Source organism: Acidithiobacillus sp. TH-A67 (assembly GCF_057473545.1).
Genome location: NZ_JBYCKU010000040.1, coordinates 1 through 57671 on the forward strand (window position 1 = coordinate 1; position 57671 = coordinate 57671).

A 57671-nucleotide genomic window follows, 5' to 3' on the forward strand; every position below is an offset into this window, starting at 1 on the left:
TGGATGTGCTGCTGGTAGTCGCTATTCTGACTTACGCAATGGTGGAAAATATCTCCCTCGCCAAGATCCTGCCCTTCGCACTGATTCTTCTGGTTGCCTCGGTGCCTGTGGCGTTGCCAGCAACCTTTACCCTCGCCACGGCCATAGCTTCCTTACATCTCGTGCATCGGGGAGTTCTGGTTACTCGTCTTGCAGCAGTGGAAGAAGCTGCGGCCATGAACGACCTCTGCAGCGACAAAACCGGTACCCTCACGCAGAATCGTCTGAGCCTCAGCCAAACGCAGCCCTGGCCCGAGGTCGAGGAAAATGACCTGCTGGCCATGGCGTCGGTTGCTAGCGATAACTCCACCCAAGATCCTATTGACCTTGCCATTTTACAGGAGGCGACCAAGCGCCAGATCAAACTCCCCGTTCGGCAACAATTCGTGCCTTTCGATCCCGCCAGCAAACGCTCCGAAGGGGTATTTCAGCAAGAGGGAAGCGCTTGGCGGGCGCTAAAGGGGAGCCCGCAAATCATCGCCAAGCTCTGCGCTATCGCGGATTGGGAAAGCATTACCGCCCAACTGGCAGCCACTGGTGCGCGAGTGCTTGCCGTCGCCGCGGGACCAGAGGGAAAACCCCGTTTTCTCGGCCTACTTGCACTTGCGGATCCTATTCGCCCTGATGCAGGGGAAGTGGTCCATCATTTGCAACAGCTTGGCGTTCATGTCCGGATGGTAACCGGAGACAGCACACAAACCGCACAATATGTCGCCAGCACTTTGGGTATTGTCGGCCAGACCTGCGATCGGAGCAGGCTATCGGAAGATTGCGGCGTCTATGCGGGTGTCTTTCCCGCTGATAAATTCCATCTGGTTCAGGGCCTGCAAAAAAAAGGCCGAATCGTCGGTATGACCGGGGATGGCGTGAATGATGCCCCCGCACTCAAACAAGCCGAGATGGGCGTTGCCGTAGAAACCGCTACCGATGTCGCCAAAGCAGCAGCCAGCATCGTGCTCACCACTCCGGGCCTGCAAGGGGTATTGGATGCAGTCACTACTGGACGTCGCGTATATCAGCGCATGCTGACTTATACCCTGAATAAAATCGTCAAGGTATTTCAGGTAGCACTTTTCCTGAGCCTGGGATTTCTTATTTTCCGCAGCTTCGTCGTCACTCCCCTACTCGTTCTATTGCTGCTTTTCGCCAATGATTTCGTCACCATGTCTCTCGCTGAAGATAATGTGCGGCCTTCTCCGCAACCGGATCGCTGGGCGATTCGCACCCTCATACTCTCTTCCCTGGTGGTATCAATCGCGTGGCTAGTCTATATATTCGGGGTGTATGCCGTGGGCCGCACGCTGCATTTACCCACAGATTCCCTACAAACTCTCGATTTTCTGGGTTTGGTGTTTTCCGGACTGGCCAACGTCTTTTTGGTTCGGGAGCGCGGTCATATCTGGGCCGCACGTCCCGGTGCGTTCCTGGCCATCGCCAGCTTGGCGGACATTATCATTGTCAGCATTCTGGCAATCATGGGTTGGTTGATGGCGCCAGTACCGGCACTTTTCGTCGCTTGCCTCCTCGGAGCAACTGCACTCTATACGCTCTTGCTTGATCAAATCAAAGTACCACTATTACGAAGACTTACCAGTACATAGTCCACTCTAAAGTGAAGGAGTTTTTTTTGCTCAATCCAAAATCTCAAGCTCTTCCGGCCCACACGAGCACCCCGTCCATTCCTGTCAAGGGTCAATACCTGGGCGTGGTCACCCTCACCATGATGACGGCAGCGCTATTTTTTACCCTGCGAAATATGCCCATGATGGCTGCCACCGGCTTGCAGATGGTTTTCTTCAACGTGGTCACGGTGTTTGCGTTTCTCATCCCTATCGCTCTGGTTGCGGCAGAGCTTGCCACTACCTGGCCGAAGAACGGCGTGTTCCATTGGGTAGAAGAGGCCTATGGGACAGCATGGGGATTTACCGCAGTGTGGTTGCAGTGGACGCAAAGCGTATTTGGAATCGCGTCAATTCTTGCCTATATCGCCGCCACCCTGAGTTACGCTTTTGCTCCCCAACTTGCCAGCAATCGTTATTTCATCGTCGCCGTAATTCTTATTGTATACTGGATTGCCACCGCAGCCAATTTGCGCGGCACCAAAGCCTCCGGAATGATATCTACGGTATGCCTAAGTTCCGGCGTTCTGCTTCCCAGCGCAGTCCTTATCATTATGGCTATCATCTATGTTATTCAGGGCCATCCCATTCACCTGAATCTATCGCTCACCCTGGACAACTGGTTGCCAATACAAAACCCAGAGAATCATCTGCTTTTTTTCTCAGTTTTATTTTTGGTGTCGCTGGCATTGAAGTATCCGCGGGACATGCTCGCGAGGTCAAAAATGTACGACACAACTACCCAATTGCCGTATTTTCCGCGGCAATACTTGGCTTTGTCGTAACCCTATTAGGAGGTCTGGCGGTCGCTGTCGTGGTTCCCGTCACGCAGTTGGATATGGTGTCCGGCGCCATACAGGCCATTCAACATCTTTTCACAACTTGGCATCTGGAAGAATTGTTACCAATTGCCGCAATCCTCGTTGCACTTGGCGCAGCTGGCCAGGTGAGTACTTGGATACTTGGGCCTATTAAAGGGATCTGGGCTGCTTCTCAAAGTGGTATTTTTCCCGCCTTTCTACAAAATTCTAATCAGTATGGTGTACCCCGAAACCTACTTTTCCTTCAGGCACTTTTCATGAGCGCGGTAGCGTTACTGATACTGGTAATGCCTTCCGTAACCTCCGCATTCTTGTTCCTGACTTCACTGGCCGTAGTACTCTATTGCTTTATGTACTTGTTGTTATTTAGCGCAGCCATACGCCTACGCTATACTCAGCCAAACATTCCTCGCCCGTATCGGATTCCAGGCGGACGTAACTGGGGTCTTTGGTTAGTTGCTGGAATCGGTTTCGCAACCTCTCTGGCCTGTCTCTTTATCGGGATGATTCCACCTGCACATATTGCCGAGATGATCTATGCACCAATTATGGTAGGTGCTTTAATTATAATGGTTCTGATCCCTCACGGTCTATACCGCTTTCGGCGGAGCAAAGCGTGACTATAGCATGGAGGAAACGATGCTCTACCACTTTGAGCGATACGATCGTGTTATAGTGAAGCCTATACCGTATATCTATGTTGTTGAGGAGACCTGATGAATAGCACACCTCCAAATTTTACATCGGTTGTTCAGACCGAACAGAAGCTTCTCGGAAAATATACTGTGCCAGCCGGCATCGTACTGATTGTACTTGGTTGTCTTGGCATTATCAGTCCGATAACCATGTCAGCGGCCACGGACGGCATCTTGGCAGGCATTCTTATAGTCGGAGGATTCACGTGGGTGGTGCACAGCTATCAACTACATGCCCATGGTTTGGGAGATTGGCTTAGGCCTCTGCTATTGCTTGTGACAGGCGGCATTATGGTGGCTATTCCATCTCTTGGAATTGCTAGCATTGGTCTATTGTTCATTCTCTATTTTTTCATTGATGCCTACCGTAATTTTACTCGACCCAAAGCGCGAGAGGCTATTGGCCATGGCTGGTTCATTTTTAGCGGTGTGCTTGACATTGTCATCGCCTTACTATTCCTTCTTACGTGGCCCCAAGGTTCTTTTTTGTTAGTGGGTATATTTGTTGGAGTCAACCTCATATTCGATGGATTTATTTTGATTATGATACGCAACACATCCATTTGAATCTTGAAACCATGCAAGCACACCTTGAATGTCTTACCAAAATTAGTGGTGTCTATGTGGCGGACGACTTTAACGAAACCTGGACGCTTCGGTTCCGACCAAAGTGGTCTTGTATTTTCGAATATTTCATACCGAATTGTAGTGGATGTCACTTGTGCCGTGAGGAAAACATATGCATCACTGGTGGGTATATCCTTTGCTGTTTGGAGGGGGGCTGGTCGCTGGCTTCGTCAATGTACTCGCCGGTGCTGGATCGGCTCTAACTCTACCACTATTGATCTTCACTGGTCTTAGTCCAAGTATGGCAAATGGTAGTAACCGCATAGGTATTCTTTTAGCCAACATCCTGGCTAGCCGGAACTTCCTGAAAAACGGATTGATGGAACCTCGTTTCGCTGGCAAGCTTGCCCTTTGGACACTACCAGGAGCCATCATCGGCGCCTGGTCCAGTATCCATCTGGGAGGCGTTCTTTTTCAGAAGATTTTGGTGTTGGTGCTTCTTTTTAGTGGGATTACCTTATATCTTCCAAAATCCCGTTATCGCTACTTGCAACGGTTTCCTCAGAAACATCCTTATTTCCTCTATCCATCCATGCTGATCCTGGGATTTTATGGCGGTTTTGTGCAAGCCGGTATTGGCTTTCTTTTCATTTTCGTACTTCGTTCCTTTCTATCGGTTAGCTTAGCAGGCATTAATGCGCACAAAACGTTTATTATTGCTATTTATACCCTTCCAGCTTTATTGGTATTTGCTTTTCTTCACGAGGTGGATTGGCTATTGGGTGGCTGTGTTGCCGCCGGATCATTAGTAGGGGCTCAGCTTTCCAGCCACCTTACCTTGAGTTCCAATGGGGAAAAGTGGATTAAGGTTGTCATCACCCTAGCGATTATTCTTATGGCAATACGGCTATGGTTCTTTTGAAATCAAAAACTATAGAATACTTCTGCTCCACTCTATAACCGAAGCTTGGGTTCATTGAGTGGTTGATTGCTCTTGTTGCAGATCCCAAAAAATTGTGAGAATCTGAAATTATATAAAAGTTATTACTATCCAAAGTAAATATGGATAGATTATTTTCTCTTTTCGGACTTGTGCATAAAGAGTACGATGATCAATATCGACAAAAAAGTGAATAATAAAAACACGAAACCGTCAAGGACTCCGCGCATAGCGGCGTGGCGCTCTAACTCCATCCCCAACACTTGCCATGTCTGCGGCCCAGGTGAAAAGCCAGCAGCGGCCAAAGTATCCCATAGGGGTGGGGCGAAAGGGTTGATGTGACCGCCCATCTGGTTCCAGGCGACTTGCCCTTCTTCCGTAAGAATGGTGGAAACAACGGCGATTCCAATGGACCCACCGAGATTGCGCATGAGGTTAAAGATCCCTGAGCCGGCTGGTGTGTCTGTTTTGCTAAGGGTCGCAAAGGCAAGAGTGAAGAGAGGGATGGAGATGAAACCAAAGCCAAGGCCGCGTATCACCCCCGGCCAGATGATCCAGGCTGGGCTGATTTCCAAGTTATACTGTAGGCTGATCCAGGTTCCAATGCTTCCCAGGGCTACTCCCACTAGGATCATGAGACGCGGATTGGCACCGCGGTTGAGCAGTCGTCCCGCTGCCCACATGGAAATCCAAGAACCTACGCCCTGAGGGGCCATGACCAAGCCCGCGAGCTGAGGTTCGTAACCCATATAATTCTGCAAATAAAATGGCAGCACTACCATGGTACCGTAGAGTGCTAACCCAAAGAGGCCGATACCCAAACTTCCTAAAGACAAAGAGCGGTCGGCCAAGAGACGCAAGTTGACCACTGGGTTTTGCACCGAAAAGCAGCGCAGGACAAAAAGAAAAAATCCCAGTCCAGTTACCACCGCGATCATTACGATGAAGCGAGAGCTGAACCAATCATCCTGATCACCGAGACTCAGGATGAGTTGCAATCCACCAAGGCCCAGGGTCATCCAGAGCAAACCCACAAAATCGATGCGTTTAGGTCGGTCGCTGCGACCAAAGTCGGGAGCGTAGAAAAATAACATTATTAGGGCAATGATCCCAACAGGCAGATTCACGTAGAAACACCAGCGCCAAGAGAGATCCTCGGTGAGGTAGCCACCCAGCACGGGACCAACGATGGGCCCGAGCATGGTCCCCATTCCCAGGGTCGACATAGCAATACTGCGGCGTGCGCGCGGGTAACTTTCGACGAGAATCGACTGGCCAACGGGGACGAGGGAGGCCCCAAAAACGCCTTGCAAAAAACGCCAGAGAACGATTTCTAGTAAGTCATGAGATTGGCCGCTCAGGGCCGAGCACACTAAGAAACCTGCCACACTCAAAAGGATTAACCGGCGTTGACCCAAATGCTCCACCAGTAGACCGGTAAGAGGCGTTACGATGACCATGGCTAGCATATAGGTGGTCAAGGCCCAGGTAATCTGGTTATTGTTGGCATGGAGGGAACCCTCCATGTGTGGCAGCGCCACATTGACGATGGTGATATCAAGGACATTTAGGATGATGGCGGTCATTACCGCGACGGTAATGGCTAGAAGATGGGGAGCCGGGAGGTCGTCTGCCTGTGCTCCGGCCTGCCCGGGGTTTGTTGCCAAGCGTCAGTCTCGTGCGACCAGAACGGAGCAGTGAGCCGACTGACAGACGCCTGCGGCGACGCTCCCCATAATCCACTGGCGTACGCCGCGCCAACCATGGCTGCCCAAGACGATGAGATCGGCGCCAAGATGGTCTGCTTCGGCAACGATCAACTCGCTGATCCGCTTGTCTCCTACATCGGTTTCTAGCAAGTGGGTCTCTACCGGCACGCCGAGCTCTGCTCCCTGTTCTTGAAGGTTAAGCAGCAGCTTGCCCCCCTCTTCCAGAAGGAGTTTGATAGATTCTGGCGTAGCAAAATAGGCCCCGAAGATATCCACCACTGTCAACACGTGTAAGCGGCATCCAGCAATCCGTGCCAGCTGGAAGGCCTGTTGCACCGCTGGTTCGGCGGCAGCGCTCCCGTCTGCCGCCAATATGATCTTCTGAAACATTCCTCCCTCCCTCTAGCACCTAGCCAACCTGTGAAGAATAGCAGCATTTTGTCTGTGCGCTCCTGGCCAATCCCTAAAATAAAACTAAACCGCTCCTATCTCTCATTCGTATTCTTCTTTAGCGCTCGCCAGAGGTCGGCTCGTCCAGCATCCTTCTAGGCTTGCGAAAGAGAAGCGTTTATGTTGTGAGCAATATTCCAGGTGCAGCCAACCACTAGTGAGTCTAGAATAAAACAACTGACTGAGCAGAATTCCCCAGTTTTCAATGCTGCTCGTGGTGCTGACACCTCAGATCATGTCAAACTCAGACGCAGAGGCTTTCTGAACATGCAATCACTATCCTTCGACAATGCCGCCGCTCTGCACTACATCCACAGCCGGCGCTGTCCGCAAGGCGGTTACTCCTTCTACCGCACGCCCGAATGGGGCGTGGAAGAACCTAATGCGCCGGACACCTTTTTCGCCCTTGCCTCGTTGCAGCTACTCGGCGTCGAACCGCTTGAGGTAGTGAGAACTGAGGATTGGCTATCAGATCTGCAGAGTGCTGACGGCAGCTGGCCCACCCTGACCATAGGCTGGGCCGCCGATGCAGCACTCGCTTTACTCGAGCGCGGCCCTAGGCACGACCCGCGAGCCTGGCTGGAGACACTCTTGCAACAGCGGATGCAGATGGGAGACGGCAAACGCGACTGGCGGGGCACGCTGAGCAGTCTTCTGCGGCTGACGCAACTGCTGCGTCGTCATGCACCGGACTTGCTGACAAGCGGACAGGAGCAACTGGAGAGGCTGCTTACTGCTTCGCGCTGCGCAAGTGGGGCATGGAGCGTCCCCGAGGGGGACCTCGAGACCAGTGGCACCGCGCTCCAGCTCGCACAAACGGTTGGTCTGGACATCGACCATCAGGCGCTGGCGGCCTGGTGGCGGCGCTGCGAGGACCCGCACTTGGGCCTGCGCCTCACACCGCAGGCGGGTCTCACTTCGGCCGGTGCGCTGCACGGCGGCCTAATAATCGCGCTGGAGCTCAAACTCCGGCCGCGCTACCCCGACGCCATCGGAACTCAACTAAACTTCTTGCAAAGTTCCACCGGAGGCTTTGGCGCGCGTCATGGAGCGCTAGCAACGCTCCAGGCCACTTGGCTCGCGCTGGTAACCGCACAGCAGCTCGAGAAACTAAGGGAGAGTAACTATGAATGACTACCAATATATCCGCTTCTTCGACAAACTCAGCATCGAGGACGTGCCGCTGGTCGGCGGCAAGAATGCATCGCTCGGCGAGATGTACCGTAAGTTGAGCAAGGAGGGCGTGCGTATACCCAACGGTTTTGCCATCACCGCTGAGGCCTATCGCTACATGCTGGATGCCGCCGGTGCGTGGGACAGGCTCCATGCCGCGCTAGATGATCTCGATCCCGACGACATCAGCGACCTAGCGCGCCGCGGCAAGCGCGCACGCGAAATCGTCTATGGCGCCGGTCTACCCAAAGACCTTGCCGCTGAGATCATTGCCGGCTACCGTAAGCTGCAGCAGCAATACGGGGAGGACGTAAGCCTAGCGGTACGCAGTTCGGCCACCGCAGAAGACCTGCCGACAGCGAGCTTTGCCGGTCAGCAAGATACCTACCTGAACATCCGCGGCGAAGAAAGCCTGCTCGATGCCTGCCGACGCGACTTTGCCAGCTTGTTCACCGACCGCGCCATCCACTACCGCATTGACGAGGGTTTCGACCATTTCAAGGTCGCACTATCGATCGGCGTAATGAAGATGGTGCGCTCGGACCTGGCCGCCTCCGGGGTGATGTTCTCCCTCGACACCGAATCGGGTTTCCGCGACGTAGTGTTCATCACCGGCGCCTATGGCCTGGGCGAGAACGTGGTCCAAGGCGCGGTGGACCCGGACGAGTTCTACGTCCATAAGCCGACGTTCAACCAGGGCCACCGCAGTGTGCTGCGTCGCAGTCTTGGCGAGAAGGCGGTGAAGATGATCTATGTCGAAGGCGATGCCCGCCATACCACGCGCAACATCCCCACCCCCAAGGTCGACCGCGAACGTTTTTGCCTCAGCGATGCCGACGTGCTAGAGCTAGCTGAAGCGGCGATCAAGATCGAGGAGCACTATGGCCATCCGATGGACATGGAGTGGGCCAAGGACGGTCTGGACGGTAAGCTCTATATCGTGCAGGCGCGCCCGGAAACGGTGGCTTCGCAACGCAAGCCGACGCAACTCGAAACCTATGTGCTCGACGGCAGCGGTGAGGTCCTGGTCACCGGCCGCTCCGTTGGCGAGAAGATCGCCGCCGGGCGCGCCCACGTGATCGCTGACGTCGCCCATCTATCCGAGTTCAAGCCCGGCGAGGTACTGGTCGCCGATACCACCACCCCCGACTGGGAACCGGTGATGAAGACTGCCGCAGCCATCGTCACCAATCGCGGCGGCCGAACTTGTCACGCCGCCATCATCGCCCGCGAGCTGGGCATTCCCGCCGTGGTCGGCGCGGGCAAGGCAAGCAGCGCTGTGTCCAGCGGCGAGACGGTCACCGTCTCCTGCGCTGAGGGCGACGCTGGCAAAGTCTACCGTGGAGAGGTGCCGTTTCATGTCGACAAGGTCGAAGTTAGCGACATCCCGCGACCTGCCACCGGCATCATGATTAACATCGGCAACCCGGACATCGCCTTCAAGACCGCATTCCTGCCTAACGACGGCGTAGGACTGGCGCGCATGGAGTTTGTCATCAACGAAACCATCAAGGCACACCCGCTGGCCTTGTTACACCCGGAGAAGGTGAAGGACCTCTCAGCACGCACGGCGATCGATCGACTGCTGCGCGGCTATTCGGACGGCGCGAGCTTTTTTGTACAGCGCCTGTCCGAGGGCATCGGCACGATTGCCGCAGCGTTCTGGCCCAAGCCAGTGGTCGTGCGCATGTCCGATTTCAAGTCCAACGAATATGCCAGCCTGATCGGCGGCGCCGACTTCGAGCCGGACGAAGACAACCCGATGCTCGGTTTCCGTGGCGCCTCGCGCTATGCCCACCCAGCTTATGCGGAGGGCTTTCGCCTGGAGTGCCTAGCCATGAAACGGGTACGCGAGGACATGGGGCTCACCAACATGATCCTCATGCTGCCGTTTGTGCGTCGGGTGCAGGAGGCTGACGCGGTGCTGGCCAAGATGGCTGAATTCGGCCTCAAGCGCGGTGAAAACGGGATGCAGGTCTACGCCATGTGCGAAATCCCGAACAACGTCATCCTTATCGACCAGTTCGCTAAGCGCTTCGACGGCTTTTCCATCGGCTCCAACGACCTCACCCAGCTCACCTTGGGCGTGGATCGCGACAGCGAAATCGTCGCCTTCGACTACGACGAGCGCGATGACGGCGTGAAGGAAATGATCCGCCTCGCGGTCGAAGGCTGTCGCCGCAACGGCATCCACTCCGGATTGTGCGGCCAGGCGCCGTCGGACTATCCAGAGATGGCCGAATTCCTGGTCGAGATCGGCATCGACACCATGAGCCTCAATCCCGACACCGTGATTGCCACCACCCGCCATGTGCTCGAAATCGAGGCAAGTCTCGGGCGCAAACCTCGTGCAGGAGGTGGCGCCGCATGAGCAAGAGATTCCTGAGCTAGCGCAACCTTGCGTCGTCAGCAGCCGCCACCTTGGCGCGCCCATCCCAGCGCCGCTCTCTGCAGGAAAGCGGCCTGCCCACTGAAGGGTGTAAATTTGTCTACACTACCCAAAAAGGAGGTGTTTGATGCGTTGTTTGGTAACCAGTAGTCGGCCATATGATCAAGAGTATCTGAATGCCGCCAACAATGGGCGGCATGAATTGATTTTCACGGACGTCACGCTGAACGCGAAAACCGCCTTTGTCGCCCAAGGTTTTCCTGCTGTGTGTCCATTTGTAGATGATCGCCTCGATCAGGAGGTGTTGCACATCCTGGCAAAATTGGGCACCAAGTTACTTGTTTTGCGGAGCACCGGATACAACCATGTGGATATAGCCACCGCGACACAATTGGGAATGACGGTGATGCGGGTAAGGGAGTACTCCCCTTATGCGGTAGCCGAATTCGCCCTTGCTTTGATGCTGACCCTCAACCGCAAAGTCCATAAGGCCTATAACCAAGTGCGGGAAGGAAATCTCCTCCTGGATGGGTTACTGGGATTTGATATGCACGGCAAGACCATAGGCATCATCGGTACTGGAAAAATCGGACTCGCCCTGGCTCGAATTCTACACGGCATGGGCTGCCGCTTGTTGGGCTATGACATATCTCCCAATCCAGCGGCGCAGGAGCTGGGGATGTTGTACCTGCCTCTAGAAGAGCTATTGCAGCAGAGCCAGATTGTGAGCCTGCATCTTCCTCTCCTACCCGAAACGCAACATCTACTGAATGCCGAACGCCTCGCGCTGTTGCCGAAGGGTGCGATGCTTATCAATACCAGCCGTGGCGGACTGATTGATACCGCGGCATTGATCGGGACGCTTAAATCCCGGCACCTGGGAGCAGTGGGCCTAGACGTTTACGAGGAAGAGGCGGAACTATATTTCCGCGATCACTGTGATGACATCATCTGCGATGACACCTTCGAGAGGTTGTTGACTTTCCCCAATGTGATCGTCACCGGACACCAATCCTTTTTTACGCGCGAGGCATTGCAAACCATCGCGGCGACGACCATCGAGAATCTCACCGATTATTGCGAGGGGCGCAGCAACCATAACATAGTATCTACCTAGTTGATCCAATAATGAAAATTGCAATCACGTGGTGGCGTTGCGCTGTGGCCTTGCGCGAGCCGTAGCACTATTGCTCAGTTTCGGCCACCAGCCAAGTACCATGGGGCGAGCAAAGACTTCATTGATTTCTGCTACACTATTATTTGCTGAGTTGCAAAGATTATCCTGAGGGGCTAGACATGCAAGAGAAACCGTCGCAACATGGGGAGACGCCGCCGGCACTGAGTGCTTACGGCCAGGCCCGTGCCACAATTCCAGGGACGCCTCTCGGTGCCGACGAGCTTGCTCTCATCGACTCTTATTGGCGGACGAGTCTCTACCTCTGTCTTGGTATGCTCTATCTCCAAGACAATCCCCTGCTGCGGGAACCACTTTCACTGGCTCATATAAAGCCGCGACTGCTCGGCCATTGGGGTTCCGATGCAGGACAGTGTTTCACGTATATTCACTTCAACCGGCTGATCAAGAAATACGATTTGAACGCCATTTATATTTCCGGGCCTGGCCATGGGGCACCGGCGATCCTGTCCCAGGCCTACTTGGAAGGCACCTATTCAGAGGTCTATCCGGAGATCAGCAAAGACCTGGCTGGACTCCAGCGTTTCTTCAAGCAGTTTTCCTTTCCTGGCGGCATTGGTAGTCATGCCACCCCCGAGGCGCCGGGTAGTATCCATGAGGGAGGGGAATTAGGGTACAGCATCTCGCATGCCGTGGGCGCAGTACTGGATAATCCAGATCTCATCGCTTTAACGATCGTGGGCGATGGAGAGGCGGAAACGGGACCGCTCGCTACCAGTTGGCACAGTAACAAATTTCTGAATCCAGTTCGCGATGGCGCAATTCTGCCGGTGTTGCACCTTAACGGCTATAAGATTAACAACCCAACTATTCTGGCAAGGATCAGTCACGAAGAGTTGGAGGCGCTTTTCCGTGGCTATGGGTATACACCCTATTTTGTGGAGGGCAGTGATCCAGACAGTATGCATCAGGCAATGGCTGCTACCTTGGAGCATTGTGTCCTCGAGATTCAAGGCATCCAAAAACATGCCCGGAAAGGGGGAGCAGCCACTCGCCCGCGTTGGCCCATGGTCATACTACGCAGTCCAAAGGGCTGGACAGCGCCTCGGGAAGTGCATGGGCATTACCTGGAAGGATACTGGCGGGCACATCAGATTCCGCTCCCCGATGTCGCCAGGAAGCCCGAAGACTTGGCCTTGCTCGAGGCTTGGTTACGCGGCTACCGACCCGACGAGCATTTTGACGCGAATGGTTGCTTGGTTTCCAGGCTGCAGGCGCTGCCTCCGCGAGGCCATCGCCGGATGAGTGCCAACCCAGTAACCAATGGAGGAGTGTTACGCAAGCCACTGAACTTACCAGACTACCGCGATTTTGCTGTGCCGGTTGATGCACCCGGCGTGCATATGGCCAACAATGTTGTTGTCCTTGGGAATTTCCTGCGTGAGGTCATGCGCTTGAATCTTGATCGATTCCGGGTGTTTGGGCCAGACGAGACGCAATCCAACAAACTGGATGCCTTGTATGAAGTAACAGAGAAAGCGTGGTTGGGAGCCATTTTCCCAGAGGACAGTGATGGCGGGGAACTGGCTCCAGAGGGAAGAGTGATGGAAATGCTTAGCGAGCATACTGTCGAGGGCTGGTTAGAAGGATATCTGTTGAGCGGAAGGCACGGTTTTCTCAACAGCTATGAGTCCTTCATTCACATTATCGATTCCATGGTCAATCAACACGCAAAATGGCTGGAAAAATGCAATGAGATTCCCTGGCGGGCCAAAATCTCCTCGCTAAACATTTTACTCACAGGCCTTGTCTGGCGGCAGGATCACAACGGATTTACCCATCAAGACCCAGGCTTTCTTGATGTCGTTGCCAACAAAAGCCCCAGCGTCGCTCGCATCTATCTACCACCGGACGCAAACTGCCTGCTCTCAGTCGCTTCCCATTGCCTGAACAGCGTAAATTATGTCAATGTAATCATTGCTGACAAGAATATGAATCTCCAGTACCTTGACACCGAAGAAGCGGCAATACACTGTGAAAAAGGCATTGGGATCTGGCGTTGGGCGAGTAACGACTATGGAGCAGAGCCAGACGTTGTCATGGCAAGTTGTGGGGACCGACCAACCTTGGAGTCGTTGGCGGCTACTGCGCTATTGCGCCAAGAATTGCCGGACATAAAAATTCGCTTTGTGAATGTTGTTGACCTCTTCAAACTGGTCCCTTGGAGCGAGCATAGTCACGGCTTGACGGACCGGGAATTCGAAGCGCTGTTTACCTCAACTCGGCCAGTTGTTTTTAATTTCCATTCTTATCCTTGGTTGATTCATAAGCTAACTTATCGTCGTTCTGGTCAGCACCATATTCACGTTCGAGGTTACAAAGAAAAGGGGAATATCAACACTCCTTTGGAGTTGGCCATTCTTAATCAGACTGACCGATTCAGTCTCGCTATAGATGCCATTGATCGCATACCCAGATACGCAGAAATTGCATCCTCCGTACGCGAAAAATTATTAGATCGTCAGATCTACTTTAAGCAACATGCTTATGCAATGGGTATCGACCCTCCGGAGATTGGCGACTGGCAGTGGCCATTCTGAAAAACCTGCAGAAAGGATCTGTAGCTATACATCCACAAGATAATCGCAGGGATCAACGCCAGCAAGGTCTGCCTCCAGGGCCGCATAGGGAATCTTCCAGTAGCTTCCTGTGCTCTCCATGACCATCACATCGGATCGATGGGAGGCGACAGCACTGGTCAGCTCCCGTCGGTCCCTCTGGCGGGCACCCAAGAGAAATTGCAATTCCATGACGGCATCTCTTCAGTTATGATCAAAAAGGAGAGAGATGGCGGGTGTCAATGCCAACGCCCCCCGCCTCCGGCAGGACTCAGGCGGCCCTTGCCATTACAGCACAGACGTTGGGTAACAGATGGTCGAAATTATGCTTCAGGTCAAGGTGAAACCTCGAGCTCGCGTGTCAGAGCTCTCCCAAGCCGCAGACGGTACCTGGGTCGCTAAACTGAAGTCTCCTCCTGTCGACGGCAAAGCGAACGAAGAGTTGCTAACCCTGGTTGCGGAGAAATTCCGGTGCCGAAAGGCCGATGTAACGATCAAAGCCGGCGCGTCCGGTCGAACCAAACTGGTCAGGATAGCGGCGCAATGATGCGCACGCTACTGTCCAACTACGCGTAAATGAACATTTTTAGTCTCCAGATGCCATCCACGATCACTCGAATCCCTCGCAGTGGATGAGCCTGAGGCAGCCTCATAATTGCCATTGCCATTTGCTCACGAAATAATTTGGGATAGTTCGGTAGTCGTGCGCACATACTGATGTTGCAACAGGTAAGATTTGAAGGTATTTGGGGCGGGCGCCAGCTTCTTTCCTTTTCGATGCACCAGATGCCACATTTTCTTTAAAGGGAATCCTTCCACGGCAATTTCCCGCAAATACCCGGCCTCGATCTTGGTGAGAACGCTATGACGCGAAACGATCGCCACTCCCATGCCTACCTTTACCGCTTGTTTGATAGATTCGTTATTGTTCATGATGACGCGGTCTTCGATTTCTAACCCGCGCGCCTCGAAATAACGCAGGATTGCCTCTCTGGTGCCCGATCCAGGCTCTCGCAGAACAAAGGTTTCTTTGGCGAGGTCTGCCAGGGAAATGGCGGAAATGCGAGGTAGGGGAGAGTTTGCCGCAGCAATGACGACCAGGTCATTTTCGTGAAATGGAAGTGCAATTAGATCCATCGTTTGCGGCGGTTCTCCCATGATTGCCATATCGATGTCGTTGCGCTCCAGGCTCTCCAACACCTCCTTGCGATTGGCAATGTCGAGCCGGATTTGGATGTGGGTATGCTGCTGTTGAAAGCGCGCCAATAGGTCCACCGCAAAGGCATTGGCGGCGGAGGTGACGGCAATGCGCACCTGACCATCTTCGACGTCACGCAGATGTTCCAGGGAACGGTTCAGTTCTTCGATCTGGTCGTTGATGCAATTGCTCGCACGCAAAACCTCGTTGCCAGCATCTGTCAAAAAGACCTTTTTCCCCACCTGCTCAGTCAAGGGGAGACCGATCTCCTGCTCCAGCTTGCGTATCTGCACGTAGACCGCCGACTGGGTGAGATGCAACTGCTTGGCAGCCTTGGTATAGGATCCGGTGCTTCCCAGCATCCTCAAGATGTCCAGTTGTCGTAAGGTAAGATTTTTCATGGTGTGTAGCCGGTGCCCTCATAAATCGTAGATATTCTGCCAACCCATGGAATCATTATTATTTCTAATTGTTTCTATAATATATAATCGTTTTTATTGATTATTCCGAGCAGGTACAGTGTCTACTCCTGACAATACAAGGAGTGAATACCATGGATCAATCGGCACGTTATGCTGACCTGTCCCTTTCGGAAGAAGAGCTGATCAAGAATGGTCAGCATATTTTAGTGGCGTACAAGATGAAGCCCAAGGCCGGGCATGGCTATCTGGAAGCTGCAGCCCACTTTGCCGCAGAATCGTCCACGGGTACCAATGTCGAAGTCTCGACCACTGACGACTTCACCAAGGGTGTCGACGCCCTCGTCTACCACATCGACGAAGCGACCGAAGACATGCGGATCGCTTATCCCTTGGATCTTTTCGACCGCAATGTGACCGATGGTCGCATGATGATCGTTTCCTTCCTGACGCTGGCCATCGGCAACAACCAGGGCATGGGCGACATTGCCCACGCCAAGATGATCGATTTCTGGGTACCGCCGCGTGCTATCCAGTTGTTCGACGGGCCCAGCCGCGACATCTCCGATTTATGGCGTATCCTCGGGCGCCCGCTCAAGGACGGAGGTTACATCGCCGGCACCATCATCAAGCCCAAGCTGGGCCTGCGGCCGGAACCCTTTGCCCATGCCGCCTATCAGTTCTGGCTCGGAGGTGATTTCATCAAAAATGATGAACCCCAGGGTAACCAGGTCTTTTCGCCTCTCAAGAAAACCATCCCACTGGTGGCCGACGCCATGAAGCGTGCCATGGATGAAACCGGCCAGGCCAAGATCTTCTCGGCCAACATCACCGCCGACGATCACTATGAAATGTGTGCCCGGGCAGATTTCATCCTGGAAACCTTTGGTCCCGATGCCGATAAGGTAGCGTTCCTGGTGGACGGTTTCGTGGGTGGTCCGGGCATGATCACTACCGCCCGGCGGCAATACCCCGCTCAGTATCTGCACTACCATCGCGCCGGGCACGGCATGATCACCTCCCCCTCGGCGAAGCGCGGTTATACCGCCTTCGTGCTGGCCAAGATTGCTCGCTTGCAAGGTGCATCCGGTATTCATGTGGGTACCATGGGCTATGGAAAAATGGAAGGCGAGAATGACGACCGAAACATCGCCTACATGATCGAGCGCGACGAGTGCCAGGGGCCGGTGTACTATCAGAAATGGTATGGCATGAAGCCCACTACCCCAATCATCTCCGGCGGCATGAACGCCCTGAGGCTACCTGGCTTCTTCGAAAACCTAGGTCACGGCAACATCATCAATACCGCCGGCGGCGGCTCCTACGGCCACATCGACAGCCCCGCGGCCGGTGCCAAGTCCCTGCGCCAAGCCTATGAGTGCTGGAAGAGCGGCGCCGATCCCATCGAATACGCCAAGGAACATAAGGAATTTGCGCGTGCCTTCGAGTCCTTCCCTGGCGATGCCGACAAGCTGTATCCCGGCTGGCGGGACAAGATTGGTGCCCATCGCTAAGGCAACCACCCTACCGCGCCCGGGCATTAGTGCCCAGGTGCGGCTCAGCCCCGCCTTCAATGCGGGGCCCCCATTCGCTTGTTTGCTTGATTGCTAGGGAAAATGCAACGTGAACGATCCTACTCTGCATTCGCAAAGCTACCTGATCCGTAGCGAACCCTATTACCAACCCCAGGGTAACGAGGTGGAACTCTTTGCGGCCGCTTATCGCAAACGGTTGCCGGTGATGGTAAAAGGGCCAACTGGTTGCGGCAAATCCCGCTTCATCGAATTCATGGCCTGGAAGCTGGGCAAGCCCCTCATTACCGTGGCCTGCAACGAGGACATGACGGCCAGCGACCTGGTCGGACGCTACCTCCTCGATGCCCATGGCACCCGTTGGATCGACGGTCCTTTGACCACCGCCGCCCGTATGGGCGCCATCTGTTATCTGGATGAAGTGGTCGAGGCTCGGCAGGACACTACCGTGGTCATTCATCCCCTCACCGACCACCGGCGCGTGTTGCCCCTGGACAAAAAAGGGGAACTGGTCCAAGCCCATCCGGATTTTCAGCTGGTCATATCCTATAACCCGGGCTACCAGAGCTTGATGAAAGACCTAAAACCCTCCACCAAGCAACGATTTACTGCCTTTGATTTTGACTACCCCGCACCAGAGCTGGAAGCCAGCATTCTGGAGAAGGAAGCGGGTGTAGCAGCAGAAATCGCCGGACAGTTGGTGAAAATTGGCGCGGTGGCAAGGCGCCTCAAAGGACACGGACTCGACGAGGGCATTTCCACGCGTTTGCTGGTGTATGCCGCCTCCTTGATCGAAGACGGCGTCGCTCCCCAAGACGCCTGCCGCATGGCCTTAGCCGCCCCGATCACCGACGACGCCGACATTCGTGCCACCCTCGAGCATGCCATCCGTAGCACCTTTGCCTGAGTCCCCTGACGACATGCCTGCCCACACCGATGATCTGGCCCGCCTGGACGACGCCTGGGCGCGTCTGGACAGCCGCTTCGACGAAGTGAAACGTGTCTTTCCGGACCTCTGGCGGGAGGCGCAAGCAATCCTGAGCGCCCAGGGGCTAACCCGCTATCTCGACGCGGCCCGCCAGATTGGCAAACTCGGACGCGGGGCCGAGCCGTTGCTCGCCTTTCTCGAAGAATGGCCGACAGTGGCCCAGGCGGTTGGCGAGGAGGCCTTGCAGCCAGTGCTCGAATGCATTGAGCGACTACAGAAATCCCCCAATGGGCGCGCCATTACGACGTTGCTACAAACCTTGGGGGCCGTAGCAGAACGGCTGCAATCTCAGGAATCATTACAAAAATATCTGGATATTGCCCTGCATCTGATAGAACAGACCACAGGATCCATCCACGGTCGGCAAGCCACAATCCCGAGCCCTGGTCTGCCGGAATTTTTCTTCCACGCCCCCGCCTTGCTGCAGTTATTGTCTCTGAAAGGTCTTGCCAACTGGGTCGACTACGGTATTCGCAACCATGCCCGTCACCCCGAGCGCCAAAAGGATTATTTCGGCCTGCAGTCGGCCGATAGTCGGGCGGTGTTGCAACGGGAGCGGCACGGCACCCTCCTGGTCGACGCGGAACGCCGCCTGGATCTCTATCTCCGCGGCTTTTGGCAGGAGGCTGGCGCGTTCATTCCCTATTCCACGGCATTTCACCAGCTGCGCCAACCCATTCCTTATTTCGATCGACTCGGTTTTCATTTGCCCGATGCCCGCGATGATACCCAAGGCGTCGCCGGCATCGACCGCTACCGTGCGGCACTTGCCCACATGGTCGGGCACCGTCGCTGGAGCCGTCCCCTGATTGCCGACAACTGGAGTCCTTTCCAGCGGCTGGCGGTGGAATGCGTGGAAGACTGTCGTATCGACACTCTGCTCATTCGGGAATATCCCGGGTTACGCAACCTCCTGCTAGCCCTGCACCCACATCCTGGAGAGGACGATTGCGACCCACAAACGACCGCTTGCCTGCGCCATCGCCTGACCTTATTGTCCCGTGCCCTGCTCGATCCCGAGCACGGCTACCGCAACCCCGTAATCCTGGACCTTGTCCAACGCTTTCGGGACCTCCTGGCAGGTAACGAACTGTGCAGCACCCGTGATATGGCGGCATTGGCACTAGATTTCGTTACCCGTACCCGGCTGCCCAGCGACCAGTTCAAGCATATCCATTTTGCCGACACGGTGGTCGATTATCGCGACGACAACCGCCATCTCTGGACCTTCATCGAGCCCGACGAGGAAGACGACTCCGGCACAGAAGATGCCTCTCCCAAATCAGTCGAGGAAAGCTCTTCGCTACCGCCACGCCTCTATCCCGAGTGGGACGACCAAAGCCTGAGTTATCGGCCCGACTGGGTGAGCGTATACGACCATCTTCATCCCCAAGGCGATCCCGCGCAGATCGACCGTTTGCTGGCCAAGCACAGCGCCCTGGCCAAACGCCTGCAACGCCTTTTTGATCTGCTCAAACCCCAGGACAAAGAACGCATCCGTTACCAGGAGGATGGCAGCGAACTGGACCTGGACATCGCGTTGCGGGCATTCATCGATTACAAAAGTGGTGCAGTTCCCGATCCCCGCATCAATCTGCGACATCGCAGCAACGATCGCGATATTGCGGTGCTACTTCTGCTCGATCTCTCGGAATCCCTCAATGATCCCGTACCCAATACCCAGCAAAGCATCCTCGAACTGAGTCAGGAGGCCGTTTCCCTCCTCGCCTGGGCCATCGAGAGCTTGGGTGATCCCTTCGCCATTGCCGGCTTTCATTCCAACACCCGTCACGAAGTACGCTATGGTCATATCAAAGGTTTTAGCGAGCATTGGGGCGACCCGGTCAAGGCGCGGCTGGCGGGTATGCAGGCCTGCTGGTCCACTCGGATGGGGGCGGCCATGCGCCATGCGGGGCACTATCTGGGTGCCCGCAAGAATGAGAAAAAATTGTTACTGTTGCTTACCGACGGCGCGCCCGCAGACGTGGACGTGGCGGATTCTCAACAGCTTGTTGCCGATGCCCGGCAAGCCGTCAATGAACTCGACCAGAAAGGGATTTTCAGCTACTGCATCAGCCTGGACCCGCAGGCCGATGCGTATGTCAGTAACATCTTTGGTCGCCAGTTCACCGTACTCGACCAGATCAAGCGATTACCGGAAAGGCTGCCACAGATGTTTCTCTCGCTCACCAGGTGAACAGAATATTGCACTGTTTGTGCAATATATCGTACACTTTCCCCCATGGAACAACTAGCCAGGCAGTTGCAAAAACTCCGCGAGGATCGTCAGCTTTCCCTGCGCGTGCTGGCGGAGCTGTCTGGAGTTTCCGCTAGTGCCATTTCCCAGATCGAAAGCTCCCAGGTATCTCCGTCGATCGCCACTCTCGAAAAACTCTGTCTTGCCCTCGGCGTACATATCGGCACTCTCTTTGACGAACCCGAAGCTGGCCCCATGCCCATCCTGCTTCGTTCCGGACAACGGCGGCGAATCTACAGCGCCGGTTCGCATGCGAGTATCGAGCCCCTGGCGCGGGACTATGCCCGCAAAAAGATGCAACCCATCCTCCTCACCCTGGAAGCCGGCGGAGAATGCGGGGAACACCCCTACAGCAGCGCCGAGGGGGAAGAATTTGCCATGGTGATCGAAGGGACGGCGAAATTCGAACAGCAGGAGCATAGCTACGAACTCGGCAAAGGGGATGCGATCTACTACGATCCCCGACAGCTTCATAATTGGCGAAATACCGGCACCGAGGCCGCGGTGCTTCTCATCATCGTTGCCCAGTGAATGCGCTATTGCCGCTGCAGATGGCTCTAGGAGCCGTCGCCCTGGGTCCTCTGGCGAGTCTGGGGAGTCTACTCCCACGCCTACACCCGTCCTGGTTACGCTACACCAGCCTGATGACCAGTACCCTCATGAGTCTACTCTGGCTGCTGAGTGGCGCCTTGGGGCTGATACTGGTGGCCGCCCCCGCGCCGAACCTCGCCGTCGGCGGCATCCCGCTCTGGCAATTCCGGCTGGACCCCTTGTCTGCCTTTTTCCTGGTAGTGCTGGGGGTGGTAGGCACGGCTTCCTCCTTGCACGCCGTGGGCTATTTTCGGCAACTTGGTAGAACTGGATTGCGGCGGGTTCTGATCCCTTTGCCGCTTTTTCTCTCGGCCATGGCGCTGCTACTGCTGGCTGATAATGCGTATACCTTTTTAGTGGCCTGGGAAGGTATGGCCCTGAGCTCGAGCTACCTGATTCTGGCCCAAACGCAGACCATCCAGGCGCGGCATGCCGCCTATCTGTACCTGCTCGTGGCGCACCTGGGGGCCCTGTGCCTACTGGCCGCCTTCGCCCTGCTCTGCCACGGCAACCCATTGGCCGGGAATGATTTTTCTGCCCTGACGCACGAGGTACTTGCGCCCGGGCTCGCCCAGGCCGTACTGCTCCTCACCCTGCTGGGATTTGGTGCCAAGTTGGGGATGGCCCCCCTTCATGTCTGGTTACCCGAGGCGCATCCCGCTGCACCCTCCCCCGTTTCCGCCCTGATGAGCGCCGCCATGCTGCCCATGGCCTTGTATGGGTTGTTGCGCATCGATTGGCAAATCCTGCCTCCCGAGGGCGTCTCCTGGGGCTTGGTCTGGCTCGCTTTGGGCTTGTTGACGGCAGGCTTTGGCGTGCTTTTTTCTACCCTGCAGCGGGATCTAAAACGACTCCTGGCCTATTCCTCCATGGAGAACATGGGATTGATCCTGGTAGCCCTGGGCCTGGCCCGGCTCTTTGTCGCCGAGGGCTCGCCGACACTGGCGGCGCTGGCCCTCAGCGCCGGACTTTTCCAGACATTGAACCATGCTTTGTTCAAAGGGCTGCTCTTCTTGGGGAGCGGCAGTGTATTCCATAGCACCGGCACCGTCGATATGGGGCGACTCGGGGCCCTGATCCGAAGCATGCCGCAAACCACCCTGCTGATGCTGATTGGCTGCCTTGCCATTGCCGGACTACCGCCCCTGAATGGTTTTGCCTCGGAGTGGATGCTGCTGCAGGCCTTCCTGTTGGCGCCGCAAATGGCCTCGGGGACCCTGCAAGCCATTCTGCCATTGACTGCTACTGGCGTCGTTCTGGTTCTGGCTTTAGCGAGTTTTGCCATCATCAAGGCCTTTGGACTGAGTTTTCTGGGGCAGCCGCGCAGCATCTATACCGCCCACGAGGCAGGCCTGTGGGAGCGTTTCGCCATGGCTTTCCTTGCCTTGGGTTGCATCTTCCTGGGGCTTTTCCCAGGTTTGGCCATCCACGCCATCAGTGCGGTAAATGTCCTGCTCCTGCCCGGGAACTCCTTGGGAATTCAGCAGCCCTGGCGATTGACGCCCATCTCTCCGGAACGAGCCAGTTATGTGCCAGGATGGTTTCTCATCGGCATCGCAGTGGCCATTCTCCTGACCTTTTTGCTGGTATGGTGGCGCTTTGGTCGACCGCTACGCCGCGTTCCCGTCTGGTCCTGCGGTTTTCGCGGAGCGCGAACGGCGCGGATGCAGGATAGCCCTGCCGGATTTAGCCAATCCCTCTTGCGTATCTTTCAACCGATACACCACGGGCGGATCCAGCCAGATACCGCCAGCAAGGAATTGCGGGTAGAGCTTGCGGACCCTTTCTGGGTAGGACTCTATGAACCCTTGCAGCGACTGGCCCTGGCCCTATCTCGCCAGGCACTACGGCTGCAACATGGCAAGATCAGTTCCTACCTCCTCTATGCCTTTCTAACCTTGGTCGTGCTCTTGGTGCTGGTCCGATGAACTGGAGTGCATGGGGAATGCAGACCCTGCAGGTGCTAGTGGCTTTGGCCATCGCGCCACTCTTTTCGGCGTGGCTGCAAATGCTCCGTGCGCTTTTGCAAAACCGCCGCCCCGCTGGCTTGGGGCAGGGCTACCGGGACCTGCGTCGACTCTTCCACAAGGAAGCCTTCTTGCCCGAGGACTCCTCCTGGCTATTCCGTTTCAGCCCCTATATTCTCTTTGGCACCAAGGTGATGGCAAGCACCCTGGTCCCCATTTTGGCGGTAGACCTGCCCCTGGCACCGGCGGCCGACGTCATCGCCCTGGTCGGACTACTGGCAGTAGCCCGCATTTTTCAGGTGCTGGCAGCCATGGATACCGGCACCCCCTTCGCCAGCCTGGGGGCGCACCGGGAAATGTTGGTCTCTGCGCTGGCAGAGCCGGCGCTCCTGAGTGCTTTTTTCATCGCCTCCCTGCTGGCCGGCTCTACCTCTCTCAGCACCATCGTTCTTCACGCCCAGGAGGGCCTGTTCTCTCTCCACCCAAGCATGGTTTTTGCGGCCGCCGCCTTTTTCCTGGTACTTCTGGTCGAAAATTCGCGCATTCCGGTAGACAATCCTGCCACCCATCTGGAACTCACCATGATCCATGAGGCCATGCTGCTGGAATACTCCGGCCGCCACCTGGCCCTTCTGGAATGGGGGGCACAATTGAAACTGCTACTCTATGTGACCATCGGCATTGCCCTTTTCTTTCCTTGGGGAATTGCTGACCAGTTTGCGCCGATGGCGATTCTCCTCGCCGGCCTAGCACTGCTGATCAAACTCTTCCTCGCCGCCCCCATCCTGGCCCTGGTAGAGACCCTGCTCGCCAAGAAACGGCTCTTCCGGGTTCCAGAATTTGCCGCGACGGCATTCCTCTTTGGGGTGATCGGCCTGCTCACCCACTTTATGCTCGGGAGCTGAGCATGCGTCCGTTCCTCGATCTATTTTCCCTTCTCTCGATCCTCAAATTCCTGGCCGCCTGGATGTTATTGCTGAGCTTTGCTCTCTTGGCCCAGCGTCGTCTCCTGAGCCTGATCCACCTGTTGGCATGGCAGGGGATCACGCTTGCCCTCAGCACCGCCATGGTGGCTGTGCTCACCGGCGATCGCCTGCTCTGGGTTTCGGCAACGCTGACCCTGAGTCTCAAGGGGCTCTTGATTCCGTTCTTGCTCCATCGCTTGCTGCGGCGCCTACAGGTACGCGGTGACGTGGAAATGAGCCTGAATGTCGCAAGTGTCCAACTGCTCGGCATCGTGCTGGTCATTTTTGCCTTTGCCTTGGCGGCGCCACTAGCAGGCAGTCTGCCAGCAGCTACCCATGGCATGCTCGGTATTGCCTTGGCAGCATTCCTCTTGGCCTTTTTGATGATGATCACCCGCCGCAAGGCCATTTCTGAGGTGGTGGGTTTCTTGGCCATGGATAATGCCTTGTTCTTTGGCGCCACCAGTGCCACCTTGGGAATGCCGCTCATCGTAGAACTTGGCATTGCACTCGATGCCCTCATTGCCTTCCTTATCCTCGGGGTGTTCTTCTTTCACATCCGCGAAAGCTTTGAGAGCCTCGATTTGCACTGGCTGGAACATTTGCGAGAAAACCAATGATCCTGCTCTGGCTCCTGGTAGTAGTAGCCTTGGGCATTCCCGTGCTCGCCTTCTTGGGCGATGGCCGCAGAGGGCGCTGGATCTTTATGACGATCAATTTTGCCGTATTTCTGCTGAGCCTGCTGGCGGCCTGGGAATTTTTACGACATGGTCCCCTGACTGCCCTTGCTGACGAATTGCGCATGGATGCCTTGTCTTTGATCCTGGTCTTGCTGAACGGGGTTATCGGGCTAACGACGGCTTGGTTTTCTGCCAGTTACTGGCAACAGGAAGTAGAACACCACCATTTTAGCAAAGGTCGCCAGCGCCTGTACCACGCCATGTTTCAGAGCTTTTTGGCAACCATGTTCTTGGCCCTGTTGAGCAACAATATGGGCATCCTCTGGGTGGCGCTCGAAGGTGCCACCCTATCGACGGTATTACTGGTGAGTCTGCAGCGCAGTGGAGAAAGCCTGGAAGCCGCCTGGAAATATTTCATCCTCTGTGGCGTCGGTCTCGCGATGGCGCTCTTCGGCACGATCCTCCTGTATTTCGCCGCGCAACCGGTGTTGGGCGATGGCGCCAAGGCACTGCTCTGGTCGGCGTTGCACCAGCACGCCAGCCAGTTGAACGGAACCGTGCTGACCCTGGCCTTCGTCTTTGTTTTCGTGGGATACGGAACCAAGGTCGGCTTTGCCCCCCTCAATACCTGGTTGCCCGATGCCCATGCCGCTGGCCCGAGTACGGTGTCTGCCGTCCTCTCTGGATTACTGCTCAATGTTGCACTGTATGCCATTCTGCGCTTCAAAAGTCTCACCGATGCTGCCTCGGGGACCGATTTTGCTGCGCATCTCCTGCTGGCATTTGGCCTCCTTTCCTTGCTGTTGGCGGCCTTTTCCATGCTGCGTCAGCACGATGTGAAGCGCTTGTTTGCCTACTCTTCCGTGGAACACATGGGACTTATCGCCATTGCCTTTGGACTGGGTGGACCGCTCGCCATCTTTGCCGGTGTGTTGCACATGATGGGCCACAGTCTAGCCAAGTCCTCGGTGTTTTTTTCGGTGGGTCGCGCCGTGCAGGAAGCCGACTCTCGTGAACTAAAGGACCTACGCGGCATTCTCAAGCTCCGTCCGACCCTCGGCTGGTCATTGCTCCTTTCCATCCTGGCCATTGTCGGAATGCCCCCCGGTTCCCTGTTTCTCAGCGAGTTTTTGATCGTGGTAGCGAGCATTCAACGCGCCTGGTTCACGACTCCCCTACTGCTCCTCGGTCTGGGGATCGCCTTTGCGGCCATTTTCCCCCGTCTTTTGCATATGCTGCTCGGCGAACCCCGTACCCCACAGGTATTGGTCCGTGCCGGCGGCTTCAGCCCAATCTTTTTGCAACTCTTTGCTGTACTCCTTCTCGGCGTCTGGATCCCCGCTGCGCTGGCGGGCTGGATGCATAATGTCGTCGGGATTTTACAATGAATGAAGAAGCACTCTGGGAAAATGGAAGCGCGCCGTTTCGCGTCATCGCGGGTCCCCTTCCCATCCATCAGCGAGACGTTCTGGCCAAAGACTGGCAGACATTGGCGCAGACCCTACGCCGGCGGGGTGCGCGGCTTTTGGGTATCTGGGGGGAAGAACGAAACGACAGGCAGTATCGCATCCACGCCCTGTTTTTGACTGCGGATTCCTGCTACTGGTGCAACCTCGCCCTAGCGCAAGGGGTAGAGGGATTTCCCAGCCTCGCAGAAATTTTTCCCACGGCGGTACGCCAGGAGCGGGCCATTGCCGACCTGCTGGGTCTACGCCCGCAGGGCAACGCGGACCAGCGCCCCTGGTTGCGCCATGCGGCCTGGCCCAGCACCTTTTTGCCTTTACGCGCAAACCCCGTCCCCCTCACCGAACTGAGTACGCAGGGAGATACCGACTATGCTTTCCAGGGTCTACCCGGCGACGATCTGCACGAAATACCCGTCGGCCCCGTCCATGCCGGCACCATCGAGCCGGGGCATTTTCGCTTCACCTGTCTGGGAGAGCAGATCTTACGTTTGGAAGAGCGCCTCGGCTACACTCACAAAGGAATCGAGCGCCTGTTGCAGGGGCAGGACCCTTTTGCCGCTCTTGTCCTACTGGGTCGCGTGAGCGGTGACAGCACGGTAGCCTATGCCTGGGCCTATGCCATGGCTTTGGAGAGCATCGCGGGTGTTCATCTCCCGGAACGAGCACAGGCCTTGCGTGGCCTTTTGCTGGAGCGTGAGCGCTTGGCCAATCACTTGGGGGATCTGGGGGCCCTCGGCAATGACGCCGGCCTTGCCTTTGCTCTGACCCAACTGCTGGCCATCAAGGAAGAAATGCTGCGGGAAAATGAAAGGATCTTTGGACATCGTTACCTCATGGATCTCATCTGTCCCGGCGGCCTCACCATGGATCTCGGTGCGGATACCTGCCAGCAACTGCGTGCCAGTGGCTTGCGCTGGCAACAACGTTTGCAAGACCTGGAATTACTGCTGCAGGAACATGCAGGCCTGCGCGACCGCTTGGTGGGCACCGGCACCATTGCGCCGGACCGAGCCGTCGACTGGGGAATGGGCGGGCTGGCCGGACGCGCGAGTGGGCAGGCTTGGGACCTGCGGGTGCAATTTGCTCCCGCTCCCTATGACCGTTTCCCCATGGAAATCTCGCTGGCGAGCAGCGGTGATGTGGCAAGCCGCTGGGCTGTTCGCTTTGCGGAAGTTTTTGCCTCTCTGCGCTGGCAGGAAAAGCTCCTCCAGGAACTTCCCACGGGTGCCTGTAAGATGCCATTGCCACTGCCAAGCGTTGGGGAAGGTCTCGGCATCGTAGAGGGATGGCGTGGTGAGATTTTTGTGGCGCTACGATTGGAAGCGGGCCGCATTGCCCGATGCCATCCCCACGATCCTTCCTGGTCTCTGTGGCCCGTTCTCGAAGAAGCGGTGCTGCAGGACATCGTCGCCGATTTCCCATTGATCAATAAGTCTTTCAATTTGAGCTATAGCGGTCACGATCTCTGATACCGCGGCAAGGAGAGTACCCATGTACCGAATTTTGAGAGAAGCGTGGCGCCTGGGCAAAGTCGGCGACCCAATGCCATCGTCATCCTCACCAAAGAAGGTGACGCCATTTTCCCGGAGGGCGGTGATCCGTCATGTGGATGCGGGTTCCTGTAATGCCTGCGAGCTCGAAATCCAGGCATTGGGTGGCCCCCACTATGGCTTGGAACAAGCCGGCCTGCGATTTGCCGCATCGCCCCGCCATGCAGATATCCTACTCGTCACGGGGCCGCTAAGTCGCCACATGGCCGCTGCTTTGCAAGACACCTACGACGCTATGCCCAAGCCCAAAAAAGTGCTAGCCGTAGGCGACTGCGCATGCACCGGAGGGATTTTTCATGACAGTTACGCCGTTCTCGGACCCGTGGAAACCCTTCTTCCGGTGCACGAACGTTGCCTCGGTTGCCCACCCAAACCAGAACAAATTTTATCATCTTTGCAAAACCTGCTGCATGAGGGACTAGAGCAATGACCAAAGCCGAATTGATTCAGGAGTTGGCACATCGAACCGGCATTCACCGCAATCTGGCAGAACATCTCCATGACAACCTGATGGATATCATCGCTGAACAATTATGTGCACTGGACCGAGTCCCGATTGGCCATCTTGGACATCTGAAGGCGGCCATCAGCGCACCGCATGAAGGAAGAAACCCAAAGACGAAAGAACCCATCTTCATACCGGCGCATGCCAAGCTTCGCCTTCATACCGCCAAGACATTTCAGCTCCGCATGGAGCGGGAAATCCTTTCTGCGCGGGCACTCCAGTCGTAGGCGAAATGGGTGGGGCGCAGTGCCGACCCCTACCCCCTCCCTCCAACGCCTGGAAACCTTCTGGGCCGATATCCCTGTCGAACCTTTCTGCTACGCAGAAAAGCACAATCGGTTCCCGAAAAAGCCTTTTTGCTTTTCAAAAAACCCAGTTCTTCGACACTTCATGTGGGCAACCTCATGTTTTGCTTGGTGGCGAGATTGGGGTTCGACAAAGCGAGCCTATTTGGCAAAGTCTCCTCCGCGCGGTGCATCCCCAAGATCTCAGCTCCGCGCGAGAAAAACTCTTTCTTTTCCTGTCTGGCTGGCTTGGCGGACCTGATCTCTATGTCCAAAAATTTGGCCATCCCCGCCTACGCGCCAGGCACGCATCGTTCCCTGTGGATGATGTTGCCCGGGATCAGTGGATGGCTTGCATGTTACGCGCCATGGACGAACAACAGATCGAACCTGAACTCTACGAGCACCTGCAAGGCGCCTTACAACGTACCGCAGACTTCCTGCGTAACTGCTGAGCCAACCCGAGCAACAGGCAAAGCTGTCTGGTTCCTGACATTCTGTCCGCAATTCCACAAGGAATGACTTTCATAACATTATGTTTTTTATTAAATATTGTAATGGTATATTTTTTACTGAAGAGCTAATAAGGCCTTGATACAGAGGGGCGCAGTCTCGTAGCCAAGGATTGCTAGGCATCGTCGAGCGTTGTACTCTTCAGAATATAGAGAAGTCTGACCAGCTAGGAGATTGAGTATGAATGAGCAAAGCAGTAGTGAGCGCATCCCCGTGGTGCAGTCTACAGGGATGGAGGTTTCCGTTCCCGAAGGCATGCAGGTCGGTTGTAGCGATGCCAACGCAATCCCCCTGGATGCCTTTGGCGATGGCGGACTCATCCGCCCGCCGATGGTAGATTTGCTCTTTCCCGAGGTCATCTTTCCATCCCCCCGGGTTGCGCAGGTAGCCGGTACGGAAAAAATCCGAGAATTGGTTTTCCATCACCATGAGCTGATCTGGCACAGCTCAATCCAACCCATTTTCGGGCATAATGAAGAGCACTTTTGGCATGCTGTGGGCATTACTGCGGATTTCCACATCGAGGCCTGTGGTGGACCCAAGTCCTATACCAACCGGCGTGGACACCCACACCTTCGTGAGCGCCATTTTCCCTTCACAATTACGGAAAACGACCGCGAAATCTGGCTGGAACTATACGTGCAAGCCTTGCATGATGTCACTTTTCCTGCAGAGGTGGTGGAGGAATACTGGCGCTGGATCGAATCTTTATCCATTCGCATGATCAACCGTCGCACCCGCAGCGAAGAACCCATTCGAGTCCCATTCGCCAGCATCGCTGAGCGACTGTAAAACAGGAGAATGACATGGATATACCGTCCTTTTTGCGCCGCTCCTTATATATTTCCATAGCTAGCGCTATCTTCGCCGAGCAAGCTCTGGCTGACACGCCGCAGCCACCGGTCAAGATTGGCGTCGTTTCAGTAACGGTTCCGACTAGCTCCATTAGCGACAGCACACCCATCAGCATTCCAACCGGGCCTAATACCGGCTATACCATCAAAGGCTCTGCATTACCGATCCTCGGCGGGCCAGGACAAAGCAATCCATACCTCGCATTACAAATGCTGCCTTCGGTAGTGGCGCAGAATCCGAGTCCTTATGGTATGACGAACCTGGTAGGTGGCACTAAGGGCATTCGAATCCGGGGAGAATCTAACCCCCATGGTGCCATCGGCACCGTCGAGGGCCTACCGTTATTCGGTATTGATCCGGGGCCTGGAAGCCTCTTCCTCTTCGACCTCGAAAACGTCTCCCATATCTCGGTCTATGCGGGGGCCATTCCACCCAGTAAAATCAGCATCTTTACCACGCAGGGGGTACTTGACGAGCATTTGCTTTGGCCACAAAAGAACTTTGGCGGAGTGTTATCCCAGACCTTTGGCTCCACCGACTTTTACCGTAGTTTCCTCCGCATAGACAGTGGTACTCTACCTACCGATACACGTGTATTTGCGTCCTTCTCATATACGCATGGGGGTAACTGGCAAGGTCCCGGAGCAACGCCTGCCTATCGCTATAATGCGGAGACAGGCATTTCGCAACGGCTATCCTCACAGCTGAAGCTCCAGCTATTTGCTGCCTACAACAACATGAAAGAAACCAATGCCTATCCACTCAACTATGCGCAAGCAGCTGATATCGGCAATTTCTATCATGCCAGCTACAATAATACTTTGAGCCAGATACCCGCTCAAGACGTCAACTATTATCGCTACAACCAACAAAGGTTCCAAGATTATGCAATTCTTGGAAAAATCAGCTATCAGCCCAGCAAGAATCTGCACTTTGACATCAAACCATTCTACTCGCAGGAAAATGGTTACTACCGCTATGGTGCAGCCAAGACCCCAGGCATTGGTACTCCAGGCGTCGTACAATGGGATATTGATCACCATAATTATGGCTTTTTAAGCACACTCTCAGCAAACTTATATCACACTCACCTCAAACTGGGATATTGGTTCGAAAATCTGCAACCTCCTGGCCCACCGACGGCTTGGCAGGCTTACACCTTCACTCCCGACGGTCAACTTTCCTTCGTGCGCTGGGCGATACTGGCAAAACCTACAACCAACCATATCTTCAATAGCCCATTCGTGCAATTGCAACGCAATTTTGGACCAGTATCTATTACTACGGGCGCACGATATCTTATCGAAACAACACCTTCTTTTACAGTTTACAATACTTCCGGTATTCCAAGTGCCAGCTATGGGGAAGCACTGGAGATGGCCCATTCCATAAATTCCGAGGCCAGTGTAACCGGCCAGAATCTACATCAATGGCTTCCCTACTTTGGCATTTCCTGGCGTTTGTATCAGGGGACCAATCTGGACTTCAGTTGGAGCCGGAATTACGGTGCACCTGCCTTCAATGATTGGCCTCCGTTGATCATGAATAGCGCCGTATTGGCCAAACATGGATTATCGGTACAAAGCATTTATAATGGGTTGCGTCCAGAAACATCCAATAGCTATAATCTCGGAATGAGCGTAAAAAGACATCTCTGGTATGTCAAGGGAACCCTGTTTTATACCACATATGATCATAAGCTAGTGAGCATCTACGACCCGCAATTAGGCTTTGGTTACACCCAAAACGTGGGCACAGCCAATGCCTATGGAGCCGAGCTCAGCGGCGCAGTCATGCCACTGCCCAATCTCACCCTCTATGGCTCATTCACCTACAACCGGGCGCAACTGACCCGAGATTTTCGCAATGAGACTGGTGGAATTGTCTATGCCCAGGGCAGTCAACTGCCTGACACCCCGCGCTACATTGCCAATCTGAGTGTCAGCTATCGATATCATCACTATTATGCTACCGTTAGCGAGCGGTATATGGGTATGCGGTATGCGGCTACTGGCAATCAAATGCCTATTCCCGGCTATTTTCTGACCAATCTCGATCTTGGTTACCGCTACCAGATTGCTGGCGTCGGCACATTGGTTACCAGCCTAAATGTGGCAAATCTGTTCAATCGTCATTATGTCGGGTTGATCGATTCGAGTTACTTGCAGGATCCAACAGGGATCAATTTTTATGCCGGCGCACCCATTACCGTTTCGGGCAATGTTACCCTACGATTCTGACCAGAGACGGGCGCTTGCGAGTGGAGGAACCCCCTCGCTGCGGGTAACTTGCGGCTGGTGCGATCGGTCCACAGCACGACCTCTGTGGTGCTGGGGATCGGAATCATGAGCCTGGAAGCATGCGGACTCAGCTATGGGTACGGTCCACGGGAGGTCCTTACGGACGTTTCGCTGGCGATAAAGGCCGGTGAGTCTGCGGCCTTGCTGGGTGCTAATGGCAGCGGCAAAAGCACGTTGCTTCGTCTATTGCTAGGTTATTATCGCCCTCAGCGCGGCGAGGTACGGGTTGATGGGGAAGATATCCGGCTCCTCCCCGCCGCTGAGCGCGCGCGTCGTTTGGCTTATGTGCCACAGGACCATGGTGCAACCTTTCCCTATTCGGTACTGGATATGGTCGCCATGGGCCGACTCCCATATGGATCCTGGTTGCGCGCTGTACGCCGGGAGACACACGAGGAGGCCACAGCCTGCCTGGAGCGCTTGGGTATCAGTCATCTTGCCACAAGGCGTTATACAGAAATCAGCGGTGGACAGCGGCAACTGGTGCTCATTGCCCGGGCCCTAGCCCAAGGCGCCCGTACCCTGATTCTCGACAACCGGTCAACGGGCTGGATTATGGCAATCAATATCGCCTCTTGGAACAAATACAAGAACTGGCGGCATCTGGCTACGCCGTATTCCAAAGCACCCATCACCCTGAGCATGCCCTACGCGCCGCCAATCGAGTGTTCCTGCTGCAAAACGGTCGGATTTTAGCCAGTGGCACACCGGAAGAAACCCTGACGCCAAGGCATCTTCACCGTTTATATGCTGTCCACACCGACCTGATCCGCCTACACGATGGTAGACAAACCCTGGTACCTCATCATCGCACCCTCAGTCAGCCTACTACCCAAATTCAGCTTCCCACCATAGGAGAAAATCCGTGAAAAGCACAAAGCTTTCGGAAAGTTCACGTCCATCAGCAAACCCCATCTACGTAGTCTGGGCTTGGTTTTCTTTGCTGCTCCTGCTCTGGTTTGCTTACAGCGGTCGTGCCATGGCCAACGACAATGTCCCTTCAAGCACTCCATTTCCGCCCCACAGTGTCTATGGTACGGCCCCGCCGGTCACCCTACTCGTCTACAGCCTCGACCCAAAACTTCTCGCAGGCTGGAACTTCCCCTTAGGGGGGATGGCAGGACTCGGGATGTCCGCCAGCCCAGAATATATCTTACCAGCAGAACAGGAACTTCCCGTCTTGGGAGGCTGGGATCCAGGCGATACGCCTCAGTTGGGGAAGCTTCTTGCTGCGCGCCCACGGCTCGCGTTGCTCTGGGCCCCCTACCTGGATCGTCCGCAGCTGCGCGAGGAGTTACAGCGCATCGGCGTTCCCTCCGTGGCCGTGCCGCTGGCGACACTGGAGGATTATCCGGCAGCGTTTCGCAGCGTAGGCAAGTTGCTTGGCGTCAGTGCGCGGGGCGACCGTCTGGCAAATGATTTCCAGCAAATCTTGGAGCATTTGCAACAAATTCGCACCCGAGTGCCTCAGAATCAAAGAAAAACCGTATATTACGCGGAAGGGATCGATGGCTTGATGACTGACTCTGCCGCTTCGCCTCACACCCAGGTCATCCGTGCTGCGGGTGGAGCCAATGTCTTTACCGCAAAACCCACATCGCTAAAAGGAATGCAGCAGGTGAGCATGGGGCAGGTCCTTGCCTGGAATCCAGATGTCATCATTGTCCAGGACCCGATTTTTTATCGCCGCATTTATTCCTTGCCGGCGTGGAAAGGCGTCAGGGCAGTGCAGACGCACCAAGTCTATCTCGTTCCCCGGGCTCCCTTTAACTGGATGGATCGCCCGCCGTCTTTCATGATGGGGATTGGCAGCCTGTGGCTAGCGAACATACTGTACCCGCAGCAGGCAAAGATCGATATGGTACAGGCCACGATCCAATTCTTTCACCAGTTTCTGCAAGTGGATCTGCGCCCCGACCAGGCAAAATCCATCCTCCAGTCATGAACAGGAAAATCGGAATCGGGCTGCTGGTGGTGGTCCTTACTGGGCTTTCCCTGCTCTCGCAGTTATGGGGTCGCTATCCGATATCTTGTGTGACTCTGTGGCATTGGCTGAGCGGAACCCTGCCAGCCACCCAAGCAACGAGTCTGCATCTGCTTTTTGTGCAGATTCGCCTACCCCGACTACTGACGGCCCTACTCGTCGGCTCGGCACTTGCCTGCAGTGGCGCCACTTTTCAGGCAGTCTTTCGTAACCCCTTAGCAGCCCCGGATATCCTTGGGGTAATGGGGGGTGCCGCCTTTGGCGGCGCGCTGGGCATTGTCCTGGGCGGGCCATGGTGGAGCATCCAGTTGAGCGCCTTATGCTTTGGCCTGTTAGCCGTGGCCATGGCTTTTGCCGTAGCAAGACATTTTTCGGGACAACCCATCCTGATGCTGGTCATGGGTGGCATCCTGGCTGGCGCGTTATTCACTGGTCTGCTTTCGCTCGTCAAATATGCGGCAGATCCCTACCAGCAATTGCCCAGTATCGTTTTTTGGCTAATGGGTAGTCTTTCCGAACTGCCATTGACGCAAATCGTCTATTTTGCCTTACCCATTTTTATCAGCATCACCGTACTGATTTTTTATGGGCCGCAAATGGATGCCCTCAGCCTGGGGGATGAGGAAGCACACGCATTGGGATTGCGGGTGCACCGCCTGCGATTGCTACTGGTGTTCCTTGCAACCTTGCTCGCGGCTCTAGCTGTAGTCATGGCAGGAATGATTGGCTGGATCGGCCTCATCGTCCCCCACCTTGCCCGTTTGCTCCTGGGGCCGGGGAACCGCCGATTGATTCTCGGGAGTGCCTTGCTTGGCGCCGCCTATCTGCTGCTGGCCGATAGCCTCGCCCGCAACCTCCTCAGCGTCGGAGTACCCGTTGGCATTTTCGCCGAACTCCTTGGGGTGCCAGCGTTTCTCGTCGTCCTTCGGCAAATCCGCAAGGCTTGGAACTGAAGGGCATGTCGCCAGTCAAACAACAGATTGTCATAACTATGACATTTTGTCTGATTTCGTACATTCCAGAAGCTCAATTTACTCTTGAGATTTGCATACTCCGATTCTGGGAACGAACTGATCCTGCTTTTGCGTATCCCAGTACTGGACAGCGACGGCCATTTGTTATATATTCTCATATATATCGACGTTGGTTTACATCTTTCCCACCTGTATTCAACATTGAGAGGAGACTGTATGGAAACTAGTCTACGCAATCATCTCAAAGGGAAGATCCCCCAGATCGTCGAAGGCAGTGTGGTATCTGAGCTGGAATTGGAAACTTCCATTGGCATCATCACTTCGGTCATCACCACCCGCAGCGTTACGGATATGGGGCTTTCCGTTGGCCAGGAAGTCTGCGCCGTCATCAAAGCTACCGAAGTTGGTATCGAGCGCTGCTGAAGACCAAGAAGGATGAACCATGCATTCCCGTAAACCACTGCAAGCCCTGCTCCTCGGCATTTGCCTGCTGCTATCGTCAGCCAGCATTCCCGCCTCTGCCGAAGATTTGATCATTTCGGCAGCGGGCAGTCTTACCAAGATCCTGCCTCAGGTAAGCGCAGGGTTTATCTCTTCTCATCCCGGGGTAAAACTCCTCTATAATTTTGGCGCATCAGGAAACCTACTACAACAATTCGTCCATTATCTGCGATCTGCGACGGCTCAAGAGATTTTTCGTCGCCATGGGTTTCTTCCAGTAGAGGGGGTACTGCCTTGATTATCCTTACTCCAGCGGAAATTAGTGCACTTCTTCAAGAGGATCTACCCTATTTGGATCTGAGCACCGAATTTCTCGGTATTGGCAGGCAAAAAGGCGTTCTTTCGGTACATGCGCGAGAGGCAACACTATTGGCTGGGGTTGAGCCTGCGGCGCAAATCCTTGGCCAATTCGGCGCCGAAGTGCTGGACTGCCTTCCTTCCGGTTCGACAATCTCGCCGGGTGATCTCGTGCTCAGCGCCGTTGGCACGGCCTATGAGCTACATGGAGCATGGAAAATCGTCGCTGGTCTCCTTTCCTATTCCAGCGGCATTGCACAACGGGCCCAACACTGGCAACAACGAGTACAGAGGGTTTCGGCCCAGGTCATCGTGGTCGGAACCCGCAAGCACTTCCCGGGAATTCGACGCCTGGCAATCGCCGCAGCGGCGGTGGGCGGAGTCTACCCCCATCGCCTCGGGCTCTCGGAAAGCATTCTCCTCTTTCGGCAACACAGTAACTTCCTGGGAGGGCTGGCAGGCCTGCTCGAACAACTGCAGGAGCGCCCCCCAGCGACCCGGACCGCAATCCCCATTATCGTCGAATTGGAGATGGGACACAGTAAATTGGCGGACGCGAGACAATTCGCTCAGCGCGGCGTTGCAGGACTGCAGTTCGATAAGTTCCCGGCGGACCTATTACATGACTGGGCGATGGCCTTACGCGCGGAATATCCGCACCTGAAACTCTTCGCAGCGGGAGGTATTGACGATGGCAACCTCGAAGACTACGCCAATACCGGCGTCGATGCCTTGGTGAGCAGTGCCATCTACTATGCCACTCCGGCGGACTTTGCAATAGATATTCGCCCTACTGAAAAAAAATGATTCCCAGCGCAGCAGAGTTGGCGCCTTTAGGGCTGACCATCAAGGTGGCCAGCTGTGCCACCTCGATAAGCATGATTCTTGGGGTCGGCCTTGGTTGGTTACTCGCACGTATCCGTTTCTGGGGACGTGACTGGCTCGATGCTGCTGCAACCTTGCCTTTAGTTTTGCCGCCTACGGCCTTAGGCTACTATCTGGTCGTCCTCCTTGGTGGAAACTCTCAGATCGGCGAATTTCTCCAACGTAATTTTGGTATTACATTGATGTTTACTTGGCATTGTAAAATCAGCGCGCTCTGCCATCGAGGCCGTCGAAGTGAATTGCGAGAATGCTACCCGCGTTCTAACGAAGGCGAAAACCAACCCCGCGGCGAGCTGCTCTTCTACCAGACCGAGGACGGGCGAACGCGCAGACCACACCTACTGCTCGCCGACCCCGAGTCGTAAACCGCCGCTAGCCACAGTGGATTACCGAAGCGGCTTGGTTTCTGCTGCATCAGCGGCTTATAATGGCAGCCCTTTCGCCATAGGGCGGGAGGGAATGGTCCGGCCGATGGTGAAAGCATGACAAACAATCTCTACTCTCCAGATTTTGAACGCGATTCTTGTGGTTTTGGCCTCATTGCCCAGATGGACAACCAGGCCAGTCACGGCATCGTGGCCACGGCCATCGGCTCGTTGGCCCGCCTGACGCACCGTGGAGCGGTTGCCGCCGATGGCAAAAGTGGGGATGGTTGCGGCCTGCTCATCCAGATGCCGCAGGAGTTTTTCCGCGCCGTGGCGACCGAGTCGGGCATTACGCTGCCATCACGCTTTGCCGTTGGGCAGTTTTTTCTGCCTCGCGATGTGCAGCGGGCGGAAGGAATCCGCCAGATCGTTGCAGAAGAAGCGCAAGCCCTGGACCTTACCCTCCTTGGCTGGCGCGCAGTGCCCACCGTGGCCGAAGCCTGCGGTGCGGAGGCGTTGAAGACTCTCCCTGGCGTCGAGCAGGCATTCCTCAGCAGTAAGGAAGCAGACGACGATGCCTTCGAACGCCTCTGTTACCGTCTGCGCCGGCGGGTAGAAAAACGCTGTGCGTCTGACAGCGATTTCTTTGCAGTCACCTGCTCCAGCCGGGTGATCGGCTACAAAGGGCTGGTCATGCCCGAGCATCTGCCGGATTTTTATCCTGATCTGCGCGACCCACGTTTTGCCTCGGCGCTGGTCAGCTACCATCAACGCTTCTCCACCAATACCTGGCCGGAATGGCGTTTATGCCAACCCTTCCGGATTCTCGCCCACAACGGCGAGCTGAACACTATTCAGGGCAACCGTAACTGGGCCCGGGCACGGGCCCCCCTGCTGCAATCCGATCTCCTGCCCATGGACGAGGTGCTGCCAGCGGTGGGTGGCGGCAGTGATTCCTTCAGCTTGGACAACATGCTCGAATTGCTGGTGCAGGGTGGGATGGACTTCTTCAAGGCCCTGCGCCTGCTGGTTCCGCCAGCTTGGCACAATGTCCCCAACATGGCCCCGGAACTGCGCGCCTTCTATGAATACCACTCCATGCGCATGGAAGCGTGGGATGGCCCCGCCGGTTTGGTGCTCAACAACGGCCAGATGGCGGTCTGCGCCCTGGACCGCAACGGCCTGCGACCGGCGCGCTACGTCATCACCCGCGACCGCATCATCAATATCGCTTCGGAAGTGGGGGTGTTCGACTACACACACCAGGATATCACCGCCCAGGGACGGGTGGGGCCGGGGCAAATACTTGCGGTAGACCTGCGCAACGGCCAGCTACTGGACAACACCAGTATCGACCTGCGTATCCAGAACAGCGTCCCCTACGGCGACTGGCTGGCAGAATATGCCGAACATCTCGATGTAGACGACGATGCACCGGAAATCGCTCGTCCCGTAGCGGATCTGGTTGCCTGGGAAAAGGCCTTTGGCGTGAGCATGGAAGAGGAAGACCAGGTCATTCGGGTGCTCGCCGAAGGAGGCCAAGAGGCAGTTGGCTCCATGGGGGATGACACCCCGGTGGCAGTGCTTTCCACCCAGCCGCGGCACTTGGCCGACTATTTCCGCCAGCAGTTCGCCCAGGTTACCAACCCGCCGATCGACCCGTTGCGGGAATCCTTGGTCATGTCCCTGAATGCCATTCTGGGGACGGAAAGCAATCTCTTTGCCGAGCGCCCGGAGTATGCGCGGCGTATCGAGGTGCACTCCCCAGTACTATCCGATGCGGCCTTTCAGGCGTTGATTTCGCGTTCGGAGCCCGCCTTCCGGGCGCAGATTTTCAACATCTGCTATCCGAGCAGTGCTGACCTCGAATCGGCGGTCAGCAGCCTCTGTGCCGAAGTCGTGGCCGGGGTGCAAGCTGGGGCCGTCATCGTGGTACTGGACGACAGCGGATTGCAGAAGGATCAGGTCTATATCCCCGCGCTCATGGCGGTGGGTGCGGTGCATCACGCTCTGATCGACGCAGGCTTGCGTACTCGCTGCAACATTCTCGTTGCTACCGCCCACGCCCGTGATCCCCATCATTTCGCCACTCTCATCGGCTACGGCGCTACTGCAGTGTATCCCTACCTCGCCTACGCCATTGTGCGCAGCCTGGCCGAGCGCCGTGCCTTCAGCCAGCCTGTGGGAGTAAGCAAGGCCTTGGCCAATTATCGCAAAGGCATCGACAAAGGCTTGTACAAGATTCTTTCCAAGATGGGGATCTCCACTCTCGCCTCCTATCGCAGTAGCCAGCTCTTTGAGGCGTTAGGCCTATCGTCGCGGGTGGTGGAACGCTGTTTTCGCGGTACAGTCAGCCGCATTGAGGGCGCGGATTTTCGGCATCTGGAGGCGGACGTACGGCGCCTGCTGGCAGATGCCTGGCATCCGCATCGACGAATGAGTGCCGGCGGTCAGCTGAAATATATCTATGGCGGCGAATACCACGCCTACAACCCGGATGTGGTTGCCAGTCTGCAGGCCGCCACCCGTTCTGGCCGCCAGGAGGACTATCGCAGCTTCGCCGAGCTGGTGAATGGACGGCCGGTCACCAATCTCCGCGATCTACTGAATCTGCGCGGTGGAAAGGCGATCCCCTTGCATGAAGTGGAACCGGTCGAGGCCATTACTCCGCGCTTTGATACCGCCGCGATGTCCCTGGGTGCGCTCTCTCCCGAAGCCCACGAGGCCCTGGCGATTGCCATGAATACCATCGGTGGGCGCTCCAACTCCGGCGAAGGCGGTGAGGATCCTGCCCGCTATCACAACAACAAGGTCAGCAAAATCAAGCAGATTGCCTCTGGCCGTTTTGGTGTGACGCCGGAGTACGCGGTTAATGCCGAAGAGCTGCAGATCAAGATCGCCCAAGGCGCCAAGCCCGGCGAAGGCGGTCAGTTGCCTGGTCACAAGGTCAGCGGCATCATCGCGCGCCTGCGCTACGCCAAGGAAGGTGTGGCGCTGATCAGCCCGCCACCGCACCATGACATCTACTCCATCGAAGACCTGGCACAGCTCATTTTTGATCTCAAGCAGGTCAATCCCGGCGCCTATGTCTCGGTCAAACTGGTCTCCGAAGCCGGGGTGGGAACCGTTGCTGCCGGGGTAGCCAAGGCCTATGCCGACCGCATCACCATTGCTGGCTACGATGGCGGAACCGGTGCCAGTCCACTGACTTCGGTCAAGTATGCCGGTTCCCCCTGGGAGCTAGGGCTGGCGGAAACCCAGGTCACTCTGCGTAAGAACTTCCTGCGCCATCGCGTGCGTCTGCAGGCCGACGGCGGCTTCAAGACCGGGCTCGATGTGGTGAAAGGCGCCCTGCTCGGCGCCGAGAGTTTCGGCTTTGGTACCGCACCGATGATCGTGCTCGGCTGCAAGTATCTGCGGATCTGCCACCTCAACAACTGCGCCACGGGCGTGGCTACCCAGGATGAGACCCTGCGTAAGCATTTCAAGGGACTGCCGGAACTAGTCATCAACTACTTCCGTTTCGTTGCCGAAGAAGTGCGGGAGATCATGGCCGAACTCGGCATTCGTCGCTTTGACGACCTAGTCGGACGTAGTGACCTGCTGGAGATCGGCAAGGCTATTACGGAAAAGCAGGCCGCCCTGGATCTGCGCCCCCTGCTCGGCAATGCCACGCTGGAAAATGCTGATCACAACATCCATCAACAGGATCGCAATCCGCCTTTCGACCGCGGTGAACTCGCCGAGCAGATCGTGGCCGATGCCCGTCCGGCCCTGGAGGAAAAGATCCCCACGCGGCTGCACTACCACATTCAGAACACCCACCGCTCCATTGCCGCAAGGCTCGGAGGCGAGATTGCCAAACGCTATGGCAATGCCGGCTTGCCCGATGACTGCATTCATGTCGAGCTGCACGGCACCGCTGGTCAGTCCTTTGGTGCCTTTTCGGTACAGGGCATGACCCTGTGCCTGCACGGCGATGCCAATGATTATGTCGGCAAGGCCATGAATGGTGGCCGCATCATCATCGCTCCACCCGAGAACGCCCCCTATGTTGCTGCAGAATCGGCAATCATCGGCAACACCTGCCTCTATGGCGCAACCGGCGGCATGCTGCACGCCGCCGGCCGCGCCGGCGAGCGCTTTGCGGTGCGCAACTCCGGTGCGATTGCGGTCATCGAGGGCGCCGGCGATCACGCCTGCGAATACATGACGGGCGGCCAGGTCATCATTCTCGGCCGGGTTGGCGTCAATTTCGGTGCCGGCATGACCGGTGGTCTCGCCTTCGTGCGCGATGCCGATGGCCAGTTTCCCAATCGCGTCAATGGCGAGCTGGTCAATGTCCATCGTATCGATACCGAGTCCATGCGCGGCTACGAAGTCTTACTGAAGCGCCATATCAAGCGTCACGCAGAATGGACTGGTAGCCTGCTGGCCCAAGATTTACTGCACAATTGGTCGCGTTTTGTTGCACAGGTCTGGCTGGTAGTGCCCAAGGCGGCCAAGCTCGATGTGTTGCTCGAAGAAGCCAGCTGACCCTGTCCATCGCGAGGAATTGACATGAATAATTTTGCTTTTTTGGAAGATGGTCGGCAGGATCCCAAGAAACTGCCGGTGGAGGAGCGTCGCGAGGCCTTCCGCGAGATCTATGAAGTCTTCGATCTCGACAGCGCCCGTTTGCAGGCCGACCGTTGTCTGCATTGCGGCAATCCCTACTGTGAGTGGAAGTGCCCGGTGCACAACTATATTCCCAACTGGTTGCAGTTGATTGTCGAAAACCGTATCGAGGAGGCCGCAACCCTTTCCCACAGTACCAACACCCTGCCGGAAATCTGCGGTCGTATCTGTCCCCAGGATCGCCTTTGCGAAGGCGCCTGTACTCTCAACGAAGACTACGGCGCGGTTACCATCGGCAACCTGGAAAAGTTCATCACCGAGGAAGCCCTGGCGCGCGGCTGGAAGCCGGTACAGGAGCCAGTTGCGCGTTTGGGCAAGCGCGTGGCGGTGGTGGGCGCCGGGCCGGCGGGCCTCGGCTGTGCCGATATCCTCAACCGCAATGGCGTCGATGTAGTGGTCTTCGACCGCTACCCTGCCGTGGGTGGCCTACTGACCTTCGGTATTCCCCCCTTCAAGCTGGAGAAGGAAGTGGTCGCGCGGCGCGCCGATCTGCTGCGGGAAATGGGCATCGAGTTCCGTCTTGGGCAGGAAGTCGGTAAGGACGTCCCCTTTGCCGATCTGTTGCGCGACTTCGACGCTGTGTTCCTGGGCATGGGCACCTACAAGGCCAAGCAGGGACATTTCCCCGGCGAGAAGCTGCCGGGCGTCTACAAGGCCCTGGACTTCCTCAATGGCAATATCTCCCATCTGATGGCCCTGCCCGATCCTCTGCATCACTATATCAACCTTACCGGCAAACGCGTGGTCGTGCTGGGTGGTGGTGACACCGCCATGGATTGTGTGCGCACGGCCATCCGGCAGGGTGCGACGGCGGTCAGTTGCGTCTATCGCCGTGACGAAGAAAATATGCCCGGGTCCCGCCGGGAAGTCAGTAACGCCCGCGAGGAAGGAGTGAAATTCCTCTTCAACCGCCAGCCCGTGGAGATTGTTGACAGCCCTGAGTCTGGCCTGCAAGGGGTCAAGGTCTTGCGCACGCAACTCGGTGCGGCCGATGGCAAAGGCCGCCGCTACCCCGAAGTCGTGCCCGGCTCAGAAGAACTTTTGCCCGCCGATGCCGTGATCATTGCCTTCGGCTTCGACCCCTCCCCCGCAGCCTGGTTTGACGACTTTGGCATTGCCACCGACAAGGCCGGCCGGGTGACGGCCAACAGCCAGTTCCAGACCAGCAACCCCCAGGTCTTTGTGGGCGGTGACATGCACCGTGGCTCTGACCTCGTGGTGACAGCGGTGGATGAAGGACGTCGGGCAGCCGACGGTATCCTCGATTTTTTGAGTGCCGCAGAATGAGCAAGTCAGATCGCTTCCTGCGGGCCTGCTGGGGACAGGAGGTGGATCGCACGCCGGTCTGGCTGATGCGTCAGGCCGGGCGCTACCTGCCAGAGTATCGCGCCACCCGTACCCAGGTATCGGGTTTTCTGGAGCTCTGCCAGACGCCGGAGCTGGCCTGTGAGGTAACACTGCAACCTCTGCGACGCTTTGATCTCGACGCCGCCATCCTCTTTTCCGACATCCTCACCGTGCCCCACGCCATGGGCATGGAACTGGATTTCCTCGAGGGCGAAGGTCCGGTATTTCGCGATCCATTGCGTCAGGCCAATGATCTGCGGCGCCTGGGGCAGCCCGATCCCGAGCAGGATCTACGCTACGTCATGGATACAGTACGTCTCATCCGCCGGGAGCTGGACGGTCGGGTCCCGCTCATTGGCTTTGCCGGCAGCCCCTGGACCCTCGCCTGCTACATGATCGAGGGCCGAGGGAGCCGCGACTTCCTGCATGCAAAGGCTTGGATGTATTCCGATCCGGAAAGCCTGGAGGCATTGCTCGAACGCTTGGTGCTGGCGCTGACAAACTACCTGCACGCGCAAGCTGTGGCGGGCGCTCAGGCACTGATGCTGTTTGATACCTGGGGTGGTACGTTGACGACTTGGGCCTACGAGCGTTTTTCTCTGGCCCCCATGCAGCGGGTCATCGCTGGACTGCGCGCCACACCAGAGGCCAAAGAGCTGCCCATCATCCTCTTCAGCAAAGGCGGGGGTAACTGGCTGGAGCGCATGGCGGCGAGCGGTGCCAACGTCATCGGCTTAGATTGGACCATCGACATCGACGTGGCGCGCACACGTCTGGGTAAGAAGATCGCCGTACAGGGCAATCTCGACCCGATTGCGCTTTATGGTCAAGCCGCCCTGTTGCGCGCTGAAATCGAAAATATCCTTTGTGCGAATGCGGGAAGGCCAGGACATATCTTCAACTTGGGCCACGGCATCACGCCGCAAACACCAATAGACAATGTAGAACTGCTGGTAGAGACCGTACACGCCTGGAACGGCTGCAGCAACGACAGCGTCTACGAAGAATACTGATGTGGCCTGAAGCCCTAGCGGGACTGACTACCGTGACGCCAGGCCTTCCAGGCTTCGCGCAGGCGGTGGCGATACGGATCCAGATAGGTCACTGCAGCGCCCTCCTCCATCCGCTGTAACGACTCGCGAATCAGACGCTGGGTCTCCTTGGCGAGCTCTCTTCGACCCAGCTGGGGCGATAAGGGCGAACCGAAGTGGATGCGCAGGGTGAGCGGTGCCGATGCCGTGAGCCGCCACAGATGTCCCGCAAGGGTATCGTCGCCAATGAACGGGCAGACCCGATCCGCATGCCCGGGACGCAGGACATCCTCATAACGCAGGGTAACCGGTACCACCATACTGCTGGCACTAACGGCAGTCTCGAAAGGAGCGGCAAAAAAGTCGCCAACGTCTGTACCATCGCTTGTCGTTCCCTCGGGAAAGATGGTCAGGATACGGCCATCACGAAGGACCTTGGTCGCCTCTTTCAACACCCGCTGGCTGGCCCGGGCATCGCCACGGTCAATGAAAAAGGTTCCCAGGCGATGCGCCAGGCGTCCAAAGAGAGGCCAGGACTCCATCTCCTTTTTGGCGACAAACTGACCTGGCCGGATCGCGGCAAGCGCAAGAATATCGAGATAAGAGACGTGGTTGGCCGCCAACATCGTCGGTGCCACGGGTAAGGCTCCCGCTACCCGCAGCCGAATTCCCAGGATGCGCAGCGCAACGCCACACCACCAGCGAAATACCGCCAACGCAGATCCATCAATTTCCGCCTTGCGCCCGTAGTACCACCAGCTCAGGGGAAATGCCAAAGCCAGGTGCAGGGCAAGGACGGGGATACGCCACAAGCGGCGATAAAAACGTGGTTTGCTGCGCCGCAGGATGCGGTCGCTGGGATAGGGAATCAGTTGCGCTTGTGCAGACGAGGAAATACGTCGCCGACGAAAGATCATTTGCCTTGGACCACAGGATCCAGAAAACGCTGCTGGTAGCGCGAGGTAATAAGTCGCGAATCGCACCACACAAAAAAGTCAGCACAATGGAACTGGGGGTCCCAATACGGCTCGCCCCCCAGCCGCACCCCTGCCCGTAAGTAGCCTTTCAGCAATGCCGGCAACTCGACGGGCTCCACCTGGGCGTCGGGATCGAAGCCGGGTACCTGGCGCAGGGGAAAGACGCGCTGCTCTGCTGGCACCATCTGCTGCTCCAGCGAGCGATACAGGGCGCCAAGCGCCGGACCATCGGTGCTGTGCACGCTGGCGCAACCCATGAGATGGTCGATGTCCCACATGCCCATGGCCTCTGCCAAGCCAGACCATAACAGCACGATCACGGCTCCCTGACGATAGTCTGGATGTACGCAGGAGCGACCGAGCTCCATGACCCGTGAGCCCAGGGCCAGGGGACGCGACAGGTCAAATTCTGTCTGCGCATAATAGCGGCCTACGTTGGCTACTTGCTCGGGCAGGAAAAGACGATAGGTACCAACCACCTCCTGACGGACCTCATCCTCGACGATCAGGTGCTCGCAGAAGGGATCATACTCATCCTGATCGATTCCCGGCGGGCCACTCAGCTGGGCGCCATACTCCGCACTGAACACCCGATAGCGCAGCCGTTGTGCGGCCTCGATCTCATCCTGATGGCGGGCGAGATACAGTCGCAGCGAGCGCTCCCCTTTTTTCGTATTACGACCCATGTCCTTCTGAACTTGCGTTTCGAGCATCCCTCAATCCCCCTGTTCGGGTTGCAGCAAACAATAGTATGACCCAAAACCATGACAATAGTGCGACAGTTTTATGACACTTTGATGACAGCCACTGGGAATGATAGGCCACATACTACGCAATGCAGATAAGAAAAGACAAGAAACTCAAGCTCATAAAAACGCCTCACGGAGGATCGTGTGGGCTCGGTCCGGCCCGGTAGAAACAATTGCCAAGGGCCGCTCCACCAGCTCCGCCAGGGCTTCAAGATAGCTTCGCGCGTTTTGTGGCAGGTCTTGCCAACGTTGAACACCGGCAGTGGAATCCGACCAGCCCGGAAAACTTTCGTAGACAGGTTCACAATCCGCCAGCGATTCGGCGCCGCCAGGTAGCTCACGACACTCTGCACCTCGTACCCGATAGCCGGTAGCGACACGAATTTCTGCCAGGCCATCGAGCACGTCGAGTTTGGTCATGCATAGGCCGCTCACCCCGTTGACTCGACAGGAAGCGCGCAGGGCCACGGCATCGAACCAGCCACAACGCCGCGCCCGCCCGGTCGTGGCGCCTACCTCGCCGCCCTTCTCTGCCAGCCAGCGTCCGGTGTCATCGAAGAGCTCGGTTGGAAAAGGGCCGGAGCCGACGCGCGTGGTATAGGCCTTGGTGATGCCGAGAACGTAGCCCAGTTCGCCGGGCCCTACCCCGGTACCGGCAGCAGCGGCCCCGGCCACCGTGTTGGATGAGGTGACAAACGGGTAGGTGCCGTGGTCGACGTCGAGCATGGTCCCTTGCGCCCCTTCAAACAGAATCCGTCCACCGGCCGCCTGAATCTGGCTGAGGCGCAGAGAGACATCGGCAACCATGGGTGCCAGGCGTTCCGCATAGGCGAGACTCTGCTCCAGCGTCTGATGGAAATCCTCTGGTTTTTCCTTGAAGTAGTGCTGCAAAACAAAGTTGTGATAGTCGAGCGCCTCGCCCAGTTTTGCCGCGAAACGCTCCCGGTGAAACAGGTCCGCCACCCGCAAGGCCCGCCGCGCTACCTTGTCTTCATACGCGGGCCCAATCCCTCGCCCGGTAGTCCCTATGCGCGCTTCCCCCTTGGCCCGTTCACGGGCAAGGTCCAGCCGCTTGTGATAGGGCAGGATCAGCGGGCACGCCTCGGAAATGACTAGGCGTTGGGCCGCATCTGGCACGGTTTCCAGCAATGGATCCAATTCTTCGAACAAAGCCACGGGATCGAGCACCACGCCGTTACCGATGAGACACTGTACCTCCGACCGCAGGATACCGGACGGAATGAGATGCAGCACCGTCTTTTTGCCCGCGATGACCAGAGTGTGACCGGCATTGTTGCCGCCCTGGAAGCGCGCAACCGCCTGACATTGCTCGGTAAGCCAGTCGACAATCTTGCCCTTGCCCTCATCACCCCACTGGGTGCCTACTACCACTACGTTTCTGGACATCGATAGCGACTCCGCAAAAGATCAGGATGCAGAAAAGGGAAATTCAGGCTCGCGGCCGGCCAGTGTCCATCGCCCCCCCTCCACTACCAGGCAGGCGTCGAAGCCTGCCGGCAGCGGTTGCGCGGGGACGCCACCAGCCAGGTCCTGGACAACGGTATACCCTTGTGCACGCAGATCCTGTATGGCCTGCCACAGGCTGGGGTCGGAACCACCCGGGGCCCAGACCCGTGGAGAATTTCTTTCTTCGCTCAGATCGCGCAACAAGGGACGTAAATCGAGACTGAATCCGGTCGCCGGACGATAGCGGCCAAAGGCCTTGCCGACACCGTCATAGCGCCCACCGCGGGCAATCGCCGCGCCCCGTTGCGGCGAAAACAAGGCAAAGAGCATGCCGGTGTGGTAGCGATGCCCCTGCATTTCCGCCAGATCCGCACGAATGCAGAGCTGCGGATAGCGCTGGGCAAGTACTTTCCAGACAAAATCGAGCTCTTCCAGGGCGCGCAGAATGACGGGATAAGATGCAAAGCGTTGCCGGGCGCGATCCAGGATTTCGTGATCGCCATGCAGTTCGGACAACGCTCGAAATGCCTCGGTCTGTTGCGGAGGCACCGCATCCGCCTGCAGAAGCTGTCGCAGATCCGGCCAGGCCTTGCGTTCCAGGAAACGTAATAGCTCCTCTCGGTCCTGCTGACCAAGCCCGCACGCTTCTGCCAGGCATTGCGGAATTGCGACATGCCCCAGATCCAATACCAGTTCGCTACCTGGACAGCAGCGCTGTACGCTCTCCACCATCAGGCTCAGAATCTCGAGATCGGCATCCGCACTAGCGACGCCAAACATCTCGGCCCCCACCTGAAAGGGCGCGCGGCTCCCGCCCAAGGCATCGGGGCGTGCGCGCAACACGGTGCCGGCGTAACTCAGGCGTCGCGCCTCGTCACCGCGTGCCATCTGCACATCGATCCGCGCCATTTGTGGCGTCATATCCGAGCGGAAGCCCAGCACACGCCCACTGGCCTGATCGAGTACCTTCCAGGTTTCCAGATCGAGATCGATGGCGCTACCAGTCAGCAAGCCCTCCAGATGCTCCAGCATGGGCGGGATCACCTGTCGGTATCCCCAGGATGCAAAGAGATCCAGCAACTCACGACGCTTTCCTTCGAGCGCTGCCGCCTGCTGCGGTCCCATATCCTCAAAACCGGCGGGCAAGATCCAACTCGCCAGGGTATCTTTACGTTTGCTCACGGCTTGCCGCCTCCTTGCAGTCCCTCATGGAGATAGCGGAGTAACGGAGAGTTGGCAGGCAGGACCCAGACGTCGCCTGCCTTGGTGCTATCGCGCAATACCTCGAGACTGCGATAAAAGGCATAAAAACGTGGATTTTTTCCGTAGGCATCGGCATAGAGCTTGGCTGCCTGTGCTTGCGCCTTGCCCAAGGTTTGCTGCGCCGAGGCATAGGCCTGGCTGAGGACTTGCTGGCGTTCCTTATCAGCGGCATTTTTGATCTGCTCCACCCGCTCCTTGCCGGCCAGCTCTTCCGCCGCAAGCTTGCTCTGCAGTTCCGTTCGCATTTGCCGATAGACGTCCTGTTGCGCCTCTGCAGTCAAGCCAAGTTCCAGAAAATGCAGCTCATCCAGAGAAATGCCATCGCGCGCGAGAGAATCTCTCACTTGGCTACGCAAGGTTTGCTGCCAAGTGTCCAGAACGACATTACTTGGCGTCACGCCAGGATTTTTATCGACGATGCGCGAGAGAGCGGCTTGCACGACGTCACTGATCTGGCTCTCGGCCAAGGCAGTGTTCAGTCCCCGCTGGTAAAACTTTTCTGCGTCGCTCACGTGCCACTGCACAAAACAGTCGAGCTGCAGACTCGGTCCCGTAGCCGGCGTGACTGTGACTGCCTTGGTGCTCTGGCTGCGTCTACGGGTATCAATGACCTGCACCGATTGTAAAAAAGGCCAGTGGACGTAGAGGCCTGCCTGCGAGCGCTCCGCTGCTACGTGCCCGGCGTTGAGAATGACCGCACTCTGCCCTGGACGCAGCTGGTAGAAACTGGCGGATAGCAGGTAGAGCAAAACAGCAACTGCCAGGGCTATCCAGCCCCAGGTCATCGGTTTCATGAGGCCTTATCTCCACTGCTGGTGGGGGCACTGGCTTTGCCTGCCGGGGCTGACTGGGTAGGTGCAGCAACCTGTACTGCCACCTGCGCACCATTTCCATCCGCCACGACGATCTTGCCTGCCTTAGCCAGTATGTCCTGCATGGTCTGCAGATACATCTGCTTGGTGCTGATTTGCGGATCCTGCTGATAGGCCTGGTAGACGGCATTGAAACGTGCGACGTCTCCTTGTGCCTTACCGAGCAACTGTTCTGCCTGCACGCTGGCGCGATCGGTCATCTTGGCGGCCTCAGTCTTGGCGGCAAGCAGTGTCTTGGCGGTATCTGCCTTCGCCTGCTCGGCTTGCTCTGCAGCATCCTTGCGCGCCTTGGTAATCTTCTCGTACTCGGCATCCAGCGCCTTCGGATGGGTGAGTTCGATGATCTGCACGGATTGCAGGCTGATGCCACTATCGCTGCCGGCCAGGAGATTTTGTGCCTTCTGCAGAAGCTGCTGTTCGAGCGGCGCGTGTGCCATGGCAAGCAGCTGTTGAGAACTCATGCCGCTAGTCACCTGGCGCAATGCAGCGCTCAATACAAAAGCCAGATATTGCTGCGGATTACTGCTGGCAAAAAGAAAGTCGCGGGGATGCGCAATGCGGTAATCCGCGGCATAGCGCACATCGACTACCTCATTATTGCTGGTGAGGATGCGACCTGGGCTGAGTGCCTCTCCCGAATCCCCGTAGCCCAGGACCAAGCGCCGGCTGCGCCCAACCTCGACGGTCTCAACCATCTCGATGGGACTGGGCCAATGATAGTGGCTTCCCGGCGGCACGGTGGCGACCACACGACCGAAGCGCAGCACGATGCCCTCCTGACCGCTGCCGACTTGATAGAAGCCGGAGAGCAGCCAGACGCCAATCAGCACAAGCACCACGATTAGGGGAAACCAACGAAGAAAAGGAATTTTTCGTCGCGGTCCAGATCCGGGAGACGACGACAGTTTGCCGCCGAGCTTGCGCAGTTCTTTGGTGATCTTGTCGATATTCCAGCTTGCGCCGGAATTTCCGGGACGCCGTCCCAAGGGACCCTTATTGCTGCCGTTACCGTCTTGTTTACCGTTTCCGCCTGGATCACTCCACGGCATCCCGCTCTCCTTACCCCGGACTATGGGCGCATTGTAGAAGGCAGATCCTCCCGCTGACAACTCTCTGCCCCGATTTCTGCCTGCAAACCGGCCCAGGTTTGTTGGTCGATTTCGATGAGCAGGTGATCACTCCCCTCGCTATCGAAACGTTCCTCCAGGACCGCGGCCTCACGAAAGAGGCGTGCGCGCAGCGCCCCCGCCTCTGGTCGCAGCGTACAACGCAGACGCAGGCGGGTACCGTGCAAGCGCCGAGTGATTACTTCCGCCAGGCGGGCCACGCCGGCACCGCTATGAGCACTGAGCCAGAGATCGCTCACCTGGCCAGTTTCATCTACCCGTTCTCGCGCCTCCTCACCCAACAGATCGATCTTGTTGAATACGCGTAGACGCGGCACGCCGGCCGCGCCAATCTCGACAAGAGCGTTTTCCACCGCAAGAATTTGCGCATCGCGATCGGGCGCCGCTGCGTCAATGACGTGCAGCAGCAATTGGGCCTGCCCCACCTCTTCCAGGGTAGCGCGAAAAGCGGCGATCAACTCCGTCGGCAGATCGCGCAGAAATCCCACGGTATCAGCCAGCAAGCTAGTCGGTCCATTGCCGGAGAGGCGACGAATAGCAGGATCCAGTGTGGCAAAGAGCTGATCGGCGGCATACTGATCATTTGCCGTCAGCACATTGAAAAGCGAAGATTTTCCAGCGTTGGTATAGCCAACCAAGGCAACCGTGGGCGCAGGTGCACGCAGCCGAGCGCGTCGCTGCGTGGCTCGCTGGGCAGCGACCCGTGCCAACCGCTCGCGCAAGATGCGAATCCGCACACCAATCAAGCGGCGATCTGTTTCCAGCTGCGTTTCGCCAGGTCCGCGCAGGCCGATGCCACCCCGCTGCCGCTCGAGGTGGGTCCAGCCACGCACAAGCCGGGTGCGCAAGTGATCCAGTTGTGCCAGTTCGACCTGCAGTTGTCCCTCGTGCGTACGCGCACGCCGGGCAAAAATGTCGAGGATGAGTCCCACCCGGTCGATGACCCGCGCAGCACAGGCGCGCTCCAGGTTCCGTTCCTGAATCGGACTCAGCGGACGGTCAAAAAGAATCAGATCGACCGCGTTGGCACGCACAAAATCGGCAATTTCCTGAACTTTGCCACTTCCAACACAAGTGGCGGGATCCAGGCGCGCGCGCGACACCGTCCACAGGCCCAGTATTTCGGCACCAGTGTCTGCCGCCAACTGCTGAAACTCCGCTCCACCATCGTCCGCCGGACCCCCGGGCGTAGAAAGGTGAATCAGTAAGCAGCGGTCCCGATGCGACCGCTGAATCCCTGGGCTCTGACTCAGTCTGCGGCCTCATCTCCGGCAGTCGCTTCGCCTTCCACTTCCGGCAGTGGCAAGCGCACGTCGCGACTGGGGACCACCGTGGAAATCGCGTGCTTATAGATCATCTGGCTGACATTGTTGCGCAACAGCACAACGAACTGGTCGAAGGATTCGACAAAGCCCTGCAACTTGATGCCGTTGACCAGATAGATGGCTACCGGAACGTGCTCCTTACGCAACAGATTGAGGAAAGGGTCTTGCAAAATTTGCCCTTTTTGTTGACTGGCCACTATTGTCTCCTTTTTTACGCAAATTGTGCCATCGGCTAGTGTCCTTAGCCTAACTCAAAAGATGTCGGTGCGCTATGGGGAAGAGACCGTGCTGACAGCATGCCAACACCCCCGTCGCGTAGACTTCGTCAGGACGGGTCTTTGACCTTTTGCCGGATTGCCGATAAGTTCTCTGCATTACCACCCATGCCAACATTCCGTACCGGGGAGAGTTTGTGGACGCCAAAAAACTAACCAGCGACCGCGCGTTGCGTGCTCGCGTAAAACGCTTGGGAAACATTCTGGGAGAGGTGTTGCGCGAGCAGGCCGGCGAGCGGGTATTCAGCGCCGTAGAGCAGCTTCGCCAGGGCTACATCCGCCTGCATCGCCGGGAAGATGCCAAGCTTCGTCAGCGCCTTGCCCGTTTCATCGATGCCCTGCCCCAGGATGACCTCGTACTTGTCATCCGTGCATTCAACACGTACTTCAGTTTGGTCAACATCGCCGAGGAGGAGTTCCAGCATGTACAGCGGCGTCGCTTGTTGCAGCGCGGCGGCGGGCTTTGGGTTGGCTCCTTTGAAGATACCTTCCGGCGTTTGCAGGAGGCCGGCATAAATGCCGGACAGCTGCAGTTTCTGCTGGGCCAGCTGCGCTACCTGCCGGTTTTTACGGCGCATCCTACCGAGTCCAAGCGCCGCACCGTACTGCATGCTCTGCGACGGATCTTCCTCACCAGCAAGGCCCTGGATGACCCGACCTTGACCGAAGAGGAAGAAGGTGACGTACTGCGTCAACTGCAAGCGCAGATTCAGATCCTCTGGGAGACGGAGGAGGTGCGGACTAACCAACCGCAGGTGCAGGACGAAGTCGAAAATGGCCTCTTCTATTTTCGCGACAGTCTCTTTCAGGCAGTACCGATGACCTATCACGCCGCCCGGCGTGCAGCGCGCCGGGTGTACGGCGATCGGCAGGTCGATATTCCCGCTTTCATTCGCTTCGGCTCCTGGATCGGCGGGGATCGCGATGGCAACCCCAACGTGACCGCGGCCATCACCGGCTGGACCCTGCGCACGCAGAGTATCGAGGTCCTCCGCGAGTACCAGCGGCGTCTCTCCGAACTCTATCCACTATTAGGGCACTCGGCGCGCTTTTGCAACATTTCGCCGATCCTCCTCGCCTCCCTGGAGAAGGACGCCGACGACTTTCCAGAGCTTGCGGAATGGGTGAATCAACGCTTTCCCAGCGAGCCATACCGGCGGAAGTTGCGCTACATGATGACCCGGCTTGATCTGCGTCTGCACCAGCTCGAAAATGGTCAAAGTGGCAGCGGCTTTGCGGCGGATACTCCGGCGTACATCAGTGACCAGGACTTTCTCGCCGATCTGATATTGGTTCGTGACTCTCTGCGCGGCCACGGTGATGAATACATCGCCAATCATACGGTGCAGGACCTCGTTTGGCTGGTAGAAACCTTCGGATTCCACCTGGCGTCGCTGGATATTCGGCAAGAGTCGACCGTACATACCCGCACCCTCACGGAACTCTTTGCAGGGATAGCGGAGTTTCAGGGTTATGCCGAGATGGAGGAAGAACAGAAACTTGCTGTGTTGAGTGATGCCCTGCGCAAGCCCGGTAGACTGGTCGAAGGCGTGCCCGACCAAATCTCTCCAATAGCGCTGGAGACCTGCGCGATGTTCAAGTGTATCGGCCAGTTGCGCCGGGAGGTCGGAGAACGCGCGTTTGGGAATTACGTGGTATCGATGACCCACGAGGCCAGCCATATTCTGGAAGTCCTGGTCTTAGCAAAAGAATTTGGCCTTGCCGGCTGGTCACGCCAAGGCTTGTATAGCGAGATCGCAGTCACTCCGCTGTTTGAGACCATCCACGATCTCGAACGCATGGAAGCCGTAATGGGAAGGTTACTCGACAATCCGGAGTATGCCGAGATCCTGCGCAGCCAGGAAAATGTGCAGGAAGTCATGCTGGGATACTCGGACTCCTGCAAGGATGGCGGCATTCTCTCCTCAAGCTGGTCGTTATACCAAGCACAGCTCGAACTGAGCGCGCTGGCAGATCGCCGGCGCATTCATATCCGGGTCTTTCACGGCCGCGGCGGGAGCGTCGGCCGCGGCGGTGGACCTACCCACGAAGCCATTCTGGCGCAGCCGGCCAATACCGTCCGCGGGCAGATCAAGATTACCGAGCAGGGAGAGGTGCTTTCGTTCAAATATGCCAACCTGGAAACCGCAGTATATGAGCTAACCGTCGGCGTGACCGGATTGATGCGCGCCAGCTTTGGTTTGATACAGGCGGTGCCAACCGATGATCCCAGCTTCCTCAAAGTCATGGCTGAACTCACTAAGGCCGGCGAAGCTGTCTACCGCGAACTGATTCAACAAACTCCGGGCTTTATGGATTACTTCTACGAAGCCACTCCGCTGAACGAGATCGCCCATATGAACATCGGTTCCCGTCCCTCGCATCGTCAGCGTGGCGACCGCTCGATGAACTCGATCCGCGCGATTCCCTGGGTCTTTGCCTGGGCACAGTCGCGGCATGTTTTGCCGGCCTGGTTTGGACTGGGCTCGGCCATTCGCAGCTGGCGTGGCGAAGACCCCGAACGTCTGGAGCTTCTGCGAAAAATGTACCAGCGCTGGCCATTTTTTCATTCCTTGCTGGGCAATATCACCATGGCGATGGCAAAAGCGGATATGACACTTGCCGCGGAATATGCGACGCTACCTCGCGATCAGAAGTGCGCGCAGCAGATCTTTGCGAAAATCCATGCAGAATTTATGGTTAGTATGCAGGAGACCCTACTCATCCAGGAGAAGCAAGAGTTGCTCGAAGAAAACCCGGTACTGGCCTTCTCCCTGCAGCGCCGCAACGTCTACATGGAGCCACTGAACCATATCCAGCTTGCCCTGCTCCGGCGGTACCGCAACGAGGATACCCCTCCCGAGTTCCGCGAAACCTGGCTCGACCCCTTGCTGCGCAGCATCAACGCGATTGCCGCCGGGCAGCGTAATACCGGCTGATATGCAGCTTATCCTAGCCTCTTCCAGTCCCTACCGACGGGAATTGCTCGCCCGCCTGGGCATCCCCTTTACCTGGCAGTCGCCGGCGATTGATGAGAGCCGCAAGACTGAGGAAGCACCGGAGGCACTCGTACAACGCCTCGCCCATGAAAAGGCCCGCGTGGTCTGGCAGCAACACCCGGAAGCCTGGGTCATTGGCGCTGACCAGCTGGTACGTTGCGACGGCGCCCTGTTGGGCAAGTCGGGTTCTGCCGAACAGGCCTTTGCCCAGTTACAGATGATGCAGGGAAAAAAAGTAGAGCTGTTGAATGGTCTCTGTCTGCTGGGTCCGTCCGGTGACGCGCAGACCGAATTGATTCCCTACCACGTGTTGATGCGCAAATTTGGCGAAGACGAGATTGTCCGCTACATCGAGAAAGAGCAACCATTCGATTGCGCTGGGAGCCTGCGCTCCGAAGGACTAGGTATTTGTCTGATCGAGCGCATGGAGGGAGAAGACCCCAATGCCATCATTGGCCTTCCCCTCATTCGCTTGTCAGCCATGTTGCGCGCGGCGGGGTTTACCCTTCCTTGAACTAACTGACGAACTAGCTTTTATTGGTAAGCGCCACGCTTACGCAACTGCTGCACCATCAGCCAACGCCCGAGCAATATCAGTCCCAGTACCACCATGGTAATCAAAAACGCTGCCGCAAAGGCGAGGATGTGGGCCTCTTCAAAAGGCTCGTTGATAAAAGTCCAGATGACGTAGGTCAAGTACCCAATCGGCTGGTTGGTCAACTGCCCATTCCACATGTAATTGGACCATCCTGCGGTATAGATCAGCGGCGCCGTCTCCCCCATCGAGAGGGCCAAGGCGTAAAACAACCCCGTCATGACCGCTGGCATGGCTCCGGGCAGAAGAATCTGTAATATCACCGTGCCTTCGCCCGCGCCAATACCAAAGCCCGCCTCTCGCACGGCTTGCGGGATATTGCTCAGCGCCATCTCGGTGGTACGGGCAATATACGGTAACAGCATGACACTCAGGGTAATGATGCCGGCCGCCACGGAAAACTGCCAACCGAGATAGATCACCATGGTGATATACCCCACGTAACCCAACACAATGGATGGAACGCCCACCAGAACATCGGACAGAAAACGCAGGGATTTGCCGGCGAAGCCGCTACCGAACTCGCTCAGGTAGATACCCGCCGCAATGCCGATGGGCGCCGAGATCAGCAGGGAACCGAGAGAAAGAACGAGGGTACCTTCGATGGCATTTTTCAGGCCACCGCCCATCCCCGTGCTCACCTCGGTCAGAAGACTAAGCTTCAATCCGGGCAATGCCTTGAGGAATACATCCAATATGATGGACAGGAAAGCAACGGCAACGATGACGAAACTGAACCAGACAAAGGCGGTGCCGAGGGTACGAAAGAGATGACGTTTCCAGGAAACGCGGATTTGCCGGCGGGTAGAACCGACGCTGGCGGTCATGGACGTCGTGAGATTGGATGTACTCATGAGCGCACCTTCGCTCCCCAGAGGATCATACGGGCAATGATATTTACAATCACGGTAAGCAGGAGAAGCACCAGAGCGATCTCCGCCAAGGCTTCCACCGCCATGTTGGTGGGATCCTGCAGGGCACTCTCCAACTGCGAGACGATAAACGCTGCCATGGTGGATATCGGGGTGTAGATGTTATTTGGCAGATAGTTGAGGGCATTACCACTGACCATGACAACGGCCATGGTTTCGCCGAGGGCACGTCCCAGGGCCAGAATGGAGACGCCGACCAGGGTCGTCTTGAGCTTGGGCAGGATGATATTCCACAGCACCTCCAGACGATTCAGCCCGAGACCCAGGCCCGCTTCCTTGAGAGATGGTTCGATGGCGCTGATACCTTCACGCATCGTCGCCGAGATCAGCGGCACGATCATGAACGCCAGGACGATGGCGGTGGTCAACAAGCCATAGCCGCTGCCCGGGCTGCCACCCAGATAAGGAATAAACCCAATGTGCTGGGTCATCCATGGAAATACCGTCTGACCCAAAAGGGGAATCAGCAACACATATCCCCACAGTCCGAAAACCACACTGGGGATGGCCGCCAACAAATCGACCAGCAGTGCGAGCGGTCCGGAAAGCCACTTGGGCATCATCTCAACGAGAAAATAGGCGGCACCCACCGCAATCGGAAGTGCAAACAGAAGGGCAAGGAAGGAGCTAGCCAAGGTGCCAACAACAAGAAACCAGATTCCGTAGCGTGCACCCGGCATGACTTGTTGGCCGTGGATCATGACCGGATTGCCATAGAGATTGCCGAGATTCCAATCGTTAGTCCACAAAAATTGCAGGCCATTGTAGTGAATCGCAGGCCAGGAATAGGCCGTCAGAAAAACC

At 56.8% G+C, this 57671-nt stretch carries 48 protein-coding genes and 1 pseudogene (1 of these 49 running past the window's edge); 35 read left to right on the top strand and 14 right to left on the bottom strand.

The window, feature by feature from the left end; genetic code table 11:
• The 4 genes and pseudogenes from AC2VNM_RS06035 to AC2VNM_RS06050 all read left to right on the top strand — a co-directional run.
• A partial coding sequence (locus tag AC2VNM_RS06035; RefSeq protein ID WP_486913034.1) for an HAD-IC family P-type ATPase occupies window positions 1-1640 on the top strand: 1640 nt, incomplete at its 5' end.
• Window positions 1641-1795: 155 nt separating this feature from the next.
• Window positions 1796-3099 (top strand): annotated as a pseudogene (locus tag AC2VNM_RS06040) (APC family permease).
• A gap of 96 nt (window positions 3100-3195) precedes the next feature.
• Entirely contained in the window at window positions 3196-3741 is a 546-nt protein-coding gene (locus AC2VNM_RS06045) for an HdeD family acid-resistance protein (RefSeq protein ID WP_483189770.1), read from the top strand.
• A gap of 172 nt (window positions 3742-3913) precedes the next feature.
• On the top strand, window positions 3914-4663 hold the full coding sequence (locus AC2VNM_RS06050) for a sulfite exporter TauE/SafE family protein (protein WP_483189769.1): 750 nt from the start codon (window positions 3914-3916) through the stop codon (window positions 4661-4663).
• A gap of 149 nt (window positions 4664-4812) precedes the next feature.
• Here the strand turns inward: AC2VNM_RS06050 and AC2VNM_RS06055 are convergent, their stop codons facing one another.
• Together AC2VNM_RS06055 and AC2VNM_RS06060 are read right to left on the bottom strand one after the other, a co-directional pair.
• Entirely contained in the window at window positions 4813-6348 is a 1536-nt protein-coding gene (locus AC2VNM_RS06055) for an MDR family MFS transporter (protein ID WP_483167281.1), read from the bottom strand.
• Window positions 6349-6351: 3 nt separating this feature from the next.
• On the bottom strand, window positions 6352-6780 hold the full coding sequence (locus tag AC2VNM_RS06060) for a universal stress protein (protein ID WP_483167280.1): 429 nt from the start codon (window positions 6778-6780) through the stop codon (window positions 6352-6354).
• A gap of 327 nt (window positions 6781-7107) precedes the next feature.
• Here AC2VNM_RS06060 and AC2VNM_RS06065 point away from each other — a divergent pair, with 327 nt between their 5' ends.
• The 4 genes from AC2VNM_RS06065 (at window position 7108) to AC2VNM_RS06080 (ending at window position 14137) form a co-directional block, all read left to right on the top strand.
• Complete coding sequence (locus AC2VNM_RS06065; protein ID WP_483167279.1) at window positions 7108-7974, top strand: hypothetical protein; 867 nt, start codon at window positions 7108-7110, stop codon at window positions 7972-7974.
• A complete protein-coding gene (ppsA, locus tag AC2VNM_RS06070; protein WP_483167278.1) occupies window positions 7967-10384 on the top strand; it encodes a phosphoenolpyruvate synthase in 2418 nt (805 codons plus the stop codon). Before AC2VNM_RS06065 ends, ppsA begins: the two co-directional genes overlap by 8 nt.
• A gap of 145 nt (window positions 10385-10529) precedes the next feature.
• A complete protein-coding gene (locus AC2VNM_RS06075) occupies window positions 10530-11519 on the top strand; it encodes a 2-hydroxyacid dehydrogenase (protein WP_483165484.1) in 990 nt (329 codons plus the stop codon).
• A gap of 179 nt (window positions 11520-11698) precedes the next feature.
• Window positions 11699-14137, top strand: a complete 2439-nt coding sequence (locus tag AC2VNM_RS06080; protein ID WP_483165483.1) for a phosphoketolase family protein — start codon at window positions 11699-11701, stop codon at window positions 14135-14137.
• A 24-nt stretch (window positions 14138-14161) separates the two neighbouring features.
• Here the strand turns inward: AC2VNM_RS06080 and AC2VNM_RS06085 are convergent, their stop codons facing one another.
• The gene (locus AC2VNM_RS06085; protein ID WP_483165482.1) at window positions 14162-14347 is read right to left on the bottom strand and encodes a hypothetical protein; all 186 of its coding nucleotides are present in this window, start codon (window positions 14345-14347) and stop codon (window positions 14162-14164) included.
• Between the two features lie 133 nt (window positions 14348-14480).
• Here AC2VNM_RS06085 and AC2VNM_RS06090 point away from each other — a divergent pair, with 133 nt between their 5' ends.
• Window positions 14481-14702, top strand: a complete 222-nt coding sequence (locus tag AC2VNM_RS06090; protein WP_486913045.1) for a DUF167 domain-containing protein — start codon at window positions 14481-14483, stop codon at window positions 14700-14702.
• Between the two features lie 125 nt (window positions 14703-14827).
• On the opposite strand, the gene AC2VNM_RS06095 is transcribed toward AC2VNM_RS06090, so the two are convergent.
• Complete coding sequence (locus tag AC2VNM_RS06095) at window positions 14828-15754, bottom strand: LysR family transcriptional regulator (RefSeq protein ID WP_483165480.1); 927 nt, start codon at window positions 15752-15754, stop codon at window positions 14828-14830.
• Window positions 15755-15906: 152 nt separating this feature from the next.
• On the opposite strand from AC2VNM_RS06095, the gene AC2VNM_RS06100 reads away from it, so the two are divergent.
• The 24 genes from AC2VNM_RS06100 (at window position 15907) to hemE (ending at window position 44268) form a co-directional block, all read left to right on the top strand.
• Window positions 15907-17286, top strand: a complete 1380-nt coding sequence (locus AC2VNM_RS06100) for a ribulose-bisphosphate carboxylase (protein WP_483165479.1) — start codon at window positions 15907-15909, stop codon at window positions 17284-17286.
• 109 nt (window positions 17287-17395) lie between these two features.
• Window positions 17396-18211, top strand: a complete 816-nt coding sequence (locus AC2VNM_RS06105; protein WP_483165478.1) for an AAA family ATPase — start codon at window positions 17396-17398, stop codon at window positions 18209-18211.
• Complete coding sequence (locus tag AC2VNM_RS06110; protein WP_486913036.1) at window positions 18204-20489, top strand: nitric oxide reductase activation protein NorD; 2286 nt, start codon at window positions 18204-18206, stop codon at window positions 20487-20489. Before AC2VNM_RS06105 ends, AC2VNM_RS06110 begins: the two co-directional genes overlap by 8 nt.
• A gap of 45 nt (window positions 20490-20534) precedes the next feature.
• Window positions 20535-21080: a helix-turn-helix domain-containing protein gene (locus AC2VNM_RS06115; protein WP_483165476.1), complete on the top strand. Its 546-nt coding sequence runs from the start codon at window positions 20535-20537 to the stop codon at window positions 21078-21080.
• On the top strand, window positions 21077-23068 hold the full coding sequence (locus AC2VNM_RS06120; RefSeq protein ID WP_483165475.1) for a proton-conducting transporter transmembrane domain-containing protein: 1992 nt from the start codon (window positions 21077-21079) through the stop codon (window positions 23066-23068). The genes AC2VNM_RS06115 and AC2VNM_RS06120 overlap by 4 nt, the downstream gene beginning before the upstream one ends.
• Window positions 23065-24012 carry a respiratory chain complex I subunit 1 family protein gene (locus tag AC2VNM_RS06125; protein WP_483165474.1) on the top strand — a complete coding sequence of 316 codons (948 nt, stop codon included), beginning with the start codon at window positions 23065-23067 and terminating at the stop codon, window positions 24010-24012. Before AC2VNM_RS06120 ends, AC2VNM_RS06125 begins: the two co-directional genes overlap by 4 nt.
• Before the next feature lie 2 nt (window positions 24013-24014).
• On the top strand, window positions 24015-24692 hold the full coding sequence (locus tag AC2VNM_RS06130) for a formate hydrogenlyase (protein ID WP_483165473.1): 678 nt from the start codon (window positions 24015-24017) through the stop codon (window positions 24690-24692).
• Window positions 24689-26140 (top strand): hydrogenase 4 subunit F, encoded by a 1452-nt coding sequence (locus AC2VNM_RS06135; RefSeq protein WP_483165472.1) that lies wholly within the window; start codon window positions 24689-24691, stop codon window positions 26138-26140. Before AC2VNM_RS06130 ends, AC2VNM_RS06135 begins: the two co-directional genes overlap by 4 nt.
• Complete coding sequence (locus tag AC2VNM_RS06140; RefSeq protein ID WP_483165471.1) at window positions 26137-27687, top strand: hydrogenase large subunit; 1551 nt, start codon at window positions 26137-26139, stop codon at window positions 27685-27687. The genes AC2VNM_RS06135 and AC2VNM_RS06140 overlap by 4 nt, the downstream gene beginning before the upstream one ends.
• Window positions 27688-27709: 22 nt before the next feature.
• Window positions 27710-28198: an NADH-quinone oxidoreductase subunit B family protein gene (locus AC2VNM_RS06145; RefSeq protein WP_483165470.1), complete on the top strand. Its 489-nt coding sequence runs from the start codon at window positions 27710-27712 to the stop codon at window positions 28196-28198.
• A complete protein-coding gene (locus AC2VNM_RS06150; RefSeq protein ID WP_483165469.1) occupies window positions 28195-28500 on the top strand; it encodes an HU family DNA-binding protein in 306 nt (101 codons plus the stop codon). The genes AC2VNM_RS06145 and AC2VNM_RS06150 overlap by 4 nt, the downstream gene beginning before the upstream one ends.
• 5 nt (window positions 28501-28505) lie before the next feature.
• Window positions 28506-29012, top strand: coding sequence for a group II truncated hemoglobin (locus tag AC2VNM_RS06155; protein WP_483165468.1), 507 nt, complete (start codon window positions 28506-28508; stop codon window positions 29010-29012).
• A 238-nt stretch (window positions 29013-29250) separates the two neighbouring features.
• The gene (locus tag AC2VNM_RS06160; RefSeq protein WP_486913037.1) at window positions 29251-29862 is read left to right on the top strand and encodes a globin domain-containing protein; all 612 of its coding nucleotides are present in this window, start codon (window positions 29251-29253) and stop codon (window positions 29860-29862) included.
• Window positions 29863-29876: 14 nt separating this feature from the next.
• A complete protein-coding gene (locus AC2VNM_RS06165) occupies window positions 29877-32165 on the top strand; it encodes a TonB-dependent receptor (RefSeq protein ID WP_483165466.1) in 2289 nt (762 codons plus the stop codon).
• Window positions 32166-32270: 105 nt separating this feature from the next.
• Window positions 32271-32921, top strand: a complete 651-nt coding sequence (locus AC2VNM_RS06170; protein WP_486913038.1) for an ABC transporter ATP-binding protein — start codon at window positions 32271-32273, stop codon at window positions 32919-32921.
• A 169-nt stretch (window positions 32922-33090) separates the two neighbouring features.
• Window positions 33091-34170: an ABC transporter substrate-binding protein gene (locus AC2VNM_RS06175; RefSeq protein WP_483165464.1), complete on the top strand. Its 1080-nt coding sequence runs from the start codon at window positions 33091-33093 to the stop codon at window positions 34168-34170.
• Window positions 34167-35162, top strand: coding sequence for a FecCD family ABC transporter permease (locus AC2VNM_RS06180; protein ID WP_483165463.1), 996 nt, complete (start codon window positions 34167-34169; stop codon window positions 35160-35162). The genes AC2VNM_RS06175 and AC2VNM_RS06180 overlap by 4 nt, the downstream gene beginning before the upstream one ends.
• Window positions 35163-35399: 237 nt before the next feature.
• Complete coding sequence (locus tag AC2VNM_RS06185) at window positions 35400-35606, top strand: TOBE domain-containing protein (protein ID WP_483165462.1); 207 nt, start codon at window positions 35400-35402, stop codon at window positions 35604-35606.
• A 19-nt stretch (window positions 35607-35625) separates the two neighbouring features.
• Window positions 35626-35922, top strand: coding sequence for a molybdate ABC transporter substrate-binding protein (locus tag AC2VNM_RS06190; RefSeq protein ID WP_483165461.1), 297 nt, complete (start codon window positions 35626-35628; stop codon window positions 35920-35922).
• A gap of 53 nt (window positions 35923-35975) precedes the next feature.
• On the top strand, window positions 35976-36788 hold the full coding sequence (locus AC2VNM_RS06195) for a beta/alpha barrel domain-containing protein (protein ID WP_483165460.1): 813 nt from the start codon (window positions 35976-35978) through the stop codon (window positions 36786-36788).
• The gene (locus tag AC2VNM_RS06200) at window positions 36785-37231 is read left to right on the top strand and encodes a molybdate ABC transporter permease subunit (RefSeq protein WP_483165459.1); all 447 of its coding nucleotides are present in this window, start codon (window positions 36785-36787) and stop codon (window positions 37229-37231) included. Before AC2VNM_RS06195 ends, AC2VNM_RS06200 begins: the two co-directional genes overlap by 4 nt.
• 117 nt (window positions 37232-37348) lie before the next feature.
• On the top strand, window positions 37349-41767 hold the full coding sequence (gene gltB / locus AC2VNM_RS06205) for a glutamate synthase large subunit (protein ID WP_483165458.1): 4419 nt from the start codon (window positions 37349-37351) through the stop codon (window positions 41765-41767).
• A gap of 24 nt (window positions 41768-41791) precedes the next feature.
• A complete protein-coding gene (locus AC2VNM_RS06210; RefSeq protein ID WP_483165457.1) occupies window positions 41792-43195 on the top strand; it encodes an FAD-dependent oxidoreductase in 1404 nt (467 codons plus the stop codon).
• Window positions 43192-44268, top strand: a complete 1077-nt coding sequence (gene hemE, locus AC2VNM_RS06215; RefSeq protein ID WP_483165456.1) for a uroporphyrinogen decarboxylase — start codon at window positions 43192-43194, stop codon at window positions 44266-44268. The genes AC2VNM_RS06210 and hemE overlap by 4 nt, the downstream gene beginning before the upstream one ends.
• Window positions 44269-44282: 14 nt before the next feature.
• Here hemE and AC2VNM_RS06220 read toward each other — a convergent pair whose 3' ends face one another.
• The 8 genes from AC2VNM_RS06220 to hfq form a co-directional block, all read right to left on the bottom strand.
• Window positions 44283-45203, bottom strand: a complete 921-nt coding sequence (locus tag AC2VNM_RS06220) for a lysophospholipid acyltransferase family protein (RefSeq protein WP_483165455.1) — start codon at window positions 45201-45203, stop codon at window positions 44283-44285.
• Window positions 45200-45976, bottom strand: a complete 777-nt coding sequence (locus AC2VNM_RS06225) for a GNAT family N-acetyltransferase (protein WP_483165454.1) — start codon at window positions 45974-45976, stop codon at window positions 45200-45202. The genes AC2VNM_RS06220 and AC2VNM_RS06225 overlap by 4 nt, the downstream gene beginning before the upstream one ends.
• A 153-nt stretch (window positions 45977-46129) precedes the next feature.
• Window positions 46130-47419, bottom strand: coding sequence for an adenylosuccinate synthase (locus AC2VNM_RS06230; RefSeq protein ID WP_483165453.1), 1290 nt, complete (start codon window positions 47417-47419; stop codon window positions 46130-46132).
• Between the two features lie 21 nt (window positions 47420-47440).
• On the bottom strand, window positions 47441-48661 hold the full coding sequence (locus tag AC2VNM_RS06235; protein ID WP_483165452.1) for an ATP phosphoribosyltransferase regulatory subunit: 1221 nt from the start codon (window positions 48659-48661) through the stop codon (window positions 47441-47443).
• Entirely contained in the window at window positions 48658-49536 is an 879-nt protein-coding gene (locus AC2VNM_RS06240) for an SPFH domain-containing protein (RefSeq protein WP_483165451.1), read from the bottom strand. Before AC2VNM_RS06240 ends, AC2VNM_RS06235 begins: the two co-directional genes overlap by 4 nt.
• Complete coding sequence (gene hflK, locus AC2VNM_RS06245; RefSeq protein ID WP_483165450.1) at window positions 49533-50663, bottom strand: protease modulator HflK; 1131 nt, start codon at window positions 50661-50663, stop codon at window positions 49533-49535. Before hflK ends, AC2VNM_RS06240 begins: the two co-directional genes overlap by 4 nt.
• Window positions 50664-50683: 20 nt before the next feature.
• The gene (hflX, locus tag AC2VNM_RS06250; protein ID WP_483167234.1) at window positions 50684-51994 is read right to left on the bottom strand and encodes a ribosome rescue GTPase HflX; all 1311 of its coding nucleotides are present in this window, start codon (window positions 51992-51994) and stop codon (window positions 50684-50686) included.
• Window positions 51991-52263, bottom strand: coding sequence for an RNA chaperone Hfq (hfq, locus tag AC2VNM_RS06255; RefSeq protein WP_483165449.1), 273 nt, complete (start codon window positions 52261-52263; stop codon window positions 51991-51993). The genes hflX and hfq overlap by 4 nt, the downstream gene beginning before the upstream one ends.
• 215 nt (window positions 52264-52478) lie before the next feature.
• Between hfq and ppc the strand changes: the two genes are divergently transcribed.
• Both ppc and AC2VNM_RS06265 read left to right on the top strand, forming a co-directional pair.
• Complete coding sequence (ppc, locus tag AC2VNM_RS06260) at window positions 52479-55280, top strand: phosphoenolpyruvate carboxylase (RefSeq protein ID WP_483165448.1); 2802 nt, start codon at window positions 52479-52481, stop codon at window positions 55278-55280.
• A 1-nt stretch (window position 55281) separates the two neighbouring features.
• Entirely contained in the window at window positions 55282-55854 is a 573-nt protein-coding gene (locus AC2VNM_RS06265; RefSeq protein ID WP_483165447.1) for a Maf family protein, read from the top strand.
• A gap of 20 nt (window positions 55855-55874) precedes the next feature.
• On the opposite strand, the gene pstA is transcribed toward AC2VNM_RS06265, so the two are convergent.
• Window positions 55875-56789 (bottom strand): phosphate ABC transporter permease PstA, encoded by a 915-nt coding sequence (pstA, locus tag AC2VNM_RS06270; protein WP_483165446.1) that lies wholly within the window; start codon window positions 56787-56789, stop codon window positions 55875-55877.
• Window positions 56786-57671: the 3' portion of a phosphate ABC transporter permease subunit PstC gene (pstC, locus tag AC2VNM_RS06275; RefSeq protein WP_483165445.1), read on the bottom strand. The gene runs 74 nt beyond the window's last position; only the last 886 of its 960 coding nucleotides appear in the window; the start codon falls outside the window, past its right edge — the gene reads right to left on this strand; it ends in the stop codon at window positions 56786-56788. The genes pstA and pstC overlap by 4 nt, the downstream gene beginning before the upstream one ends.

Bases quoted from the DNA above. Each gene is read 5' to 3' on its own strand.
- AC2VNM_RS06190 (WP_483165461.1), top strand. From the start codon at position 35,626: ATGCATTCCCGTAAACCACTGCAAGCCCTGCTCCTCGGCATTTGCCTG.
- AC2VNM_RS06050 (WP_483189769.1), top strand. From the start codon at position 3,914: ATGCATCACTGGTGGGTATATCCTTTGCTGTTTGGAGGGGGGCTGGTC.
- AC2VNM_RS06225 (WP_483165454.1), bottom strand. From the start codon at position 45,976: ATGCTCGAAACGCAAGTTCAGAAGGACATGGGTCGTAATACGAAAAAA.
- AC2VNM_RS06130 (WP_483165473.1), top strand. From the start codon at position 24,015: ATGCGTCCGTTCCTCGATCTATTTTCCCTTCTCTCGATCCTCAAATTC.
- AC2VNM_RS06230 (WP_483165453.1), bottom strand. From the start codon at position 47,419: ATGTCCAGAAACGTAGTGGTAGTAGGCACCCAGTGGGGTGATGAGGGC.
- AC2VNM_RS06065 (WP_483167279.1), top strand. From the start codon at position 7,108: ATGCAATCACTATCCTTCGACAATGCCGCCGCTCTGCACTACATCCAC.
- AC2VNM_RS06145 (WP_483165470.1), top strand. From the start codon at position 27,710: ATGTACCGAATTTTGAGAGAAGCGTGGCGCCTGGGCAAAGTCGGCGAC.
- AC2VNM_RS06085 (WP_483165482.1), bottom strand. From the start codon at position 14,347: ATGGAATTGCAATTTCTCTTGGGTGCCCGCCAGAGGGACCGACGGGAG.
- AC2VNM_RS06060 (WP_483167280.1), bottom strand. From the start codon at position 6,780: ATGTTTCAGAAGATCATATTGGCGGCAGACGGGAGCGCTGCCGCCGAA.
- AC2VNM_RS06265 (WP_483165447.1), top strand. From the start codon at position 55,282: ATGCAGCTTATCCTAGCCTCTTCCAGTCCCTACCGACGGGAATTGCTC.
- AC2VNM_RS06135 (WP_483165472.1), top strand. From the start codon at position 24,689: ATGATCCTGCTCTGGCTCCTGGTAGTAGTAGCCTTGGGCATTCCCGTG.
- AC2VNM_RS06095 (WP_483165480.1), bottom strand. From the start codon at position 15,754: ATGAAAAATCTTACCTTACGACAACTGGACATCTTGAGGATGCTGGGA.
- AC2VNM_RS06220 (WP_483165455.1), bottom strand. From the start codon at position 45,203: ATGATCTTTCGTCGGCGACGTATTTCCTCGTCTGCACAAGCGCAACTG.
- AC2VNM_RS06170 (WP_486913038.1), top strand. From the start codon at position 32,271: ATGAGCCTGGAAGCATGCGGACTCAGCTATGGGTACGGTCCACGGGAG.
- AC2VNM_RS06045 (WP_483189770.1), top strand. From the start codon at position 3,196: ATGAATAGCACACCTCCAAATTTTACATCGGTTGTTCAGACCGAACAG.
- AC2VNM_RS06080 (WP_483165483.1), top strand. From the start codon at position 11,699: ATGCAAGAGAAACCGTCGCAACATGGGGAGACGCCGCCGGCACTGAGT.
- AC2VNM_RS06140 (WP_483165471.1), top strand. From the start codon at position 26,137: ATGAATGAAGAAGCACTCTGGGAAAATGGAAGCGCGCCGTTTCGCGTC.
- AC2VNM_RS06155 (WP_483165468.1), top strand. From the start codon at position 28,506: ATGGGTGGGGCGCAGTGCCGACCCCTACCCCCTCCCTCCAACGCCTGG.
- pstA (WP_483165446.1), bottom strand. From the start codon at position 56,789: ATGAGTACATCCAATCTCACGACGTCCATGACCGCCAGCGTCGGTTCT.
- AC2VNM_RS06200 (WP_483165459.1), top strand. From the start codon at position 36,785: ATGATTCCCAGCGCAGCAGAGTTGGCGCCTTTAGGGCTGACCATCAAG.
- AC2VNM_RS06100 (WP_483165479.1), top strand. From the start codon at position 15,907: ATGGATCAATCGGCACGTTATGCTGACCTGTCCCTTTCGGAAGAAGAG.
- AC2VNM_RS06160 (WP_486913037.1), top strand. From the start codon at position 29,251: ATGAATGAGCAAAGCAGTAGTGAGCGCATCCCCGTGGTGCAGTCTACA.
- hemE (WP_483165456.1), top strand. From the start codon at position 43,192: ATGAGCAAGTCAGATCGCTTCCTGCGGGCCTGCTGGGGACAGGAGGTG.
- AC2VNM_RS06165 (WP_483165466.1), top strand. From the start codon at position 29,877: ATGGATATACCGTCCTTTTTGCGCCGCTCCTTATATATTTCCATAGCT.
- AC2VNM_RS06180 (WP_483165463.1), top strand. From the start codon at position 34,167: ATGAACAGGAAAATCGGAATCGGGCTGCTGGTGGTGGTCCTTACTGGG.
- gltB (WP_483165458.1), top strand. From the start codon at position 37,349: ATGACAAACAATCTCTACTCTCCAGATTTTGAACGCGATTCTTGTGGT.
- AC2VNM_RS06150 (WP_483165469.1), top strand. From the start codon at position 28,195: ATGACCAAAGCCGAATTGATTCAGGAGTTGGCACATCGAACCGGCATT.
- AC2VNM_RS06090 (WP_486913045.1), top strand. From the start codon at position 14,481: ATGCTTCAGGTCAAGGTGAAACCTCGAGCTCGCGTGTCAGAGCTCTCC.
- AC2VNM_RS06240 (WP_483165451.1), bottom strand. From the start codon at position 49,536: ATGAAACCGATGACCTGGGGCTGGATAGCCCTGGCAGTTGCTGTTTTG.
- AC2VNM_RS06210 (WP_483165457.1), top strand. From the start codon at position 41,792: ATGAATAATTTTGCTTTTTTGGAAGATGGTCGGCAGGATCCCAAGAAA.
- AC2VNM_RS06185 (WP_483165462.1), top strand. From the start codon at position 35,400: ATGGAAACTAGTCTACGCAATCATCTCAAAGGGAAGATCCCCCAGATC.
- hflK (WP_483165450.1), bottom strand. From the start codon at position 50,663: ATGCCGTGGAGTGATCCAGGCGGAAACGGTAAACAAGACGGTAACGGC.
- AC2VNM_RS06075 (WP_483165484.1), top strand. From the start codon at position 10,530: ATGCGTTGTTTGGTAACCAGTAGTCGGCCATATGATCAAGAGTATCTG.
- ppsA (WP_483167278.1), top strand. From the start codon at position 7,967: ATGAATGACTACCAATATATCCGCTTCTTCGACAAACTCAGCATCGAG.
- AC2VNM_RS06125 (WP_483165474.1), top strand. From the start codon at position 23,065: ATGAACTGGAGTGCATGGGGAATGCAGACCCTGCAGGTGCTAGTGGCT.
- AC2VNM_RS06115 (WP_483165476.1), top strand. From the start codon at position 20,535: ATGGAACAACTAGCCAGGCAGTTGCAAAAACTCCGCGAGGATCGTCAG.